Origin of the sequence: Mesorhizobium sp. M0185 (genome assembly GCF_040322175.1) — a bacterium.
GTDB lineage: Bacteria > Pseudomonadota > Alphaproteobacteria > Rhizobiales > Rhizobiaceae > Mesorhizobium.
The window spans coordinates 1-57,671 of the sequence record NZ_JAMYSY010000036.1 but is presented as its reverse complement, the minus strand read 5'-3'; the positions used below and the strand labels follow the sequence as shown (position 1 = coordinate 57,671).

The 57,671-nt window shown below is 63.2% G+C and carries 42 protein-coding genes and 2 pseudogenes (1 of these 44 running past the window's edge); 17 read left to right on the top strand and 27 right to left on the bottom strand.

The window, feature by feature from the left end:
- On the bottom strand, window positions 1-363 hold the 5' portion of the coding sequence (locus tag NKJ20_RS24255; protein ID WP_352747546.1) for a hypothetical protein. The gene continues 252 nt to the left of window position 1, outside the view; the window shows 363 of its 615 coding nt (coding positions 1-363); it begins with the start codon at window positions 361-363; the stop codon falls past the left edge of the window.
- A 73-nt stretch (window positions 364-436) separates the two neighbouring features.
- Window positions 437-1,450 carry a ribonuclease T2 family protein gene (locus tag NKJ20_RS24250; RefSeq protein WP_352747544.1) on the bottom strand — a complete coding sequence of 338 codons (1,014 nt, stop codon included), beginning with the start codon at window positions 1,448-1,450 and terminating at the stop codon, window positions 437-439.
- Window positions 1,451-1,629: 179 nt separating this feature from the next.
- Between NKJ20_RS24250 and NKJ20_RS24245 the strand changes: the two genes are divergently transcribed.
- The 3 genes from NKJ20_RS24245 to NKJ20_RS24235 all read left to right on the top strand — a co-directional run bounded on the left by NKJ20_RS24245 (window position 1,630) and on the right by NKJ20_RS24235 (window position 5,465).
- Complete coding sequence (locus tag NKJ20_RS24245; RefSeq protein WP_352747542.1) at window positions 1,630-2,565, top strand: alpha/beta fold hydrolase; 936 nt, start codon at window positions 1,630-1,632, stop codon at window positions 2,563-2,565.
- Window positions 2,566-2,643: 78 nt separating this feature from the next.
- Window positions 2,644-3,819 carry a CaiB/BaiF CoA transferase family protein gene (locus NKJ20_RS24240; RefSeq protein ID WP_352747539.1) on the top strand — a complete coding sequence of 392 codons (1,176 nt, stop codon included), beginning with the start codon at window positions 2,644-2,646 and terminating at the stop codon, window positions 3,817-3,819.
- Entirely contained in the window at window positions 3,816-5,465 is a 1,650-nt protein-coding gene (locus tag NKJ20_RS24235; RefSeq protein WP_352453391.1) for a thiamine pyrophosphate-binding protein, read from the top strand. The genes NKJ20_RS24240 and NKJ20_RS24235 overlap by 4 nt, the downstream gene beginning before the upstream one ends.
- 40 nt (window positions 5,466-5,505) lie before the next feature.
- Here the strand turns inward: NKJ20_RS24235 and NKJ20_RS24230 are convergent, their stop codons facing one another.
- The 5 genes from NKJ20_RS24230 to NKJ20_RS24210 all read right to left on the bottom strand — a co-directional run bounded on the left by NKJ20_RS24230 (window position 5,506) and on the right by NKJ20_RS24210 (window position 10,339).
- Window positions 5,506-5,949, bottom strand: a complete 444-nt coding sequence (locus tag NKJ20_RS24230; protein WP_352453392.1) for a CHRD domain-containing protein — start codon at window positions 5,947-5,949, stop codon at window positions 5,506-5,508.
- A gap of 147 nt (window positions 5,950-6,096) precedes the next feature.
- Complete coding sequence (locus tag NKJ20_RS24225; RefSeq protein ID WP_352453393.1) at window positions 6,097-7,068, bottom strand: ABC transporter substrate-binding protein; 972 nt, start codon at window positions 7,066-7,068, stop codon at window positions 6,097-6,099.
- 40 nt (window positions 7,069-7,108) lie between these two features.
- Window positions 7,109-8,245 carry an ABC transporter permease gene (locus NKJ20_RS24220; protein WP_352453394.1) on the bottom strand — a complete coding sequence of 379 codons (1,137 nt, stop codon included), beginning with the start codon at window positions 8,243-8,245 and terminating at the stop codon, window positions 7,109-7,111.
- Window positions 8,242-9,120, bottom strand: coding sequence for an ABC transporter permease (locus NKJ20_RS24215; RefSeq protein ID WP_352747536.1), 879 nt, complete (start codon window positions 9,118-9,120; stop codon window positions 8,242-8,244). Before NKJ20_RS24215 ends, NKJ20_RS24220 begins: the two co-directional genes overlap by 4 nt.
- A gap of 427 nt (window positions 9,121-9,547) precedes the next feature.
- Window positions 9,548-10,339, bottom strand: a complete 792-nt coding sequence (locus NKJ20_RS24210) for an ABC transporter ATP-binding protein (RefSeq protein WP_352453396.1) — start codon at window positions 10,337-10,339, stop codon at window positions 9,548-9,550.
- Window positions 10,340-10,515: 176 nt separating this feature from the next.
- On the opposite strand from NKJ20_RS24210, the gene NKJ20_RS24205 reads away from it, so the two are divergent.
- A complete protein-coding gene (locus tag NKJ20_RS24205; protein ID WP_352453397.1) occupies window positions 10,516-10,920 on the top strand; it encodes a cupin domain-containing protein in 405 nt (134 codons plus the stop codon).
- 35 nt (window positions 10,921-10,955) lie between these two features.
- Here NKJ20_RS24205 and NKJ20_RS24200 read toward each other — a convergent pair whose 3' ends face one another.
- The 5 genes from NKJ20_RS24200 to aptA form a co-directional block, all read right to left on the bottom strand.
- On the bottom strand, window positions 10,956-11,297 hold the full coding sequence (locus NKJ20_RS24200) for a hypothetical protein (RefSeq protein WP_031211553.1): 342 nt from the start codon (window positions 11,295-11,297) through the stop codon (window positions 10,956-10,958).
- Between the two features lie 29 nt (window positions 11,298-11,326).
- A complete protein-coding gene (hydA, locus tag NKJ20_RS24195) occupies window positions 11,327-12,778 on the bottom strand; it encodes a dihydropyrimidinase (RefSeq protein WP_352747533.1) in 1,452 nt (483 codons plus the stop codon).
- Window positions 12,779-12,836: 58 nt separating this feature from the next.
- Window positions 12,837-14,087 carry a Zn-dependent hydrolase gene (locus NKJ20_RS24190; RefSeq protein WP_352747530.1) on the bottom strand — a complete coding sequence of 417 codons (1,251 nt, stop codon included), beginning with the start codon at window positions 14,085-14,087 and terminating at the stop codon, window positions 12,837-12,839.
- Between the two features lie 3 nt (window positions 14,088-14,090).
- Window positions 14,091-14,537: an endonuclease domain-containing protein gene (locus tag NKJ20_RS24185; RefSeq protein WP_352747528.1), complete on the bottom strand. Its 447-nt coding sequence runs from the start codon at window positions 14,535-14,537 to the stop codon at window positions 14,091-14,093.
- Window positions 14,538-14,646: 109 nt separating this feature from the next.
- A complete protein-coding gene (gene aptA / locus NKJ20_RS24180) occupies window positions 14,647-15,975 on the bottom strand; it encodes an omega-aminotransferase AptA (RefSeq protein ID WP_352471500.1) in 1,329 nt (442 codons plus the stop codon).
- A gap of 241 nt (window positions 15,976-16,216) precedes the next feature.
- On the opposite strand from aptA, the gene NKJ20_RS24175 reads away from it, so the two are divergent.
- The gene (locus tag NKJ20_RS24175) at window positions 16,217-16,858 is read left to right on the top strand and encodes a TetR family transcriptional regulator C-terminal domain-containing protein (protein ID WP_352503191.1); all 642 of its coding nucleotides are present in this window, start codon (window positions 16,217-16,219) and stop codon (window positions 16,856-16,858) included.
- Window positions 16,859-16,959: 101 nt separating this feature from the next.
- On the opposite strand, the gene NKJ20_RS24170 is transcribed toward NKJ20_RS24175, so the two are convergent.
- Window positions 16,960-17,832, bottom strand: a complete 873-nt coding sequence (locus NKJ20_RS24170; protein WP_352747525.1) for a helix-turn-helix transcriptional regulator — start codon at window positions 17,830-17,832, stop codon at window positions 16,960-16,962.
- Between the two features lie 105 nt (window positions 17,833-17,937).
- Here NKJ20_RS24170 and NKJ20_RS24165 point away from each other — a divergent pair, with 105 nt between their 5' ends.
- Together NKJ20_RS24165 and NKJ20_RS24160 are read left to right on the top strand one after the other, a co-directional pair.
- Window positions 17,938-18,789, top strand: coding sequence for an SDR family NAD(P)-dependent oxidoreductase (locus NKJ20_RS24165; protein ID WP_352747523.1), 852 nt, complete (start codon window positions 17,938-17,940; stop codon window positions 18,787-18,789).
- A pseudogene (locus NKJ20_RS24160) lies at window positions 18,786-19,507 on the top strand (SDR family oxidoreductase). Before NKJ20_RS24165 ends, NKJ20_RS24160 begins: the two are co-directional and overlap by 4 nt.
- 30 nt (window positions 19,508-19,537) lie before the next feature.
- Here the strand turns inward: NKJ20_RS24160 and NKJ20_RS24155 are convergent.
- The 5 genes from NKJ20_RS24155 to NKJ20_RS24135 all read right to left on the bottom strand — a co-directional run bounded on the left by NKJ20_RS24155 (window position 19,538) and on the right by NKJ20_RS24135 (window position 23,739).
- Window positions 19,538-19,915, bottom strand: a complete 378-nt coding sequence (locus NKJ20_RS24155; RefSeq protein WP_352621815.1) for a DoxX family protein — start codon at window positions 19,913-19,915, stop codon at window positions 19,538-19,540.
- A gap of 52 nt (window positions 19,916-19,967) precedes the next feature.
- On the bottom strand, window positions 19,968-20,426 hold the full coding sequence (locus tag NKJ20_RS24150) for a carboxymuconolactone decarboxylase family protein (protein WP_352700215.1): 459 nt from the start codon (window positions 20,424-20,426) through the stop codon (window positions 19,968-19,970).
- Between the two features lie 13 nt (window positions 20,427-20,439).
- Window positions 20,440-20,958, bottom strand: coding sequence for an RrF2 family transcriptional regulator (locus NKJ20_RS24145; protein ID WP_352684717.1), 519 nt, complete (start codon window positions 20,956-20,958; stop codon window positions 20,440-20,442).
- A gap of 100 nt (window positions 20,959-21,058) precedes the next feature.
- Complete coding sequence (preA, locus tag NKJ20_RS24140) at window positions 21,059-22,372, bottom strand: NAD-dependent dihydropyrimidine dehydrogenase subunit PreA (protein ID WP_352473536.1); 1,314 nt, start codon at window positions 22,370-22,372, stop codon at window positions 21,059-21,061.
- Window positions 22,373-22,374: 2 nt separating this feature from the next.
- Complete coding sequence (locus NKJ20_RS24135; protein WP_352747520.1) at window positions 22,375-23,739, bottom strand: NAD(P)-dependent oxidoreductase; 1,365 nt, start codon at window positions 23,737-23,739, stop codon at window positions 22,375-22,377.
- Between the two features lie 220 nt (window positions 23,740-23,959).
- Between NKJ20_RS24135 and NKJ20_RS24130 the strand changes: the two genes are divergently transcribed.
- On the top strand, window positions 23,960-24,409 hold the full coding sequence (locus tag NKJ20_RS24130; RefSeq protein WP_352747518.1) for a cupredoxin domain-containing protein: 450 nt from the start codon (window positions 23,960-23,962) through the stop codon (window positions 24,407-24,409).
- Window positions 24,410-24,685: 276 nt separating this feature from the next.
- Window positions 24,686-25,462, top strand: a complete 777-nt coding sequence (locus NKJ20_RS24125) for a VOC family protein (RefSeq protein ID WP_352647022.1) — start codon at window positions 24,686-24,688, stop codon at window positions 25,460-25,462.
- Window positions 25,463-25,584: 122 nt separating this feature from the next.
- Here the strand turns inward: NKJ20_RS24125 and NKJ20_RS24120 are convergent, their stop codons facing one another.
- Window positions 25,585-25,743 (bottom strand): hypothetical protein, encoded by a 159-nt coding sequence (locus NKJ20_RS24120; protein ID WP_352747557.1) that lies wholly within the window; start codon window positions 25,741-25,743, stop codon window positions 25,585-25,587.
- Between NKJ20_RS24120 and NKJ20_RS24115 the strand changes: the two are divergent.
- Window positions 25,678-26,008: pseudogene (locus NKJ20_RS24115) on the top strand (DoxX family protein). The gene NKJ20_RS24120 and the pseudogene NKJ20_RS24115 overlap by 66 nt on opposite strands.
- A 4-nt stretch (window positions 26,009-26,012) precedes the next feature.
- Here the strand turns inward: NKJ20_RS24115 and NKJ20_RS24110 are convergent.
- The gene (locus NKJ20_RS24110) at window positions 26,013-28,454 is read right to left on the bottom strand and encodes a GcvT family protein (protein WP_352747516.1); all 2,442 of its coding nucleotides are present in this window, start codon (window positions 28,452-28,454) and stop codon (window positions 26,013-26,015) included.
- 79 nt (window positions 28,455-28,533) lie between these two features.
- Window positions 28,534-30,072: a trimethylamine methyltransferase family protein gene (locus NKJ20_RS24105; RefSeq protein ID WP_352747513.1), complete on the bottom strand. Its 1,539-nt coding sequence runs from the start codon at window positions 30,070-30,072 to the stop codon at window positions 28,534-28,536.
- 218 nt (window positions 30,073-30,290) lie between these two features.
- Here NKJ20_RS24105 and NKJ20_RS24100 point away from each other — a divergent pair, with 218 nt between their 5' ends.
- Complete coding sequence (locus tag NKJ20_RS24100; RefSeq protein ID WP_352747512.1) at window positions 30,291-30,881, top strand: transglycosylase SLT domain-containing protein; 591 nt, start codon at window positions 30,291-30,293, stop codon at window positions 30,879-30,881.
- Between the two features lie 14 nt (window positions 30,882-30,895).
- Here NKJ20_RS24100 and NKJ20_RS24095 read toward each other — a convergent pair whose 3' ends face one another.
- From NKJ20_RS24095 to NKJ20_RS24070, 6 genes are all read right to left on the bottom strand, one after another.
- On the bottom strand, window positions 30,896-33,316 hold the full coding sequence (locus NKJ20_RS24095) for a dipeptide ABC transporter ATP-binding protein (RefSeq protein WP_352747509.1): 2,421 nt from the start codon (window positions 33,314-33,316) through the stop codon (window positions 30,896-30,898).
- Between the two features lie 63 nt (window positions 33,317-33,379).
- A complete protein-coding gene (locus tag NKJ20_RS24090) occupies window positions 33,380-34,537 on the bottom strand; it encodes an ABC transporter permease (protein WP_352456230.1) in 1,158 nt (385 codons plus the stop codon).
- Between the two features lie 11 nt (window positions 34,538-34,548).
- Entirely contained in the window at window positions 34,549-35,583 is a 1,035-nt protein-coding gene (locus tag NKJ20_RS24085; protein WP_352747506.1) for an ABC transporter permease, read from the bottom strand.
- Window positions 35,584-35,803: 220 nt separating this feature from the next.
- Entirely contained in the window at window positions 35,804-37,456 is a 1,653-nt protein-coding gene (locus NKJ20_RS24080; RefSeq protein ID WP_352747504.1) for an ABC transporter substrate-binding protein, read from the bottom strand.
- A 261-nt stretch (window positions 37,457-37,717) separates the two neighbouring features.
- Complete coding sequence (locus NKJ20_RS24075) at window positions 37,718-43,768, bottom strand: translocation/assembly module TamB domain-containing protein (RefSeq protein WP_352747501.1); 6,051 nt, start codon at window positions 43,766-43,768, stop codon at window positions 37,718-37,720.
- Entirely contained in the window at window positions 43,768-45,693 is a 1,926-nt protein-coding gene (locus tag NKJ20_RS24070) for an autotransporter assembly complex protein TamA (protein ID WP_352747498.1), read from the bottom strand. The genes NKJ20_RS24075 and NKJ20_RS24070 overlap by 1 nt, the downstream gene beginning before the upstream one ends.
- Window positions 45,694-45,966: 273 nt before the next feature.
- Between NKJ20_RS24070 and NKJ20_RS24065 the strand changes: the two genes are divergently transcribed.
- From NKJ20_RS24065 to cysW, 6 genes are all read left to right on the top strand, one after another.
- Window positions 45,967-51,447, top strand: a complete 5,481-nt coding sequence (locus NKJ20_RS24065; RefSeq protein WP_352747495.1) for an alpha-2-macroglobulin family protein — start codon at window positions 45,967-45,969, stop codon at window positions 51,445-51,447.
- A gap of 199 nt (window positions 51,448-51,646) precedes the next feature.
- Window positions 51,647-53,752: a penicillin-binding protein 1C gene (pbpC, locus tag NKJ20_RS24060; protein WP_502902828.1), complete on the top strand. Its 2,106-nt coding sequence runs from the start codon at window positions 51,647-51,649 to the stop codon at window positions 53,750-53,752.
- Between the two features lie 54 nt (window positions 53,753-53,806).
- Window positions 53,807-54,493, top strand: coding sequence for a M15 family metallopeptidase (locus tag NKJ20_RS24055; RefSeq protein WP_352747489.1), 687 nt, complete (start codon window positions 53,807-53,809; stop codon window positions 54,491-54,493).
- Window positions 54,494-54,711: 218 nt separating this feature from the next.
- Window positions 54,712-55,740, top strand: coding sequence for a sulfate ABC transporter substrate-binding protein (locus tag NKJ20_RS24050; RefSeq protein ID WP_023675840.1), 1,029 nt, complete (start codon window positions 54,712-54,714; stop codon window positions 55,738-55,740).
- Between the two features lie 18 nt (window positions 55,741-55,758).
- Window positions 55,759-56,610 (top strand): sulfate ABC transporter permease subunit CysT, encoded by an 852-nt coding sequence (cysT, locus tag NKJ20_RS24045; protein ID WP_352747487.1) that lies wholly within the window; start codon window positions 55,759-55,761, stop codon window positions 56,608-56,610.
- Window positions 56,603-57,487 (top strand): sulfate ABC transporter permease subunit CysW, encoded by an 885-nt coding sequence (gene cysW, locus NKJ20_RS24040; protein ID WP_352621239.1) that lies wholly within the window; start codon window positions 56,603-56,605, stop codon window positions 57,485-57,487. Before cysT ends, cysW begins: the two co-directional genes overlap by 8 nt.
- The last annotated feature ends 184 nt before the right edge of the window (window positions 57,488-57,671 follow it).

Genomic DNA, 57,671 nt, shown 5'->3' with positions numbered 1-57,671 from the left:
CGTGGTCGAAAGACGCAGCGAAATCGGCAGGCCGATGCCGATGATCAGCAAGGCGCATGCCGCCAGGAGCAGCGAAAACTTGAGCCCACTGGTTTCGGCCGGTACCGGGAACAGCAGCGCCGCCAGCGGCAGGAAGACACAGAACATCCCGAGCGCGGCGATGGCGATGAAGATCGCCGCGTTGACCAGCGTAAACAATTGGTAGGTGCCGCTGCCGACGGGTTTGGCGAGCGTGGTCATGCGCGCCCACTCCACTTCGGTGTAGGAAAAGCCCGGCCACTCCATATGGCCGTCGCGGATCGCCGTCATGCCCTTCGCCCAGAACGCCAGCCGCGCCAGCGCGCCGCCCGTCATACCACTCATCGCCACCCCCTATGAATGATGCGCCCGGGATCATACCATCCCCGGCGCAAAGCGACAGTCGCGTACGGCCTGTTTACTGGAACCCGACGGCATCGACCGCGCCCTTCGGGCAGCCGGCCTTGGCTGTCGGCGCCGAGGCAAGCAGCAGGGCACCGAGCGAAGCGTTCGAAGCGATCGGGCCGGTCAGGCCGAGCGTCAGTTCGCCGATCAGCCGCCTGCCGTTCGAGGGATCGACCACGCAGGACACGCGGACCCGGTCGCCCGCGCCTTTGCCGAAGGCACTGTCGAAGGTGCTGCGGATCTGATCGGATGTCAGTTGCTTGCCGATGTTCTTGATGAAGAGATCGCGCACCGGCGACGCATTCATCGCGCGCATCAGGTTCAAGGCGTCGGCGAAATACTCCTGCTGGCTCTTGCCGTAGCAGGTGCCGTGCTTGATCCATTCATGCCTTTCGAGGGCGGACGCGGTGCCCGGCATCACCTGGTCGAGTTCCGCTCGCGTTTTCGGGTCAAGAGTGACCGACGGCAAATCCCGCCAGTGTGCCGGATCGTCGTTCGCCTTGTCGCTTGCCGCGACCTGGCAATAGAAATTTCCGTTCGGCTGCGGCCACAATCCATGCAAGGTGAAGTGGGTCGCATCGAAACCGGCGGCGGTCTGCGCACGGCATTCGGCCTTGCTGGATTTGGTCTCACAAAAAGCCGGCTGCCAGCTCAGCGCGAAGACATATTCCGGCTTTCCGGACGCCGATGGCTTGTTCGGCTCGGCAGGCGCCGGTGCAGCCGGCATCGTCGACGCGCTGCCGCCCGAAACATGACCGCAGCTGATCTTGACCCAGCGGCGCTCCGGATCGGCGCCCGGCACGCGAATGAGGTAGTGGGTGGGCGCGTCCTTGTTGCCGGCCAGCAGATCATAACTCTGACCAGCCGCGGTCGAGACATTGCCGGGATTCTTGCCGCTCTTGATCGCCTGTGTCGCCGGACAGGCGGCATCGGCGACGAAAGAGCCGGCCATCTTCACATCGGCCCGCGCCGCGCCGGCAAGCAGCACGGCCGCAAGCGCCAATCCGAAAACAAAACCTGTCCGCATAAAGGTCCCTCGGCTGAAAAAGCTGCGGCAACAGACTGCCGTTGTCACCATGTCAGAATTGCGAGCGCGCGGTAAACGTCGGCGCGCAAATCGGTCACGCCGGATTGACGCAAAACCGGTGCCGGCGCAAACAAAACTCGCGTCCGGTATCGTGCCGGGGCGTTGGAGACGACGCGGCGATGCCATTCGACCAACAGCTTGTGCTTCGATCGCCGACCGGCGCCGAGCTCAACCTTTATGTGAAACACGCCATCGGCCAACCGCGCGCCATCGTCCAGATCAATCACGGGTTGGCCGAGCACGCGGCGCGCTATGCCCGTTTCGCCGATTTCCTTGGCGCGCGCGGCTACCAGGTCTACGCGCACGACCACCGTGGCCACGGCGCCACCAAGGCGCCCGACGCGCCACCTGGCAGGTTCGCCGATGCGGATGGCGGTGCCAAGGTCATCGCCGATGTCGCCGCCGTCCATGATCTCATCGCCAGGGAACAGCCGGGCCTGCCGGTCATCGTCTTCGGTCACTCCTTGGGCGCGTCGGTCTCGCTGAACTTTGTCCTCCGCCACTCGGCGCGCATCCATGGCGCCGCGATCTGGAACGGCAATTTCTCGGCCGGACTGCTCGGCCAAATCGCGCTGGCCATGCTTGGTTGGGAAAAGTTCCGGCTTGGCTCAGACGTGCCGTCGCGCATGCTGCCCCGGCTGACGTTCCGGGCCTGGGGCAAGGCGGTGCCCAATCACCGGACGCCGTTCGACTGGCTGTCGCGCGATGCCGCTGAAGTCGAGAAATACATCGCCGACCCGCTTTGCGGCTGGGACGCATCGGTGTCGATGTGGCAGGACATCGTGATGATGACGCTGCATTGCGGCAGCGACCGCAATTTTTCCGGCGTGCGGCGCGACCTGTTCGTCAATCTGGTCGGAGGCGAGCAAGATCCGGCCTCGGACGGCGGCAAGGCGGTCAGCCATCTTGCCGGCCGGATGCACATGATGGGTTTTTCGAATCTCGTTTCAAAGGTTTACGCCAAAACCCGCCACGAAAGCCTGAACGAGATCAACCGAGACATCATCATGGAGGATTTTGCCGCCTGGGCCGACCGCGTGCTGAGGGCACAGTGATACTGGCCCATTGCAAGGGCCGTGACAGCGGCGCGCGGGATTGATAGAGGCTGCGCTTTCGATCAACCACGGTGATCCATGACTGAGCCTCCGCTCAACGGCATCCGCGTCATCGAACTCGCACGCATCCTCGCCGGGCCATGGGCCGGACAGCTGCTTGCCGACCTCGGCGCCGACGTGATCAAGGTCGAGAGCCCGGACGGCGGCGACGACACCCGCAAATGGGGACCGCCCTTCGTCATCGGCCATGACGGCGAGAACCTTTCGGCCGCTTATTACCATTCCTGCAACCGCGGCAAGCGCTCCATCGCCATCGACTTCTCGACGCCCGAGGGTGCCGAGACGGTGCGCCGGCTGGTCGCGACATCGGATGTGCTGATCGAAAACTTCAAAGTCGGCGGACTGAAGAAATACGGCCTCGACTATGACAGCCTGAGGAAAATCAACTCGCGGCTGATCTATTGCTCGATCACCGGTTTTGGCCAGTCGGGACCGTATGCGCCGCGTGCCGGCTATGATTTCATCATCCAGGGCATGGCCGGCATGATGTCGATCACCGGCGAAGCCGGCCGCGAACCGCAAAAGGCGGGCGTCGCTATATCGGATGTTTTCACCGGGCTTTATTCGGTCATCGCCATCCAGGCGGCGCTTCGCCATGCCGAGAAGACCGGCGAAGGCCAGCATATCGACATGGCGCTCTACGACACCCAGATCTCGACGCTCGGCAACCAGAACCTCAACTATCTCGTCTCCGGACAGTCGCCGGTGCAGATGGGCAATGCGCATATGAACATCGCGCCCTACGAAGTGGTGCCGGTGAAAAATGGCCACATCATCCTGGCGGTCGGCAATGACGGCCAGTTCGCAAAGTTCTGCGCTGCCGTCGGCCTCGACGAGCTGGCGTCGAACCCTGACTTCGCCACCAATCCCGCCCGCGTCGCCAACCGGGCGAAGCTGCGCGAGCATATGATCGAGGCGCTGAAAGCCTTCGATCGCGACCCGTTGCTGGCCAGACTTGAGACTGCCGGAGTGCCGGCCAGCCCGATCAACAACATCGGCCAGATGTTTGCCGACCCGCAGACCATAGCGCGCGGCATGCGGCTCGACCTCGATGACGGCCATGGCAATCTCTTGCCCTCGGTGCGGGCGCCGATGGTCATGTCCGGCACGCCACTGGTCTATGAGCGCCCGTCGCCGCGTCTCGGCGAACACACCCAAGAAATCCTTGCCGAACTGGAGAGGTCAGGAAAATGAAGACCGGCGGACAACTCATCGTCGATGCGCTCGAAGCCAACGGAACGGACCGTATCTATTGCGTGCCTGGCGAATCCTATCTGGCGGTGCTCGACGCGCTGCATGATTCACCGATCCGCACAATCGTCTGCCGCCAGGAGGGCGGTGCCGCAATGATGGCCGACTGCCATGGCCGCCTGACCGGCAGGCCCGGCATCTGCTTCGTCACCCGCGGCCCAGGCGCCACCAATGCCTCGGCCGGCATCCACATCGCGATGCAGGATTCAGTCCCCCTCATCCTGTTCATTGGCCAGGTCGCCAGCCACGCCAAGGGGCGCGAGGCCTTCCAGGAGGTCGACTACGTCAGGTTCTTCGGCGATATCGCCAAATGGGTGGTCGAGATCGACGACGCCGCACGCATACCCGAATTCGTCACACGCGCCTTTGCGGTGGCGACGTCCGGTCGCCCGGGCCCGGTCGTCATCTCGCTGCCCGAGGACATGCTGACCAGCCTCGCCGAGGCACCGGACGCCCGGCATTATACCCCTGTCGAGACGCGGCCTGGCGAAGTCGAGCTCGACGCACTGGAAGTGTTGCTCAACAAGGCAAAGCGGCCCTTCGTCATCCTCGGCGGTACGCGCTGGGACGCGCAGGCCGTTGCACGGATGCGGACGATAGCCGAAGCCTGGTCACTGCCGGTCGGCTGCTCCTTCCGCCGCCAGATGCTGTTCGACCATCTCCACCCGAACTATGCCGGCGATGTCGGCATCGGCATCAATCTCAAGGTAGCAACCGCCATCAAGCAGGCCGACCTTGTGCTGCTGATCGGCGGCCGCATGGGCGAGATGCCGTCATCCGACTACACGCTGCTGAAGAGCCCCTATCCCGACCAGACGCTGGTCCATATCCATGCCGACGCCGGCGAACTCGGCCGCGTCTACCGGCCGGCGCTGGCGATCAATGCCTCGCCTGCCGCTTTCGTCGAAGCCTTTGCCAGACGCAAGCCGGCCGCAACGCCGGTGTGGGCGGCTGAGGCAGCGAAGCTGCACGCCGCCTATCTCGACTGGTCGACGCCTCCGGAGAGCGGCCCCGGCGCCGTCCAGATGGGGCCGATCATGAATTATCTCGAAACGATGCTGCCGGACGACGCCATCCTCACCAACGGCGCCGGCAACTACGCCACCTGGGTGCATCGCTACCATCGCTTCCGGCGTTTCGGCACGCAGGCAGCACCCACATCCGGCTCGATGGGCTACGGCACGCCGGCGGCGGTCGCCGCCAAGCAGCTTTTCCCCGACCGCGACGTGATCGCCTTCGCCGGCGACGGCTGTTTCCTGATGAACGGCCAGGAATTCGCCACCGCCGTGCAATACGGGCTGCCGATCATCGTCATCGTCGTCAACAATGGCATCTACGGCACCATCCGCATGCATCAGGAGCGCGAATATCCCGGCCGTGTCGTCGCCACGGACTTGAAGAATCCCGACTTTGCTGCTTTGGCCCGTGCCTATGGCGGCCATGGCGAGACGGTGGAAAAGACCGCCGACTTCGCCGCGGCCTTCGAGCGAGCGCGGGCCAGCGGCAAGCCGTCGATCGTAGAGATCAGGCTCGACCCTGAAGCCATCACGCCGACCCGCACGATGACCCAGATTCGCGACAAGGCCTGACAAAACAGGATGATTGCCCTGTTTTGTCGTCGTGATCTGCCTATTTGGCCTTCTCGATCTGGCCGCGGATCTCGCCATCCGCGTGGGCCGCGGTGTGGATGTTGACGTAATATTTGCCTGCCTCAAGATCGGTGGCCTGGGCATCAGTCAATGTCGCCGAACCCTTGATCGGGCTCTTCAGCTTGCCTTCGAACGGCACCACCGGATCGGCGTTTTGACCCTTTGCCGCCGGGCCGTGAATGTGTGCGGCCTTCGCCGGCCCGCTGAGGCCGGAATATCTCACGGTCCAGCCGAGTTTCTTGGTGGCGGTGTTGAACCTGAGCGTGGCGGTGCCTTTGCCCTTCGTGGTGACGGGCGGGTTCTGCTGAGCACCATCGAGCGTCGCCGTCATCTTTATGGTTTCGGCCAAGGCCGGTGAAGCAGAGAAGATGGCTGCAGAAATGGCCAGCGCCGAAAGCATCGGCGTGAAGGACTGGATGCGCATGGAAACCTCCGTTGTGACACCCTTGAGGCGGGTGCACCGGCACAACGATTTTGCGAGCGGATGTTTCCGCCGGTAACGTTCATTTTACCTCCCACTAAAAAGGGGCGGTCGCCCGCCCCTTTTCCGCTACAAGCCAGTTTGACAGCCCTATTTGATGGCCTTGTCGGTGATCGCCGTCGTGTAGGCGCCGGTAGGCTCCTTGCTGATGATCTTCTGGTCGAGCAGCGCCTTGGCGGTGCGCTCGTAGGTCGCCGGATCGAGCTTGCCATCGGCATTGTCGATCAGCTTGGCGACTTCGCCCATCATGCGCTTTTGGTGATTCTCGTCCTGGCCGCCATTGTCCATGACAATGCCGGCCGCTTCGTCGGAATTGTCGACGGCGTATTTCCAGCCCTTCATCGAAGCGCGCACGAAACGCACCATCTTGTCCTCGAAGGCCGGATCCTTGAGCTTGTCCTCCAGGGCATAGAGCCCGTCTTCGAGCAGATCGTTGCCCATGGCGGAATAGTTGAAGACGGTCAGCTCTTCCGGCTTGTAGCCGGCGTCGATGAGCTGCCAGTACTCGTTATAGGTCATGACCGAAATGCAATCCGCCTGCTTCTGGATCAGCGGCTGCACGTCAAAGCTCTGCTTGAGCACGGTGACGCCGTCCGGCCCGCCATCGGTCTTGAGGCCAAGCTTGTTCATCCAGGCATAGAACGGATATTCGTTGCCGAAGAACCAGACGCCGAGCGTATGGCCTTTGAAGTCGGCTTCGGTCTTGACCGGGCCGTCCTTCGGGCAGACCAGCTCCATGCCGGCCTTCTTGAACGGCTGGGCGATGTTGACCAGCGGCACGCCCTTTTCGCGCGCAGCAAGCGCACCGCCCATCCAGTCGACGATGACGTCGGCGCCGCCGCCGGCAATAACCTGCTCCGGTGCAATGTCCGGTCCGCCGGGCTTGATGTCGACGTCGAGGCCCTCGGCGTCATAGAAGCCCTTGGCTTTGGCGACATAATAGCCGGCGAACTGTGCCTGGGTGACCCATTTCAGCTGCAGCGTCACCTTGTCCGCGGCCATCGCCTGGAACGCGGCAAGCGACATCGCGCCGGCCAGCATCGAAACAACAAGTCTTTTCATGTTTTTACCCTCTGAAGTTAGCGCCCTAAACCCACCGCCCCTATCCACCACGGACAGAGGGATGCCAAAACGTGACTGCTCTCTCGAAAAGAGCGACCACGCCATAAAAGACCGAACCCGCAAGTGCTGCAACTGCGATTTCCGCCCACACCATATCGATGTTCATCCGCCCGACTTCCGTCGAAATGCGGAAGCCCATGCCGACCACCGGCGTGCCGAAGAACTCGGCGACGATGGCGCCGATCAGCGCCAGCGTCGAATTGATCTTCAACGCATTGAAGATGAAGGGTGCCGCCGCCGGCAGCCGCAGCTTGAACAGCGTCTGCCAGTAGCTCGAGGCATAGGTGCGCATCAGGTCGCGCTCCATATGGCCGGAGGCGGCAAGCCCGGCGACGGTGTTCACCAGCATCGGGAAGAAGGTCATGATGATGACCACCGCTGCCTTCGACTGCCAGTCGAAGCCGAACCACATGACCATGATCGGCGCGACGCCGATGATCGGCAGCGCCGACACCATATTGCCGATCGGCAAAAGCCCGCGCCGCAGGAACGGCACGCGGTCGGCGGCGATGGCAACGAGAAAGCCGGCGCTGCTCCCCACCACATAGCCGAAGATAACCGCCTTGAAGATGGTCTGCCTGACATCGGCCCCCAGCACCGGCAGCGAGCCGACGATGCGTGCACCGATGGCGCTTGGCGGCGGCAACAGGATGAAGGGAATGCCGGCACCACGCGTCACCGCCTCCCAGATGATCAGGATCCAGGCGCCGAAGATGGCCGGAATGATCAGGCGCAGGGCGGTTGACGCCCAGCGCGACGTCGGGCGAAACGACGACAAGACCGTTACGCAGCGCCAGGCCAGAAACCACGCCGCGACGAGCAGCAGATAGAAGGATGCGCGAGCGCTGCCCTCATTGCCGGTTATGCCGGCGAGCAGCATCCACGCTGCGCCATGCGCGCCAAGGAACAGCAACACCACCCCGATCATCGGTGGAAAGTTGTCGGCCTCGATTGCCACGAGCAGCAAAATGAAAATCAACACCGTAGTCGCCATGCCGTAACCGGGCGTAGCACTGACGAGCGGCCAAAGAAGCAGCGCGCCGACAAGCAGGACAAGCGCGGCATACCCTTGCCAGGATCGAGGCGTGATTGAGGAAAGGCTCAGGATGGAGCTCATGCCGGCCTTCCGCCCATGGCGCGGTCGACAAGGCGCCCGGCGATGCCGACGACCATCACCAGCAGCGCCGCGACCACCGACCCGGCAACCAGAGCCGACCAGATGTCGATGGTCTGGCTGTAGTAGGCGCCGGCGAGCAATTTGGCGCCGATGCCGGCGACGGCGCCGGTCGGCAACTCGCCGACGATGGCGCCGACCAGGCTGGCGGCCACCGCCACCTTCATCGAGGTGAACAGGAACGGCACCGAAGCCGGCACACGCAATTTCCAGAAGGTCTGCGAGGCACTGGCATTATAGGTGTGCATCAGGTCGAGATGGGTAAGCTCGGGCGAGCGCAGTCCCTTCACCATGCCGACCGCCACCGGGAAGAACGACAGATAGGTCGAGATCAGCGCCTTCGGGATAAGCCCGGTGATGCCGATCGCCGCCAGCACGACGATGATCATCGGCGCCACCGCCAGGATCGGAATGGTCTGCGAGGCGATGATCCACGGCATCAGACTGCGGTCGAGCGTCGCCACATGCACGATGCCGACGGCGATGACGATGCCGAGCGCCGTGCCGAAAGCAAAGCCGAGCAGCGTCGACGACAGCGTCACCCACGCATTGTAGACAAGGCTGCGGTTCGAGGTGATGCTGCGCAGAAAGGTGTTTTCGAAGAAGTTCACCGCCACCTGATGCGGCGCCGGCAGCGTCGGCTTCGGCTGCGCCAGCGTCTTGCCGATGAATTCCACAACACCCGGCGTCTGATTGGCGCGGCGGTCGAGATCGCGCTGGAACGGCGTGTTGAGGATGACGGCCATGACGTACCAGACGACGACGACGCCCAGGAGGATCGAGGTCACCGGAACGATCTTGTCGCGAAACGAGTCCATCTAGCAGGCCTCGCCAGGTAAGCGCCCTCCTCTCCCCGACGGGGAGAGGAGGGCTGGAGCGAAGCGGAGGCCGGGGGAGGGTGACCGCGCTTTTGTCATCCTAGGGCGGAACCGCCGCGAAGCGGCGTGCGTATCGGGAGCGGCCAACCACGCCTTCGTCATCCTAGGGCGAAGCAAGGAGCGAAGCGACGCGGCGCAGACCCTAGGATCCATGCCGTAACCTCCCCGCTCCGCAACGGTGCTGAAAATGGCTCCCTCCACACCGCTCTGCCCGGCGAATATTCTGAACCGCTTGCGCCTTTCGGCCGACGTCACGGCATGGATCCTAGGGTCTGCGCAGGCCGCTTCGCGGCTGCTCCGCCCTAGGATGACGAAGGCATGGGTGGCCCCGCTAGCCCCGCTGGGGAGAGGAGGGAGCTCATCCCGCTCAATCATCATAGCTGTGCCCTGCCCTCAGCCCGTCCCGCACGCGTGCCGCGATGGCCAGGAACTCCGGCGTCTCGCGGATATCGAGCGGCCGCTTTTTCGGCAGCGTCGATTCTATGACGTCGCTGACGCGGCCCGGACGCGGCGACATGACGACGATGCGCGTCGACAGATAGACCGCCTCGGGGATCGAATGGGTGACGAAGCAGATGGTCTTGTTGGTCCGCTCCCAAAGCTCCAGCAGCTGTTCGTTGAGGTGGTCGCGCACGATCTCGTCCAGCGCACCGAACGGCTCGTCCATCAACAAAAGGTCGGCGTCGAAGGCGAGCGCCCGCGCGATCGAGGCGCGCTGCTGCATGCCGCCCGAAAGCTGCCAGGGGTATTTCTTCTCGAAGCCGCTGAGGTTGACAAGGTCGAGGGTTCGCTTGATGCGCGCCGCCTGCTCCGCCCTGGACAGGCCCATGATCTCCAGCGGCAGTGCCACATTGCGCTCGATCGTGCGCCACGGATAAAGTGCGGCCGCCTGGAAGACATAGCCATAGGCGCGGCTCTGGCGCGCCTGCTCGGGCGTCATGCCGTTGACGGAGATGGCTCCCGATGTCGGCTTCTCCAGATCGGCGATGACGCGCAGCAAGGTCGTCTTGCCGCAGCCGGAGGGCCCGATGAAGGACACGAATTCCCCCTTGCCGATCGTCAGGTCGACATTCGACAGCGCCTGTACCGGACCATCATTGGTCTGGAAGGTCAGGCCAAGCTTGCTTGCCGAAACAACGGCTGGCGATACTCCCGTCATCGGCCGTAGCCTGTCGCTTCCGGCCACTGCGGCGCCGGCCGGAATCCCATTGATTTTACCCCGATGTTGCTTTCCACTCGCCCAGTCCTACTCGCCGCAGTTTTACTCGCCCCAGTTCTATGCGCCCCAGTTCTACGCGCCCTTGTCCCATCAGATAGACGCCCGGAGTTGCCCCGATGTCGCCCAAACCGACTTGCCATCTTATCCGCCCTGAAAGCTCTTATGAAGGCAAGCAGGGCCTGAGTTATTTCGCCGGTATCGCCGCCGAAACAGTCGGCTCGTCCGGCATCTGCATGCATCTGCTGACCATGCCGCCGGGTGCCCGCGCCAAGGCGCATATGCACGAAAACCATGAAACCGCGATCTATGTGCTCTCCGGCGAAGTCCATACCTGGTATGGCGACCGGCTCGAACAGCATATCGTGGTCAAGGCCGGCGATCTTTTCTATATTCCCCCCGGCGTGCCGCATCTGCCGGCCAATCTGAGCGACGGCCCCGCCTCGGCGGTCATTGCCCGCACCGATCCCAACGAAAAGGAAAGCGTCGTCCTGCTGCCGGAACTGGACGGGTTGGTCGCCTGACGCCGGCATCGAGGCAGCGGTCGTCATCGGCACCGTCACGAACATGATTTCAGCGGTCCTATCTCTTCAAGGCCGGGAATGGTCACGAAGAAACCGTCCCCTCCTCTGTTGATGACCTTGACGACATCCGTGGTCGTGCCCTCCTCGCCCTCGGCGAAACAGGTGGAGCTCAACAACAGGGTGCCAGGCGCCGTCGTCAGTCGCTGTGCGAACTGGCAGCCGCTGCCATAGGTTTCGACGCCGTCGGCGGTCAGCACGACATAATCGTCGCTGTCCTGATAACCGAGCCGTACACCAGCGCAACCGACCTCATTGCCAAAGGAGCCGGCAAGGACGTCAGCCGCCGCCGGCCCGGCGGCAAGGATCACCGCGGCCATTGAGATAATCGCTCCGTGGCTCGCCAAGCTCAAACGCCCGTCGCCGGGATGCCCGTCCGTTCCACCTTGCGCGGCGCGGAAATTTCCTTCCACGTCGACAGCGCCCGGTTGACCGCCGCGTTCGGCTCGCGAGCGACGAACTCGCCATGGCCGGGCTTCGCCTTGACCTCGTTTTCCTCGATCGACAGTTCGCCGCGCGAGAAGACGAAGCGCGGCAGGCCGGTTACCTCAAAACCTTCGAAGACATTGTAGTCGATCACCGACTGCTGCTTCTTGGCCGTGATCTTCTTCTTGCGCTTCGGGTCCCATACGAGGATGTCGGCGTCCGCGCCTTCGACGATGGCGCCCTTCTTCGGGTACATGTTGAGGATCTTGGCGATGTTGGTCGAGGTCACCGCGACGAACTCGTTCATCGTCAGCCGGCCGGTCTTGACGCCGGTCGTCCACAGCACCGGCAAACGATCCTCGAGCCCGCCCGTGCCGTTCGGGATCTTGGTGAAGTCGCCGACGCCGTTGCGCTTTTGTTTGGTGGTGAAGGCACAATGGTCGGTCGCCACCACTTGCAGCGATCCGGCCTGCAGGCCGGCCCACAGCGAATCCTGGTGCAGTTTGTTGCGGAAGGGCGGGCTCATGACACGGCGCGCCGCATGGTCCCAGTCCTTGTTGAAATATTCGCTCTCGTCGAGCGTCAGGTGCTGGATCAGCGGCTCGCCGAACACCCGCATGCCTTTCTGCCGCGCCCGGCGGATGGCCTCGTGCGCCTGCTCGCAGGAGACATGCACGACATAGAGCGGCACACCGGCCATGTCGGCGATCATGATGGCGCGGTTGGTCGCCTCGCCTTCGACTTCAGGCGGGCGCGAATAGGCGTGTCCCTCCGGGCCGCTGTTGCCCGCCGCCAGCAGCTTCTGCGACAGCGCCGCCACGACGTCGCCATTCTCGGCATGGACCAGCGGCAGCGCGCCAAGATCGGCACAGCGCTGGAACGACGAATAGAGCTCGTCGTCATCGACCATCAGCGCGCCCTTGTAGGCCATGAAATGCTTGAACGAGGTAATGCCCCTGTCAACGACGGTGGCCATCTCATCGAACACCTGCTTGCCCCACCAGCTGATCGCCATGTGGAAGGAATAGTCGCAGGACGCCTTCGAAGTCTTGTTGTCCCACATCTGCAGGGCCTCGAGCAGCGATTGCTGCGGCGCCGGCAGGCAGAAATCGACGACCATGGTCGTGCCGCCGGCAAGGGCCGCGCGGGTACCGGATTCAAAGTCGTCGGCCGAATAGGTGCCCATGAACGGCATTTCGAGATGGGTATGCGGGTCGATGCCGCCCGGCATCACATAGCAGCCGCTGGCGTCGAACTCATGGTCGCCATGCAAATCCGAGCTGATGCCGATGATCTTGCCGTGCTTGAACAGCACATCGGCCTTCCACGTCCGGTCGGCGGTGACGATGGTGCCATTCTTGATGACTTTGGACATTTTCTTGTTCCCTTATTCTCTTCGCGCTTCTTGTGAGCGGCGTTGCGAGGCTATCCCATCATTCGACAATCACCGCCGTGTCGACGACCGCATGGAACAGCACGTCGGCGCCGGCCGCTGCCCATTCCTTGGTGATTTCCTCGGCCTCGTTGTGGCTGAGACCGTCGACGCAGGGGCACATCACCATTGCGGTGGGTGCGACGCGGTTGATCCAGCAGGCGTCATGGCCGGCGCCGGAGACGATGTTGCGATGCGTATATCCCAGGCGCTCCGCCGCATCCCGCACAGCCTTGACGCAGCCCGCGTCGAAAGTGACCGGGTCGAAATGGCCGACCTGCTCGATTTGATATTTGATGTCGAGCGCGTCGCAGATCGTGTCGATGCCTTCGCGGATGCGGCCGTCCATGGCGTCCAGCACCTCCTTTTCCGGCGAGCGGATGTCGATGGTGAAGACGGTGCGCCCGGCAATGATGTTACGCGAGTTCGGATAGACCTCCATATGGCCGACCGCGCCGACGGCGTCGGGTTGATAGTCCATGGCGATCTCGTGCACCAATTCGATCACCCGCGCCATGCCGAGCCCGGCATTGCGCCGCTTCGGCATCGGCGTCGAGCCGGTATGCGCCTCCTTGCCGGTCAACGTCACCTGCAGCCATTTCAGTCCCTGGCCATGGGTGACGACACCAATGTCGATGCCCTCGTCCTCGAGGATCGGGCCCTGCTCGATATGCAATTCGAAGAAGGCGTGGATCTTGCGCTCGCCGACTTTCTCGGTGCCCTTCCAGCCGATCCGTTCGAGCTCCTCGCCGAATTTCTTGCCGTCCTTGTCGACATGCGAATAGACGTCGGCCTGATCGAGCACGCCGGCGAACACCCCGGACGCCATCATCGCCGGCGCAAAGCGGGCGCCTTCCTCGTTGGTCCAGTTGGTGACGACGATCGGGTGCTTAGTCTTGATGCCGAGATCGTTGAGCGAGCGCACGACCTCCAGGCCGCCGAGCACGCCGAGCACGCCGTCATACTTGCCGCCGGTCGGCTGGGTGTCGAGATGGCTGCCGACATAGACCGGCGGCAGGCTGGCATCGGTGCCTTCGCGACGGGCAAACATCGTACCCATCTCGTCGACGCCCATTTCGAGCCCCGCCTCATCGCACCAGCGCTTGAACAGATGCCGCCCTTCGCCGTCCTCGTCAGTCACGGTCTGGCGATTATTGCCGCCGGCAATGCCGGGGCCGATCTTCGCCATCTCCATTATCGAATCCCACAAACGGTCTGAATTGATTCGCAGATTCTCGCCGGGGGCGGCCATATTCTAAAACCTCATTGGTTGTGGCACGCCAGCGTCCCCCTCCCCCTCGAGGGGAGGGTGGCCGCGAAGCGGTCGGGTGGGGTCGGCTGACATGCGCGCGACCTTCTCCTTGACCACCTGTCCGACATGCCAAGCGCTGTTTATGACATTGGGCTCTTCGACGCGAAAGATATCGAACCCGAGCGACCGCAGATAGGCATCACGGACGGCGTCGTGCCGTTTGCCCTTCACCTGTTCGTGCAGATCACCATCGACTTCAACGACCAGCTTTACCGCAAGGCAGGCAAAGTCGACGATATAAGGCCCGATCGGACACTGGCGCCGGAATTTCATCGCAGCCGATTTCAATTCGCGCAGTTCATACCAAAGCAGCGATTCGCCTTTGGTCGCATGTACTCGAAGCGCGCGCGCCTTTTGGCGCATTTCGAAGCTCACGCGGGTCCAGGGCATCACAGGCACCTATGCGGCCGAAGGTCAGGCTGGCGCGCTGCCGCGCCGACCCCACCCGGCCGCTTCGCGGCCACCCTCCCCTCGAGGGGGAGGGAAAGCTGCACCTGGTTCAATCCACCGCCCTCAGCACTTCGCGCACGTGGTCGATCAATTCGTTGATCTGGCCTTTGGTGATGATCAGCGGCGGCGACAGCGCGATGATGTCGCCGGTGGTGCGGATCAATGCACCGCGCTCGAACGCCTTCACAAAAGCCGAGAAGGCCCGCTTCGTCGGCTGGCCGGCGATCGGCGCCAGCTCGATCGCGCCGATGAGGCCGATGTTTCTGATATCGATGACGTTCGGCTCGCCCTTCAGCGAGTGCAGCGCGTCCTCCCAGTACGGCGCCAGTTCCTCGCCGCGCGTCAGCAGCCCTTCTTCCTTGTAGGTGTCAAGCGTGCCCAGCGCTGCCGCGCAGGCGATCGGATTGCCCGAATAGGTGTAGCCGTGGAAGAACTCGATCATGTGCTCGGGGCCGGTCATGAAGGCGTCGTGGATTTCCTTCTTCACGAACACCGCGCCCATCGGGATGACGCCGTTGGAGACGCCCTTCGCCGTGGTCATGATATCCGGCGTGACGCCGAAATAGTCGGCGGCAAACGGCGTACCGAGACGGCCGAAACCGGTGATGACTTCGTCGAAGATCAGCAAGATGCCGTGCTTGGTGCAGATCTCGCGAAGCTTCTGCAAATAGCCCTTCGGCGGCAGGATGACGCCGGTGGAACCGGCAACCGGCTCGACGATGACGGCGGCGATGGTCGAGGCGTCGTGCAAGGCGACGATGCGCTCCAGCTCGTTCGCCAGTTCCGCGCCATGCTCCGGCACGCCCTTGGTGAAAGAGTTCTTTTCCGGCAGATGCGTGTGGGGCATGTGATCGACGCCGCCGAGCAGCGTGCCGAACATCTTGCGGTTGGTGACAATGCCGCCGACGGAGATGCCGCCGAAATTGACGCCGTGATAGCCGCGTTCGCGGCCGATCAGACGGGTGCGCGAGCCCTCGCCTTTGGCGCGGTGATAGGCGATCGCCATCTTCAGCGCGGTCTCGACCGATTCCGAGCCGGAATTCGTGAAGAACACATGGTCCATGCCCTTCGGCGCGATGTCGACCAGCCGGTTCGCCAGCTCGAACACGATCGGATGGCCCATCTGGAACGCCGGCGCATAGTCGAGCTCGGCCGCCTGGCTCTGGATCGCCTCGGTGATCTTCGGGCGGCAGTGGCCGGCATTGACGCACCACAGGCCGGCGGTGCCGTCGAGAACCTTGCGCCCGTCGCTGGTCGTGTAATGCATGTCCTTGGCCGACACCATCATGCGCGGCGCCTGCTTGAACTGCCGGTTTGCCGTGAACGGCATCCAGAATGCACTGAGATCGTTCGGCGTGACTTTCAGCCGGTTGGACATGACCGAGACTTCCCCTTGTAACCTGTTTCGGTGCGGCTAACGCCTGGTCTTTCCAACTTGGTCTTCGCGACGTTTTCGTGCTACGCAAATTTTTGACCGGTTGGACAAACGTTAGCACCGCCTTATCAGCGGTCAAGGGATTACTAGCGGAAATGCGGCTTTCGAAGTGCGCTCCACAGGGCGGAGAAAAACTGGTCCAGAGAATTGGTCCAGACACTCCTCGCAGCGAAGGTTTTTCGAGGTGACGGATGCGGTCGAAAGCTCTGCTCCTCGCCGCACCCGCATCCAGGTGGAAAAGCGCGAGCTCATCCTCGAGGCGGCGCTCGAAGTCTTCTCGACCAACGGTTTTCGCGGCTCGACAATCGACCAGATCGCTGAAGCCGCCGGCATGTCGAAGCCGAACCTGCTCTATTATTTCCGCCGCAAGGAGGACATCCACAAGACGCTGATGCAGCGGCTTCTCGACACCTGGCTGGCGCCGCTGCGCGAACTCGACGATATCGGCGACCCCTTGACCGAACTGCGCAGCTATATCAGGCGCAAGCTCGAAATGGCACGCGATTTCCCGCGCGAGAGCCGGCTGTTCGCCAACGAGATCCTGCAGGGCGCGCCGCGCATCATGCCGATGCTGGAAGGCGAGTTGAAGACGCTGGTCGACGAGAAGGCCAATGTCATCAAGGGCTGGATGCGCGCCGGCAAGATTGCCCGCACCGACCCCTGGCACCTGATCTTCTCGATCTGGGCGACGACGCAGCATTATGCCGATTTCGACGTGCAGGTCCGCGCCGTGCTCGGCCCCGATCGCGGCGGCGACGGCCGTTTCGAGGATGCCGCAAGGTTTCTCGAGCAGCTGTTCATCGACGGGCTGAAGCCGAAGGGCTGAGGCAGCTCGGCTGTCGCAAACCTCCCCCATTGCTTCGTCATCCTGGGGCGCAGCAAGGAGCGGAGCGACGCAGCGCAGACCCCAGGATGACGAAGCTGGGCTCACGCGCTGCGCCGCTCGGCCGGCAGCGCATCGAGCAGCTTCTGCAGCTTGGCGATCGAGTTCTGCTCGGCGAGCGGCGTGTAGACGATCAGCTTCATGTCCGAGCCGTCGTCGATCGAAAGGCTCATATGCTCGAACGCCATGGCGCCTGCCGTCGGATGCCTGACATGCTTTACACCCGATAGGTTGCGAGCCACATCGCGCAGCGGCCACCATGCGCGAAACTCCGGGCTCGAGCGCGTCATCAGCGCGATCAGCCGCTCGAAATCCGGGTCGCCGACATATCTGGCGCTTTCCGCCCGGAATGACGCCAGCACGGCACGCGCCAGTTCCTCCCAGTCGACGAGCAGGCGCCGATGCTGCGGGCTGGTGAAAACCATATGGACGATGTTGCGGGCATCGCCCTCCAGCAGGCCATAGTCGCCGAACACGGCTGCCGCGGCAGAATTCCAGGCCAGCACGTCCCAACGCCGCCCAAGGACATAGGCCGGCTGGAGGACCAGGCTCTGCAGCATGTGCAGCAACGGGCCATCGACTTTTTCCGGCGCGTCGACGCGACGCTCCGGCTGCGGGCGGCCGGCAAGAATGAACAGATGCCGTTGCTCGGCCGTGTCCAGGCGCAGCGCCTGACTGAGCGCCGTCAGCACCTCGACGGACGGCCGCACGTCGCGCCCTTGCTCCAGCCAGGTGTACCAGGTCGTGCCGACGCCGGCGATCATCGCCACCTCCTCGCGCCGCAGCCCGGGCGTGCGCCGGCGCAGGCCGGTCGAAATGCCGGTGGCCGAAGGCGTCAGCCTTTCGCGCCGCGAGCGCAGAAAGACGCCAAGCTCGCGGCGGCGGCTGTCTTCGGCGGAGTGTGTCGGTGAATCCATCGGTGCTATTATAGCAGTATCGATACCAGGATAAAGTTTGAACTGTTTGGCAAGTGGCCGGTGCCCCATCTTTCCGTTCAGAGCGATGAGATGGAGGCTCTGAACATGGAACTGAAAGATAGGACAATCCTCATCACAGGATCGACCGACGGCGTCGGCCGCGTCGTCGCGCAAAGGCTCGGCGCCGGCGGTGCCCGTATCCTGGTGCATGGCCGCGACGCGACTAGGGGCAAGGCGACCGTGGCCGAAATCGAAGCCGCCGGCGGCAAGGCCGAGCTGCTGGTCGCCGACCTCTCCTCCCTGGCGGAAGTCCGCCGCCTCGCCGAGGCGGTGCGCGCAAGGACCAAGCGGCTCGATATCCTTATCAACAATGCCGGCGTCGGCACAGCCGGCCCCAACTCCAAACGACAGGTTAGCGCCGACGGCTACGAGTTGCGCTTTGCCGTCAATTATCTCGCCGGCTTCCTGCTCACCATGGAGCTGCTGCCGCTGCTCAAGTCCAGCGCGCCGTCGCGCATCGTCAACGTCGCCTCGGCCGGCCAGCAGGCGATCGACTTCGACGACGTCATGCTGACCCGCTCCTATGACGGCGTCCGTGCCTACTGCCAGAGCAAGCTGGGGCAGATCATGTTCACCATCGACCTGGCGGAGCAGCTGCACGGCACCAATGTGACCGTCAACAGCCTGCATCCGGCAAGCTACATGAACACCACGATGGTGCGGCAGGCGGGCATCACGCCGTGGAGCTCGGTCGAAACCGGCGCCGAAGCCATCATCAACCTCGCCACATCGCCGGCACTCGAAGGGCGAAGCGGCCTCTATTTCGACGGCCAAAGGGAATCCCGTGCCGATGCACAAGCCTATGACGCGAAGGCGAGGCAGCAGTTGCGTGAATTGAGTCTCGGCCTTGTCGCGCTCGCACCCGCTTCCGCAACATCGAAGAAAGAAAATTCATGACCGAGAAAACGCAGCACGCCGTGATCGTCGGCGGCTCCTCCGGCATCGGCCTCGCCACCGCGAAAAAGCTGCTTGGCCCGGGCATGAAGGTGACGATCACCGGGCGCAACCGGGAAAGGCTCGACAATGCATGGCAAAGCCTTGGCGGCGCGGTCGAAAAAGCTGCATTCGACGCCGCGAAGCCGGACGAGGTTCGCCGGTTCTTCAGCGAACTCGGGCCTTTCGATCACCTGGTGCTGGCCGCCAGCGGCGGCAAGGGGCTCGGTCCGTTCGAAACGCTTGACCTGACCGACATCGGCGGTGGCGTCGACGAGAAGGTCCGGCCACAGCTCTCCTGCCTGCAGGCCGCCTTGCCGACCCTGAACAAGAGCGGCTCGGTGACTTTCATCTCGGCGGTGTCGGCGCAATTGTCGGCGCCGGGTATCGCCGGCATCGCCGCCGTCAACGGCATGCTGCTGACCGTGGTGCCGATCCTGGCAATGGAGCTGAAGCCGCTACGCGTTAATGTCGTGCGCCGGGCGTCATCGACACGCCGTGGTGGGATTTCCTGCCCGATGAACAGCGCCATGCGGTGTTTGCCGAGTATGCCGGCAAGACGCCGGTCGGCCGCATCGGCCGCGCCGAGGACGTCGCCGAGGCAATTGCGTTCCTGGTTTCGAACAGCTTCGTCACCGGCCAGGTCCTGACCTGTGATGGCGGCTTGCGGTATGCGGCGTGAGCGGCTGCCTCCAAGAGGCATCAGTCGTTGTCAAAGCGACTGCGCGATCAGCGCCAGAAATCCTCCGGTCAGCGCGACGTTGCCGACAAAGCCGTTGATGCGGGACGCGCGCTCGGGCCCCTGATGATCCCAGAAATTATGGAACATCGGCGTAGCAAAAACCAGGAACAGGATCAGGCATGCCGCCGCCGCAGCGGTCCAGATGCCCGCGATCACCAACGCTCCGGCGATGATCTGCAGGACGATCCCCAGCCACAGCACCGGCCGCGCCTGCGGCACGCCGCGCGTCGTCATCAATTGGCTCACCAACGCCGCATTCTGGATGTTGCGCAGGCCGGCAAAGACAAAGGCGCCGCCAAGCAGCAGGCGGGCGGCGAATAGAATCTCACTATCAAAGTTTGAAAACATGCTGTCGGTCCTTGGAAAAGAGGCGCGCGGCCCAAGGCCGTGCGCCTGGTCCTCAAGCGGCCATGACCGCTGGCATCGGATGGATTGCATGGAACGGAACGCAAAGCCGGTTCCAGGTGTTGATCATGCCGAGCGCAACCGAGAGCTTGACCAGCTCCTCTTCCGAGAAATACTCGAGCGTCCTTGCATAGAGTTCGTCCGACACACCGTTGTCGGCAATCCTGGTCAGCGCGTCGGTCCAGGCCAAGGCCGCGCGTTCGCGCTCTGAAAACAGCGGCGATTCCTTCCAGGCGGAGACGAGATAGAGCCGCTGCTCGCTTTCGCCGTCGCGGCGCGCTTCGCGGCTATGCATCTCGACGCAATACGAGCAGCCGTTGATCTGCGACGCCCTGAGCTTGATCAGATGCAACAGGCTTTTTTCGAGCCCGCATTCGTCGACTGCCTTGTTGAGCGCTGACACCGCCTTCATGATCTCCGGCGCCGCGCCGAAAAATTGCAGCCTCTGTTTCATCGTCTGTAGCCTTTCATGCTTGCTTGGTTGAACTTGATTTCTGCGGCCGCCGATGGCGCTCGACGAAGGCGCAGTTCGCGGCGACCGAACGGGGATCGGCATCGGCCGTGTATTCTGCAACGATGTCGGACAGCCAGGCGTCGGCGAGCGCGGCGCGATAGGCGCGCTCGGCCTTCAGCATGGCTACGTTGATGCCGCAGGGTTTGACATAGACCGAGGCATCGAGCTTCGCTGGGCCGCGCTGGCGGATTTCGGCGCAGCGGAACGCCGGTTCACGCCCCTCGACGGCCAGCACGATGTCGAGCAGCGTTATGCGTTCCGCCGGCCGCGCCAGCCGGTAGCCGCCGGACGGCCCCGGCACTGATTCCAGAATGCCGGACGCAGTCAGCGCGTTGAGATGCTTAAGCAGATAGCTCGGCGACAGCCCGAACGCTTCGGCCATGGCAGCACCTGGCAAGGTCGCGGCGCCATCAACGCCGGCGAGCATCGCGGCGCAGTGGATGGCTGCTTCGACGCCTTCGCCCAGCTTCATTGCGCTCTCCTGTTCATGGATATAGATTATCTTGGATATCTTTTATCCGCAATAGGAAAGTCAAAAAGCGGCGCCCATGGACGCCGCTTTTTTCGAAATGCTATTCCGCCGCCACCTTGGCCATCGGATTGTTGGGATGCGTCGTCCAGTTGGCATAGATCGGCGACACTGGCCTACCAGTGCGCTCATCGATCGCGCCAACCGCCAGTGGCTCCATGGTGATGCAGTTCTCGACCGGGCAGACATTGACGCAGAGATTGCAGCCGACGCATTCGGCCTCGATCACCTCGAAATGCCTGACGCCGTCGACCATGCTGGTGATGGCCTGGTGCGAGGTGTCCTCGCAGGCGATGTGGCAGCGGCCGCATTTGATGCAGGCCTCCTGGTCGATATGCGCCTTTGCGATGTAGTTGAGGTTGAGATACTGCCAGTCGGTGACGTTGGGAGTGGCGCGGCCAATGATGTCGTCGAGCGAGGCATGGCCCTTCTCGTCCATCCAGTTTTCCAGGCCGGCGATCATCTCCTGCACGATCTTGAAGCCATAGGTCATCGCCGCCGTGCACACCTGCACATTGCCGGCGCCAAGCGCCATGAACTCGGCGGCGTCGCGCCAGGTGGTGATGCCGCCGATACCGGAGATCGGCAGGCCCTTCGTTTCCGGGTCGCGCGCGATCTCGGCCACCATGTTCATGGCGATCGGCTTCACCGCCGGGCCGCAATAGCCGCCATGCGAACCTTTGCCGTCAATCGTCGGCTCAGGTGCGAAATTGTCGAGATTGACGCCGGTGATCGAATTGATGGTGTTGATCAGCGACACCGCGTCGGTGCCGCCGGCAAGGGCCGCTCGTGCCGGCTTGCGTATGTCGGTGATGTTGGGCGTCAGCTTGGTGATGACAGGCATGCGGGTGTTGGCCTTGCACCAGCGCACCACCATTTCGATGTATTCCGGCACCTGGCCGACCGCCGCACCCATGCCGCGTTCCGACATGCCATGCGGGCAGCCGAAATTGAGTTCGATGCCGTCGGCGCCGGTCTCCTCGACTACCGGCAGGATCGCCTTCCAGGCATGCTCCTCGCAAGGCACCATCAGCGAGACGACGATCGCCCGGTCGGGCCAGTCCATCTTGACCTGCTTGATCTCGCGCAGATTGACCTGCAGGTCGCGGTCGGTGATCAGCTCGATGTTGTTGAGGCCGAGCAGACGACGGTCGGCGCCCCAGATCGCGCCGTAGCGCGGACCGTTGACGTTGACCACCGGCGGCCCTTCTTCGCCGAGCGTCTTCCAGACAACGCCGCCCCAGCCAGCCTTGAATGCGCGGATGACGTTATAGGCCTTGTCGGTCGGCGGCGCCGAGGCTAGCCAGAACGGGTTCGGCGATTTGATGCCGACGAAATTGTTGCGGATGTCTGCCATGCTCATGCCCTCCCGTTCGAGGTCAGTGCCCGATGAATGCTTTCCGCCGCGTCGCGGCCTTGTGCGACGGCCGAGACTGTCAGGTCGTCGCCGCCGAAAATGCAGTCGCCGCCAGCCCAGACATTGGCCAGCGAGGTGCGCCCTTCCGCATCGACCTTGATGCGGCCGGCTTCCAGCGCGACCTCCGCACCGCTGCCGTTGAGCGCAGCCGGGACAAAGCTCTGGCCGATCGCCTTGAACACCTGATCGGAGACGAGCGTCAGCCGCTCGCCGGTGCCGACGAGCCTGTCGCCGTCCATCGCGGTGTATTCGAGCTCGATCGCCGACACCTTGCCGGCATCGGCAATGACCCGCTTCGGCTGCAACCAGTGCCGGATGATGACGCCGTTGGCGGCAGCCAGATCCTGCTCGAATTCGGAGGCATTCATGTGCTCCGGGCCGCGCCGATAGCAGATCGTCACCTCTTCGGCTCCGAGCAGCTTCGACTGCACCGCCGCGTCGATCGCCGTCATGCCGCCGCCGATAACGACAACACGCCGGCCGACCGGCAGGCTGGCCAGATCACTGGCCTGACGAAGCTCGGCAATGAACTCGACGGCATTGGTGACGCCTTGCGCCTCCTCGCCATCCGCTCGCAAGGCATTGACGCCGGCAAGCCCCATGCCGAGGAACACCGCATCGTAATTCCTGGTCAGGTCCGACAGCTGGTAATCACGGCCGAGCGCCTTGCCGTTCTGGATGTCGATGCCGCCGATCGACGTGACATAGTCGACTTCGGCCTGGGCAAAATTGTCGACGCTCTTATAGGCGGCGATACCGTACTCATTGAGCCCGCCGGGCTTCGGGCGGGCTTCCAGGATGGTCACGTCGTGGCCGTGGCGGGCAAGCCGATGCGCGGCCGCAAGCCCGGCCGGTCCGGCGCCGACCACGGCGACCGTCTTGCCGGTCGGTTCGGAGCGGTTGTAGAACTGCTTGTTTTCGGCCATGGCGACATCGGTGGCGTAGCGCTGAAGGCGACCAATCTGCACCGGCTTGCCTTCGGCCACCTCCCGCACGCAGACTTCTTCGCATAGCGTCTCGGTCGGGCAGACGCGGGCGCACATGCCGCCCAAAATGTTCTGGTCAAAAATAGTCTTGGCTGAGCCGATGGGATTGCCCGTCGAAATCTGGCGAATGAACAGCGGGATGTCGATCGAGGTCGGGCATGCATTCATGCACGGCGCATCATAGCAGAAATAGCAGCGGTCGGACTCGACCAGCGCCTCGTGATGATCGAGCGGCGGGTGCAGGTCGGCGAAATTGTCGGCATATTGGTCCGGCGAGAGCCGCCCGCCGGCAATGCCTTGCTTGAACTGGCCTTCTGGCATCGTCAGTTCCCCATGTTCTTGTTTTGGAGAAGGCTAGCACGTTTTATTTTTTTATCAATTGGTCAATTTTCGGCGCAAGCCGCTGAAACCTCTCGATAAAAATATGATAAATGCACTCATGTTTTTGAGCGCCGTCCGTTGCGCCTCAATGGATGCGGCGCCCAGAATTGGCTACCAGTGGCGACAAGCTGTTCGAAAGCGCTTACGGGGCGGTAGGCGCTTGAGCATCGTGCGCGATTTTCAAACATTGGAGAAGGTGATGGACATTGTTCAGGAGGCGGTTCAGCGGTGGGAGCCTGTGGAAGAATTACCGCTGGCTGCCTGTCAGGTGTGGCGTCTGAAATCCGACAACTACTTTGAATTGGCCGTCGAAGGCGACTTCTTCATCGGGGCATCCGAACGAACCCTGAAGATCAACTTCCACGGAGTGCTAGCACTTTCGGCTCATGACGACATGTTGGGAGTGACCCATGTCAGCGCTAGCAGCTCAATCCCGTTGATTGGCTCTGGCGGGCAAGCCTCCTACAGATGGCCCCTCCTCCGAGTCGAGAACTCGCACTGGTTGCGATCAATACCCGGGCCGACAGACGACTGTTCGCATTTTCTATTGCTCAGTCTCGAATGCACGATAGAGGTGATTGCTCGTGAAGCCATAGCTGCTTGGATCTGACCCCTCGCTTCGCACCACGCCTTCCACAACCATTCCGGGCAGCGGGATAGCCCTTAGACTGGTGATGGTCCGCTCTGGTCAGGGAAGTGAGCGACATCCGGCGCATGGATCAACAACCCCTCGTTGACTGCGAGCAAAGTCGAAAACCGCAGGGCGCGCAACCCGGTAACATTTCCAATTTGTCATCTTTTTTGGTTGGCTGTCGGATTTTCGTCGTGAAGATCGTCCTAGAATGGATCGCGCATGATCGATGTACAAACCGCAAGGAGCACGACAATGCCACAGTCCCCCATGCCCTTCTTCTGGTACGAGTTGATGACCACCGATCTCGACGCCGCCGAGGCGTTTTACACCTCAGTGGTGGGCTGGAGGGGGCAGCCTTTCGAAGGGGCCCAGGGCATGCCGCGCTATATCGTCATGAATGTCGGCGAGCGCGGCGTCGGCGGGTTGATGACGCTGCCCGATGACGCGCGCAAGATGGGCATGCCGCCGGCCTGGGTCGGTTATATCCTCACCAGGGATGTCGATGCCGCAACGGCCTCCCTCAAGAAGGCTGGTGGCGCGGTTCACCGCGAGCCCGACGACATTCCTGGCGTCGGCCGCTTCGCCGTCGTTGCAGACCCGCAAGGCGCGATGTTCAACTTCCTGCAGCCCAGCGGCCCCGACCAGCCGCCGCTACAGTTGGCGACCCCCGGCAACATCGGCTGGCATGAGCTCTACACGTCAGACTGGAAGGCGGCGTTCGATTTCTATTCCAGCCAGTTCGGCTGGGAGAAGGGCGACGCCATGGATATGGGTCCGATGGGCGTCTATCAGCTTTTCGCTTTCGGCGGCGAGCCCGTTGGCGGCATGATGAACAAGCCCGAGCAGATCCCGGCGCCGGTCTGGCAGTTCTATTTCAACGTGCCCGGCATCGACGCGGCAGCCAAGCGCGTCACCGACAATGGCGGCAAGATCCTGATGGGTCCGATGGAGGTCCCCGGCGGCAGCTGGATCGTACAGTGCACAGACCCGCAAGGCGCGCACTTTGCTCTGACAGCGCCCGGGCATTAACGGCCGCGCTGATCGCGGGGCCGCCATCGTGCGGCCCCAAGGCTGCAGCACGCCTCACGACTCACTCACCGACAGTTGAATGCAGGCCGGACTATGTGAATGGTCCGGCCTTTGGCGATGACCTATGGCCGGGATAGGTGAAAATGGAGTCGTAGATGAAGCTTTTCGAAGGCCTCGCCGGATATCAACCGTTCGCCCTTGCCGCCTTGCGCATCATGACGGCGCTGCAGTTCATTGAGCACGGCACCCAGAAACTGTTCAATTTCCCCGTCGGCGATCACGCGGGCGCTCTGACCGGGCTGACGCTGACCGCTGCCCTACTTGAATTCGCCGGTGGCATCCTGCTGGCATTGGGGCTTTTGACCAGGCCGGGCGTTCCTTCTCTGCGGCGAAATGGCGATCGCCTATTTCATGGCGCACATGCCGCAGGGTTTCTTCCCGGTCAACAATGGCGGCGATGCGGCGATCTCGTTCTGCTTCATCTTCCTCTATCTGGTGTTCGCCGGCGCCGGCGCCCTGGCGCTGGACAACCGCCGCGGTGCCTGAAACGTCACCCACGCATCCGCTCGAAATTCGCGTCGAACAGCGGGATCGGCTGCATGCGCGCGGCGTGGCGTTTGCCCAGAAGCTCAATCTCGAAGCCGTCGGCTTCGTCGGCAATCTCTTTCGGCACATAGCCGATGGCGACGGACTTTTTCGAATGATGCGCGTAGCCGCCCGACGTGACCCAACCGCGCACGGCACCGCCATACCAGATTGGCTCGTCGCCGATGACGTCGGCATCGACAGTATCGACGACAAAGGCCCGCAGCCGCAGTCTGCCGCCTTGCTTGCGCTCGGCCAACGCCGCCTGCTTGCCGATGAAATCGGCTTGCTTGCCGTAGGCGACGAAGCGGTCGAGCCCGGCTTCCAGCGGCCCATAGATCGGACGGTATTCGCGCGCCCATGAGCCGTAATTCTTCTCAAGCCGCAATGCGTTGAGCGCGCGCGAGCCGAACAGGCCGATGCCGAATTCCTCCCCCGCGGCCATCAGCGCCTGATAGGCGGCGCGCTGATATTCCGGCGCGACCCAGATTTCGTAGCCGAGATCGCCGGTGTAGCTGACGCGCCCGACCAGGCATGGCGCCATGCCGATATCCATCTTGCTGATGGCCATGAACGGAAACGCGGCATTCGATATGTCCGCCCGCGTAACTTTTGCCAACACGGCGCGCGCCTTGAGGCCAGCGATCGACAGGCCGGTGAGTTTTGCTCCCGACGCTTCGATACTGACCGAGCCGTCCTGCGGCAGATGCGCCTCGAACCAGCGCATATGGTACTGCTCGGCGACGCCGGAGCCGGCCAGGAACCAATCGTCACTTTCCGAATTTGGACTGCCGAGATTGGCCAGCGTGAAATCGCCAATCAGCCTGCCGTCTTCCTTCAGCATCGGCGCCAGCGTCATGCGGCCGGGCCTTGGCAACTTGCAGGCAAGCAGGCGGTCGAGCCAGGCTGCAGCGCCCTTGCCTGTCACTCTGTATTTGGCGAATGACGAGATTTCCGAGAGACCAACGCCCTGCCGAACCGTCTCCACTTCTTTCGCCACATGCTCAAAATCGCTCGAGCGCCGCCAGGAGAATTCGTCCTTGACGCCTTCGGGCGCGTACCACAGCGGCACTTCCAGCCCATAGGCGACCCCCCATTGCGCCCCTTTGGCCGACAACAGGTCGTAAACCGGTGTCGTCTTGAGCGGCCGGCCGGCCGGTAGTTCCTCGTTCGGGAAGCGGATCGAAAACCGCCGCGAATAGTTTTCGCGCACCTTGGCATTGGTGTAGGCCATCGTCGCCCAGTCACCGTAGCGCGACACATCCATCGCCCAGATATCGGCGCCGGGATCGCCTTCGATCATCCAGTTCGACAGCGCCAGCCCGACGCCGCCGCCCTGCGAGAACCCGGCCATGACACCACAGGCCACCCAGAACCCCGGCAGGCCGCGCACCGGCCCGACCAGCGGATTGCCGTCCGGTGCGAAGGTGAAGGGCCCGTTGATGATCTGCTTGATGCCGGTGTTCTGGAAGGCCGGGAAATGCCGGAAGCCGACCTCCAGCGACGGCGCGATCCGGTCGATGTCGGGTTCGAGCAGCTCGTGGCCGAAATTCCATGGCGTTTGGAACTCGGACCAAGGCTTGTTGGCCTTTTCATAAGTGCCCATCAGCATGCCGCCGCGCTCTTGGCGCAGATACAGCTCGCCATCGAAATCGACCGCATGGATGATCTCCGTGCCGGTCTTCTGGTTCCAGGCGGCGACTTCCGGCATGTCCTCGGTGATCAGGTACATGTGCTCCATCGCCAGCACCGGCAGCTCCAGCCCGACCATGCGGCCGACCTCGCGCGCCCACAGGCCGCCGGCGTTGACGACATGCTCGGCCACCACCTCACCCTTGTTGGTGATGACACGCCACAACCCGTCGGCGCGCCGCACGATGTCCTCGACCTTGGTGAAGCGCTCGACCTCGGCACCAAGCTTCCTCGCGGCCTTGGCGTAGGCGTGGGTGACGCCGGAGGGATCGAGATGACCGTCCTCCTTGTTGCGAACGGCGCCGACGAACTGCTTGGGGTCGAGCAACGGCATCAGCTCGGCCGCCTCTTCAGGCGATATTTCTTCGAGGTCGATGCCGAGATAGCGGCCCTTGGCGACGACGCCGCGCAGCCAGTCGAGGCGCGCCTCGGTCGCCGCCAGCAAGACGCCGCCAGTCAGATGCACGCCGGTCGCCTGGCCGGACAGTTCCTCGATCTCCTTGTAGAGCGAGATTGTGTATTTCTGCAGCTTGGCGACATTGGGATCGCCATTGATGGTGTGCATGCCGCCGGCGGCGTGCCAGGTCGAGCCGGAGGTCAATTCATTGCGCTCCAGGAGCACGATGTCGGTCCAGCCGTGACGGGCCAGATGGAACAGCACGGAGCACCCGACGACGCCACCACCGATAACCACGACCTTTGCATGCGATTTCATGGGATTCTCTCTGACGTCAACGAGTTGGATGGGAACGATGAATTCGGGGAGGAGCCCCACGAGCGCGAGCCTTCGATCATCACGGCTCGCTTTGCCCGATCGCTTCCTTGCGCTTGGCCACGTACGTCTCAAGCGCCTCGCGCCTGGAGACTTCCATCACCGGCTCGACATAGTCCTCCAGCGCCTTCTTCCAAAGCCTCGTCGCCCGCGCCGTGGCATCGAGCCCGCCAGCCTCCTGCCAGGCCTCGAAATTTTGCCAGTTGGACAGCATCGGCTGGTAGAAGGCTGTGGCGTAGCGCTCCAGAGTGTGCGGCTCGCCGAAGAAGTGGCCGCCGGTCGGAACCGCACCCAGAGCCTCGACAGCAAGCTCGGCCTCGTTGACCTCGATCGGGCGCAAAAACTCCATCATGTGCTGGATCATCTCGACGTCGATGATGAACTTTTCGAACGACGCTGTCAGTCCGCCCTCTTGCCAGCCGGCGGCATGGTAGACCAGGTTGCCATGGCCGAGCACCGCGCCCCACAGCGCCATCAGCGTCTCATAGGCGCCTTGCGCGTCGGCGGCATTGGAAGCCGAGCCCGGCGTTGTGCGATAAGGCAGGTTGTAACGCCGCGCCAACTGTCCGGACGCGATATTCGCCTTGGTGTTTTCAGGCGTGCCGAACGCCGGCGCTCCCGATTTCATATCGACATTGGAGGTGAAGGCGCCATACATCACCGGCGCGCCGGGGCGGACGAGCTGCGTCAGCACCACGCCGAACAGCGCCTCGGCATTCTGCTGGGCGAGCGCGCCGGCAAGCGTCACCGGGCTCATCGCCCCCATCAGCGTGAATGGCGTTACCGCCACCGACTGGCCGAATTCGGCCATCGTCATCAGCCCCTCGGCCATCATCTCGTCGAAGCGGCGCGGCGAATTGACCGAAATGATCGTGGTGACGCCGGGATCGTGGCGCATCTCGTCAAGCGTCAGTCCGCGCGCGATTGCCATCATTTCGATGCCGTCGAGCGCCCGGCCGCGGCCGATGGCCGAGACGTGAAAGCTTTTGTCGGTCAGTGTCAGATTGGCGAAATAGGTGTCGAGATGACGGGAATTCGCCGGCAATTCTACCGGCGCGCAGACCTGGTTGCCTAGCATGTGGATGCAGTTGAAATGCTGCGCCAGCCGGACGAGATCGGAATAATCGCGCAAATTGCCGGCACGGCGGCCGCGCTCCATGTCGTGCACATTCGGCGGCCCGGCGACGAGCGTGAAGTTGATGGTATTGCCGCCGAGGTGGACGGCATGGGCGGGATTGCGCGGCGTCAGCGTATAGCTGGACGGCGTCGTCTTCAGCGCTTCCTCGATCATGCCGCGATCGATGCGGACGTTCATCGTGGCATGATCGACCTTGGCCCCGGCCTTCTCGAACAGCGACAGCGCCCGCGGGCTCATCACCTCGATGCCGAAATTCTCCAGGACATGCATCGACGCCTGGTGGATCGCCTCGATCTGGTCGGCCGAGAGCATCGCCATCGGCGGATAAGGGTTTGTCACCCGCCTGAGCGGCAGTTGCGGGATGGCGGTCGGTCCCCTGTTGCTGGTTCGCTCGGCGCCGCGCTTGCGTCTTGGTTCGCTCATGCGGCGCATCAAAGCGCCGGCACGAGGATCGAGCTGTCAAGAATCCGCCACCTGCGGGCGTGATTTTAGCCAAGGCGGCATTCCGGGAATTTCACATCGGTAAAAGCGACAACAAACGTCGGAATGGTTATACTTGTTCCGCGTCAGGCAAAGCGGCCGATGAGCCGTTAAGGAACACAGCAAGATTCCTTTTATGTTTTCGGCCTAATGCTCTTGCAATGCGTAGGTTGAGCTTTAGTAAAATTGTAGCGATTGCCGTGCCGCTGGCGCTTTCGGCCTGCGCGACGCCGCCGAACCACATCAACGATGTCTGCGCCGTTTTCGACCAGAATGACGGCTGGTTCGACAATTGGCAGGCGGCGGCACAACGCACCGAGCAGAAATACGGCGTGCCGGTTCCCGTGCTGATGGCGACGGTGCGCAAGGAATCCGGCTACAAGAGCAACGCCAGGCCGCCGCGCACCAAGCTGCTGGGCTTCATTCCCTGGAAACATATCTCCAGCGCCACCGGCTTCTCGCAGGCGCTCGACGGCACCTGGACGCAATACCAGAACGAGACCGGCAGCTGGGCGGCGCGCCGCACCAGGTTTGCCGATGCCGTCGATTTCGTCGGCTGGTATCATTCCAAGACCGCCGAGACCCTCGGCGTCGCCCGCAACGACACCTACAATCTGTATCTCGCCTACTATCTCGGCTGGAATGCCTATAAGCGCGGCAATCGCGGCGACGCCGACGTGCAGCGCTATGCGCACGCCACCGAACAGATGGCGCAGGACTACGCCGCGCAGCTACGGCAATGCGCGCCCTAGCCTATTAACGGCTCTCAGCCGCCCTTGGGTTTGCGCGGCTTGCGCGTGGCGTCCTCGGCCTGTCGGCCGTCGCCGACAGTCGGCGGCATGATTGGTGCCACCTGGCTGTCGGCAGAGCTTGAGGTGCCGGTCTCTGAAACCTCGTCGCGAACCTCGTGACGGCGGGCTTTGGCGACCGCTTCGGCATTCTCCACTGCCTGACCCTCGGCATCGGCTTCAACGCTGCCAGTCTTTCCATGCGGGCGCTTGGGCGGATCTCCGGCAAAGCCCGGGCCAACACCGTGGTTTGCATCATCCGGCACGCCCTCATTCGCGGCGTGCTCCTTGTCGAATTTGATCACCGGCTCCATTTTCGCCAGCACGTCGTCGGACAGCCAGCACAAGCTCATATGGCCGTCGCCGAGATTTTTGACTGGCGGCACCGTGGTTTCGCAAAGGTTGTCCGGCACCAGTTTCTTGTAGCCGCAGCGCGTCTGGAACGGACAGCCGGACGGCGGGTTCATCGCCGAAGGGATGTCGCCCTCCAGCACGATGTGCTTCTTGACCACGCTTGTGTCGGCGATAGGGATCGCCGACAGCAATGCCTCGGTATAGGGGTGATAGGGCGGCGCGAATATCTGGTCGGTCGTGCCTTGCTCAACGATATAGCCGAGATACATGACGACGACGCGGTCGGCGATGTAGCGCACCACGGACAGATCGTGGCTGATGAACAGCATCGTCGTCTTGTTCTTGCGCTGGATGTCCATCAAGAGCTCGGTCACCGCGGCCTGGACCGACACATCCAGTGCCGAGACCGGCTCGTCGGCCACCACCACCTTGGCGTCGCCGGCAAAGGCACGCGCAACGCCGATGCGCTGTTTCTGGCCGCCTGAAAGCTGGCGCGGCTTGCGCGACTCGAACGCCCTCGGCAGCTTCACCAGGTCGAGCAATTCCAGCATCCGCTTGCGGCGGTCGGCCACCGTGTCGCCGACATTGAACTTTTCCAGCGTACGGATGATCTGCGAACCGACCGAATGGCTGGGATTGAGCGTGTCGAACGGATTTTGGAACACCATCTGGATCGATGACACCGTGTCAACGCTGCGCTTCTCGATCCCGGTCGACTGGATCTCCTTGTTGCCGAGCTTGACGCGGCCGGAGCTTGCCGTTTCGAGGCCGAGCAGCACCTTGGCCAGGGTCGATTTTCCGCAGCCGGATTCGCCGACGATAGCGACGGTCTCGGATTCGCGCGCCATGAACGAGATCGTCTCATTGGCCTTGACGACACGGCCCTCGCTCGAGCCGAACACTTCGCTGCCGCCGACCTTGTAGTACTTCCGGAGGTCTTCGATCTGGAGCACCGGCGCACCGGGCACCACCCGTTCGTTAACCTTCTTGGCGCCGGGTGGCAGCGCCTCCCAGTCGATCTCGTTGAAGCGCACACAGCGCGAGAAATGCCCGTCATGGCCTTCGACCGCGATCATCGGAATTTCGGCGGCGTTGCAGACGCCCTCGACGAAATGGTGGCAGCGCGGGCCGAAATTGCAGCCCTTCGGCCGCTCGTGCGGTAGCGGCAACTGCCCCGGGATGGATATCAGCGGCCGCGAATTCTTGTCGGCGCCCGGCAGCGGGATCGAGCGGAACAGGCCTTGCGTGTAGGGATGGCGCATCCGGTCGAAGACGTCCTTGATCTTGCCCGTCTCCACCGCTTCGCCCGAATACATCACCGTGATGCGGTCGCAGGTCTCCAGGATCAGGCCGAGATTGTGCGACACGAAGATCATCGAGGTGCCGAACTTCTCGCCCAGCCCCTTGACCAGGTCGACGATGCCGGCCTCAACCGTCACGTCGAGCGCTGTCGTCGGCTCGTCGAGCAGAAGCAGCGCAGGCTTCGACAGCAGCGCCATGGCAATGACGATGCGCTGCTGCTGGCCGCCGGAAAGCTGGTGCGGGTAGGAACGCATCATGCGCTCGGGATCCGGCAGCTTCACCGCGCGCACCATTTCCAAGGCGCGTTTGTAAGCTTCGTCCTTCGACACCTTGTCGTGGATCAGTGGCACTTCCATCAGCTGCTGGCCGACCTTCATCGCCGGGTTAAGACTGGCCATCGGCTCCTGGTAGATCATCGCGATCTTGTTGCCGCGGATAGCTCGCAGTTCTTCGTCGGACAGTTCTCCCATGTCCTTGCCCTGGAATTTGATCTTTCCGCCGACAATCTTTCCGATGTTGGAGAGGTCGCGCATGATGCCCAGCGACACGGTCGACTTGCCGCAGCCGGATTCGCCGACAATACCCATCGCCTCGCCAGGCATGACCGTGCAGGAAAAATCCATGACGGCCGGGATCTCGCCCTTGCGGGTGAAGAAGGAGATCGACAGGTTCTCGATCTCGATGATCGGCCCATTGGTCGGCCCATTGGTCGGCTTGGCGGGATTTCGAACTGCCTCATTCATGGGTCGCTCCAATCCTTGTTCTTCAGGCATGTCGGGCCGAACCCGGCATCGATCTTCCCGGCATCAATCTTTCATAGACTGTTCGCGCAACGAATCCGCCAGGAGGTTGAGGCCGAGCACGAACGACATCAATGCGATCGTCGGCGGCAGCGCCGGGTGGATGAAGGAGCGCAGCAGCCGGCTGGCATCCTTGATCGCCGTGCCCCAGTCCGGGCTTTCCGGCGCCAGTCCCAGCCCGAAATAGCCGAGCGTGCCAAGCAGGATCGTGGTGTAGCCGATGCGCAGGCAGGCGTCGACGATCAGCGGCCCGCGCGCATTGGGCAATATCTCCCACAGCATGATGTACCAGGGCGATTCACCGCGCGTTTGTGCCGCCGCAACATAGTCGCGCGTTTTGATATCCATGACCAGGCCACGCACGATACGGAACACGCCGGGGCTGGAGGCGAACACCACCGCCACGAAGATATTGAGCTGGTTGGGATCGATGTGGATGATCTTGAACGGATCGGCATCGAAGACAAGGCCTGCATAGATCCAGCCGCCAAGTACCAACGTCAGGCCAAGCAGGATATAGAGGCGGTCGGGGCGGTTCTTGTAGCGCGTCCAGAACAGCACACTGAAGAAGATGATCGGAAACAGGAAGAACAGCCCTGCCATCGCGTAGGGGATCGGCGTGTCCATGATGCCCGGCGTCACCAGCAGGTAGAACAGGAGGATCACCGGGAAGGCCAGCACAAGGTTGGCGAGGAAGGACAGCACCGTATCGATCTTGCCGCCATAATAGCCGGCCGGCAGGCCGAGCGTAATGCCGACCATCAGCGCAAAACCGGTCGCCGCCGGCGCGATGATCAGCACGATCTGGCTGCCATAGACCATGCGGGAGAACACGTCGCGGGCGAGCTTGTCGCCGCCGAAATAGTATACAAGTTTCGACCCCGGCTCGATTGCGCCCGGCAGCGCGTCCTTCATGATCGGCACTTGGGCGAGCGGATCGAAGGGCGAGATGGTCGACGCGAAGATCGCCGTAAACAGCCAGAACAGGCAGATGCCGACGCCGACGATGCCGACGCCGCTGTCGAAAAGCTGGCCGTAAAGGCCTAGCTTCTTCTTGTAGCCGAAGCTCGCCCCCATCACCAGGGCGAGAGCGATCCAGACCGGCCAGAAGCGGGTAAGCACGCCGAGTACGACGTTGAAGGCGCTGAGATATTCGACCTGCATCCGCCGGTCTCCTATTGAACTCTGATGCGCGGATTGAGGAACGCGTAGCCGACATCGGAGATGAGCTGTGTGATCAGGACGATAAACACCGAGACCAGCGAGCACCCGAGCAGAAGATCGATGTCGTTGTTGCCGGCGGCCTCGACCAGGGTGTAGCCGAACCCCTGGTAGCGGAACATCACCTCGACGATGACGACGCCGGTGAGCAGCCAGGGGAACTGCAGCATGATGACCGTGAATGGCGCGATCAGCGCGTTGCGCAGAGCGTGCTTTATCACCACGCTGCCGAAGGAGAGGCCCTTCAGCCGGGCGGTTCGGATATATTGCTGTGTCATCACCTCCACCATCGAGGCGCGGGTCATGCGAGCGATGTAGCCGATGCCGTATATCGCCAGCGTCATCACCGGTAAGGTGAAATTATAGAAGGTGATGCCCTGGCTGGCCGAGGCCGCCGAACCGTTCAGCACGCCGAGCCAGGAGGCAAAGATCACGGTGAAGATGACGCCCGAAACATATTCGGGCGTCGCCGTCGAGGCGATCGAAGCCACCGATAATGTGCGGTCGGTGCGTGAACCTTCGCGCATGCCGGCGAGAATACCGATCAAAAGCGAGATCGGCACCATTACGGCCAGCACGCAGAGCATCAGGATGCCGGTGGCGCTGAGCGCCGGAAAGAGTTTCGAAGCGACCGTCGTCTTGAACTTGGTCGAGCAACCGAAATCGCCTTGCAGGATGCCGGAGAATGTCGGCACGACCGGATCGTTGCAGAAGGAGAAACGCTGTGCGGGCTTGCCGGTCGCCGGGTCGGTCACCGGCTGCTTGGGCACGACGCCCAGCCATTGGCCGTAGCGGATAAAGAAATTCTGCCGATAGCCATGGTTGACCAGCCAAGCCTCAAGCTGCTCGGCGGATGTGTGCATTTCGGTCTGGCTGATCGCGAGCTTCTTCAGATTAGGCCCGAGATTGACCAGGAAGAAGACGATCATCGTCAGGCACAGCATCGTCACTGCCATGGTGCCGAGACGCCTGATAACGAAAGAAAGCATGGCGGTCCCCTGCCGGTCGGGTTGGGGGTGGAACCGGTTTGCAAGCCGTGCGCTGCCGCCAGCGGCAGAACAAGCCTTCAGACCAGTCCCAGATGCAATACCCTTTTTATTGCAGACCCAGGCCGAAGAGTCCGCAACTTTTTGCTGCGCCGACTTCCGGTCCAAGGACCATGCAAAGAGCGAGGGAAAGGGGCGAGACGCCCCTTTCCGGATCGTCCGGTCAGGCCTGGTCGAGCCAGACCTTGCCGTAGTCGCGCTCGAAGGTCGGGTGCATCTTGTAGTTCTGCACCGCCTTGACCGAATGGCTGTAGAGCTTGCGCCAATAAGGCTGGATGATAATGCCGGAATCCTGCAGGATCTGCTCGATATCCTTCATCATTTCCTTGCGCTTGGCGGCGTCGGCAACTGCCAGCGCAGCGTTGAGCTTGGCATCCCACTCCGGATTCGACCAGGCCGTCTCGTTCCAGGCCTCACCTGTGCGATAGCCGATCGCCAGAACCTGGACGCCGAGCGGCCGCATGTTCCAGTTGGTCATCGACAGCGGATACTTCGTCCAGTCGTTCCAGAAGGTCGAACCCGGCAGCACCGTACGCTTGACCTTGATGCCGGCGTCGCGCATCTGCGCGGCGATTGCGTCGCCTGTGTTCTTGTGCCAGTCTTCGTCGACCGTGATCAGCTCGTGCTCGAAATCGGCCTGGCCGGCTTCGGCCATCAGCGCCTTTGCCTTGGCCGGGTCGCGAGCAATCTTCGGCAATTCATAGTATTCCGGATGGATCGGGGCGACATGGTGGTTTTCGGCAACCGTGCCGGCATTCCCGTAGCCGAGCTGGAGGACGACATTGTTGTCGACCGCGAGCTGCAGGGCGTTGCGAACCTTCTGGTCGCCGTAAGGCTTGTTTGTGACGTTGGTGCGGCAGACGATCGTCGACGCGGTGACGACCTCCGACTTCGCCAAGTCCATGCCGTCGAGAATGGACACATAGTCGGCCGAGGTTTCGAAGTTGGTGTGCACTTCGCCTGCCTCGAAGGCGCTGACCATGGCCGCCGGATCGGTTCCGTAGTCGATGAACTCGATGCCGTCGAGGAAGACCTCGCCGTCCCACCACTTGTTATCTTCACGACGCTTGTAGACCACCTTCTGGCCGACATCGTAGGAGACCAGCTCGAACGGCCCAGTGCCGATCGGGCAGGACTTGAAGTCGCCGCCTTTTTCGTCGAACGTCTTGTGGACGATGAGGCCGGGATAGTCGCACACGTTGGGAATGAGGGCGATATCCGGCTTGCTGAGCGTCAGCTTGATCGTGTGGTCATCGACCTTGGTCACCGCGCTCTCATCCAGCTTGTCGTCCTTGACCAGCGAACCGAGGCGACCTGGCATGGAATTGCCTTCGGCCTTCTTGTCGGCCCAACGCTTGAGGTTGAAGATGACGTCGTCTGCGGTGAACGGATCGCCGTTGTTCCAGGTGACGCCTTTGCGCACATGCAGCGTGTATTCGGTGGCGTCGTCATTCACGTCCCAGCTCTCCAGCAGATAGGGGCGGAACGTGTATTCGGTGGTGTATTTGACCAGCGGCTCGAGCGCCTGGCGCTCGGCATTGGCGATTTCCGACCAGTCGGACTTGCGCGGATCCTTCGGATCCTTGATCCATTGCGCGACCTTCAGTATGCCGCCTTTCTTGCCCTTCACCTCTTCCGCCTTGGCCGGCGTGGGGTCTGCGAGGCCAAGCATGCCATAAGCCATCGCCGTCGACGCGCCGAAGACGCTGGCGAGAGCCAGAAATTCGCGACGATCCATCTTGCCTGCCTTGGCATCTTCGGCCAGGGCCAGGATGTGATCGGGAACGCGGTCGCCGTTACTCTTGTAGATCGTCATGACTAACTCCCATTGTTGGCTTTCTGCCTTTTAACATTCCGCATCCGCGCCATGATGTCAAAGACGGCACGGATTGGGAACATGCCAAGGAATGTGCAACTTTGAAAGCAGGGCGGTTCGCGCGATAACGACAGTCTTGGCGCAAATTTGCTACTGCGCCAGGGATTTCGTCTGAAATCTCAACGGGCAATTAAACTGGGACATTCGCCGCTGCGCCGCTCGTTCTTCAGGCAACCAGTTGTTCTGCGCGAACGGCCGGTTTCAATATTCCTGTTCGTAGAAAACACCGCCTTTGGCTTCGCCGGCGTCGGTTGCCTCGCCACGCAGCTTGACGCCGCGCCCAACGTCGAGATCGACGGTTGCCTTGCCCGAGCCCGGCCTGTCGCCCTTCTGGATCGTCACATAGGTGCGGTCGTTGAGATACTTGCCCGCCGAGACGGCGGTGCCGCCCTGTTCATCGGTGATTACGTCGAGATCGTCGACGCCGATTGCGCTGCGCAGGTTCTGCAGCAGGGAGGTCGAGCCGCCGACGCCGGCCAGTTGTCCGGCAGCCTCGGCAAGCTGCGCGATCTGCAGCGGCGACAGGTTCGACATCGAACGGCCGAAGATCAGCTGCGCCAGCACCTCGTCCTCCGGCAGCACCGGTACCGAGGAGAAGGTGAATTTCGGGTTGTTCGCCTCGCCCGACACCACGATGGTCACGGTGGCGCTGGTCGTCTTCGATTGCGCCGTGAGATTGAGGTAGGGCACCAGAGAGCCGGAAAAACCGACGGTGCCCTCGGTGAAGGTCAGCCGCTTTGCAAGGATCGTCAGCCGCCCGCGCCGCAAGGTGAAGGTGCCGACCGCCTGGGGTGACGACGCCGGACCTGTCAGCCGCAGCGAACCGCCGAGCTCGGCGTCGACGCCCCTGCCCTGGATGAAGATCTGGCTCGGCGCATTGACCGTGACGTCGAGGTTGAGGCCGCTGCCTCCACCGCCGCTGCTTGCTGCGGCCGGGCGCAACGCCTTGTCCTGTGCACGCACGGCTGGCGGCGCATTCTTGTGCTTGACGTTGAGCTCGGCCAGCGAGCCGGGTAGCCTTTCGGGTACGGTGATGACGGTCTTGGCCAGGTTGACGGTACCGGAAATCACCGGCGCGGAGGTGAGCGGTCCCTTGATGGTCAGGTCGCCGCCGAGATTGGCGGTGACCACCTTGCCGTCGGTATAGCGGCCATCGACGAGCTTGACCGACAGGTCGGCCGGAAAACCTTTTGCCGGATCGATGCCGACGGTGCCGCTGGCCGAAAGGCTGCCGCGTGTCGACAGCGTGCCGGTCAGGCGGTTGATCCTGGCCACGCCATTGCCGATAGCGACATCGGCAGTGATGTCGTTGATCGCAAGCCCCGATCGCGCATCGACCAGACGGGCGCCCGACGTGCGGACCGTGCCTGAGATCACCGGCGACGTCGCCGGGCCGCGCACCTGCACATCGACGTCGGCCGTGCCGCTCAAGGACAGGCCTTGCGCAGCGAGTGTCCTGGTGAGGAAGGCGAACGGCACCTTGCCGGAAAAGTTGAGATCAAGGGTGGGCCCGCCTGATGTCGTCATCGTGCCGCCGCCCTTGAGGCCGAGACCGGCGGCATCGCTCATGTTGGCGTCGAAGGTCAGCCTGTTGCCCGAATACGTACCTGAGGATGAGACGCCCATGCCGCCGAAACCTGCACCGCGGGTCTGCGACGTCTGAACGCCTGCGGCGTCGATCTTGAAGGCAACGGCCGGATTGGCCGGCGCCCCCGTCACCTTCACCGTGCCCGAGATGGAACCGGCGGCATCAAGGCCCGGCGAAAAACTGTTGGCTATCGAGATCGGGACGCGGGCCAGCGTCGCGTTGAGGTCGAACGCCTGCCCAGCCTTGCCCGTGACCGTCGCCGTGCCGCCGCCGAGGTTGAGCACCAGCCTGTCGAGGCTGGTCACTCCATTGGCGATGTTGATGGTCGAGGCCTGGGCAATGGCCGCCTTGATGCCGCGGATGGTCGCCTCGCCGGAGGCAAGTTCGACCGTCGTCGTGCCCTTGACCGCCTTGACCCGGCCGGCCGCCCTCAGCGGAATATCCTTGATGGTGGCGCCACCGGAAAAGCCGGTCCATTCGCCGTCGCGCTTGAGATCGACGTTGACGCCCCGAATAGCCGTGCCGCCGGAAGTTACGCTGTCGGCACGGATTTTGCCCGAGATCACCGGTGCCGCCAGATAGTTGGCGATCAGCGCATCGATGCTCACGGCCTTGGCCGAGACATCGCCGCGCGAGATCGAGGCCGTCGTCGCCTTGACGGCGACTTGCGGCACGGTGCCCGCCTTGGAGAAGGCGATCGTGCCGCGCACATCACCATCGGCCTTTTCCAGTGCCAGGGCCGCAAGCGGACCGATATCGGGCAGGTCGAGCGCCACGGTGCCGGCCGGCAGGAAGGCATCGTCGAGCGCCAGGTCGCCGGAGATACGGTTCTTGCCGAGCGACAGCAAAAGCCCGTTGATGGCGCGCTTGCCGTCCGATGTCGCCAGCACGGCGCTGCCCTGCAGCGACTGGCCCGCGACATTTCCGGTGAGTTGCACATTCGCAGCCGGGTTGGCCGCATCAGCCTTGCCGGTGGCGGTGAGCTTCAATCCGGTGATCTCACGCGCGGCCACCGAAAGCTTGTCGCTGTTGACAGTCAGCGACAGATCCGGCGCAGTGCTGGCGCCTTGCGCATTCAGCGCGAAAGAAATAGCGCCTCTGGCATCCTTGGACAGCAGCGAGACGTCGCCTAGTGCGCCTTTGACGTCGGCGCTGAGCTTGTTGTCGGCAAGGCTCGCCTGGCCGTCTGCCGTCAGCGAACCGGACGACAGCCTGACGGTATTGGCGGTGACATTGCCATTGGCGTCCCGCTTCAGCGCGGCACTGAATTGCGTTCGCTCGGCGAGCACGCCACGTACCGCCCCCGGCAGTGCCGCCGAGGCGGCGTCCGCCTTGACATTGAGGTCGATGGCGCCGTCGGCCAGCGAGACCCGCCCGTTGAAGCCGCTGTTCAACGCGTCGCTGGTCACCGTGCCGCTATCGATGACGATGGCATCGGCGGCAAGGCTGCCGGCGAGTTTGGCGGTGACCTTGCCGGCGATCAGCGGCGCGATAGTCGGATTGTCGAGGCCGATTTTTTCGGCAATCACGGTGCCGGAGATCGGCCCGCTCCGGGCTTTCACGTCAAAGCGATCGGAGTGCAGCGCAAGCGTGATGCCCTCGATCATAGCTAGATTGGTGGCGGCCGATGGCAGCGTCGCGGAAATGTCGAGCTTCGGCTGGGCGCCCTGCCCGGCCGCCGTTAGCGATATCGCCTGCAGCTCGAGCTTGATCGGGCTCTCCTTGCTGCCAAGCGACAACGGCAGGCTCGGACCGGTAGAGGCCAGGTCGAGCGAAAAATCGCTGGCACCGTTCGGATTGAGGGTGCCGGCTGCCTTGCCGGAGATTTTCTCGCCGGCAAGCGTCGCCTGCTCGATGGCCAGGCCGCTGGCCGACGAGAAACGGCCTGCCGCATCGAGATCCAGCGGCCCCAGCCCAGCCTGCCGGGTCTGGCTGGTTTCGGCGCCGCTGAGCCGGGCGGTGAAGCGAATATCTGGGGCAGCCGACGATCCGGTGACCTGCGCGGTGCCGCTGAGCGCGCCCACGGCATCGAGACCCGGTGAAAAATCATTGGCAAGCGCTGCCGGCACCGCCGACAAGGTGGCAGTGAGATCGAGCGTCTGGCCAGCCGTACCCGACACGGCAACCGAACCACCACCGACACCGAGCGCCAATTTCTCTATGCCCACCCTGCCATTGGCGATTGTCAGCGCTGATGGCTGCGCGACAGCTGCCTTGATGCCGCGGATGGCCGCCTCGCCCGAGGCAAGCTCGATGCTGGTGGTGCCGTTCGCAACCCTGACCCGCCCGGACGCGCTGGCCGGAATGCCGGCGACCGTGGCGCCGCCGCTAAAGCCGGTCCAGTCGCCATCGCGCTTCAGGTCGACATCGATGCCGCTGATCACCGTGGTTCCGGAGGTGATCGTGTCGGCCTTGATCTTGCCGGCGATTGCCGGTGCTTTGAGATAATTGGCGACCAGCGCGTTGACGGCGATTGTCTTCGCCGCCAGTTCGCCGCGCGAAATCACGGCGCTCGTCGCATCGATCGCGACCGTCGGCGCTCCGTTGTCGTTCGCAAAGCGGATGGTGCCGCGCACGTCGCCGGCGACCGACTGGCCTGCGAGTGCGGCCAGCGGAGCAATATCGGCGGCATCGAGGGTCAACGTGCCGAGCGGCAGCAGGTTGTCGTCGAGCCCGAGGTCGCCGGAGACCTTGTTGTCGGCTAACGAGACGGCAAGTCCATTGATGGAGCGCTTGCCGTCGGTTGTGACCAGCGATGCCTTGAGGTCGAGCGGCTGGTCGTCGACCGAGCCGGTCAGCGAGACATCGGCGGCGGGACTGGCGATATCGGCCTTGCCGCTCGCGCTCAGCTTGATCTGCTTCACCGCATGGCCGGACGCCGTCAGGCTGTCGCTGTTGGCCGAAACCGAGAAATCCGGTGCGCTGCGCGCGCCGCTTGCGGTAAGCCCGAAACCGACGGCGCCGCCGACCTTGGCGCCGACCAGCGGCGACAGCACCGACACGTCGCCCAGCGTACCCTTGATATCGGCCCGGATATCGGTGCCTTGCGCACTGGCGGTGCCGCTGGCGCTAAGCGTGCCCGAGGTGAGTTGCAATGCGTTGGCGGCGAACGCACCGTCCGGGTCGCGTGTCGCGGTTGCGGAAAACTGCACGCGCTCGCCGAGAACCGAGCTGATTTGCGGCGGCAGCGCCGTCGAAGCCGCGTCGGCATTCATCTTGAGCGTCATCGACAGATCGGCAAGCGCCACTGTGGCTGTTACGGACGCATTGAGCGCGTCGCTGCGTAGCGTGCCGTCGTCGACGACAATCTGTTCCTTGCTGACGGAGCCGTCGAAACCGGCGCTGACCCTGCCCGTTACCAGCGGCGCCAAAGTCGCGACGTCGGTGTTCAGGCCGGCCGCCGTCAGCTTGATGGTGACCGGCCCGCTACGGTTCTGGATGTCGAAACCATCGGAATGCACTTGCCCGATCAGGTCGTCCACCCGCGTGCCGCCCGCCACCACCGAGATCAGCGACGCGCCAATATCCACCATCGGCGCCTTGCCATCGCCGAAAGCGCGGGCCGTGGCATCCTTGATTGCCACGGTTATCGGTTGCGCCTCGCTGCCGAGGCTGAGCACGATCGGCGGCCCCTTTGCGGCGAGCTTCACCGAAAGGTCGCTGGCGCCGTTCGGATCGACAATGCCGGCGGCGGTCGCGTGCAAGGCGCCGCTGTCGATATTGGCGCGCTCGACATCGACGCCGCCGGCCGCGGTCGCCGTGCCGGCGAGGTCGAAGGTGGTCTTGCCGGCAAACAGCGGTTTCAGGGTTTCGGGCAGGAAGCGCTCGAATTCGCCATCGCCATTGGCCTCGACATAATGACCCTTGTCGGTGAGCTGATGGCGACCGGTAAGCTGGGTGACGATCCGGCCGTCGACAACGAAGGTCCCGATGCCATTCCAGTTGGCGAGCGGTCCGGTGCCGGAAACGACAATGTTGACCGGCGGCGCGCCCGGCAGGTTGAGCAGGTTGGCGATGATGCCGCCGGCCGGCTCGGATGCCTTAAGGTCGAGGTCGAGCTTGTTGTCGGCCGGCGCGAAATGGGCTTTGGCGTCGACCGTGCCTTGCTTACCGTCGTGGCGAACGATGTTGAGGTTGGTCTCGATCGCCAATGGTGAGGCGTCCGCCTTGAGCGCTCCCTTGGCTGCAAGTTCGGCGACACCGCTGCCGGCCAGAGCCTGCCCGAGCGCGATTTCGGGAAGGTCGAGTTGCCTGACGTCGATGGAAACCGGCAGCGTCGTCGCTCCGCTTTGGCTCGACTGTGTATTGGCCACCGGCAGCCTTGCCAACTCGATACGCTCGGCCCCAATGCGATCGGCGCTGAAGCTCTTCGACAGGAGTGCCAGCGGCGACCAGTCGATGGCCACGTTGCGCGCCACCATCCAGGCGCCTTCGCGATCCTCCAGAACGACATGATCGACCCTCAGCGCGCCCGACCAGATACCGTCGATGCCGACGACAGTGACCTTGCGATCACCGGTCGAGGCCATGGTCGAGATGATGCCGGCAAGGTTTTCGCGGCCGCGCTCGGTTTTGGTCAGCACGACGAGCGCCCCCACCGCCGCTGCCACGACGATGAGCAGCGTGTAGAAAAGGATACGGAGGATGCGCCTGAATATTGCCATCAGAATGCCTGGCCGATGCCGGCATAAATGCCGAAATGAGGATCGTCGGGGCCGCGGTTGAGCGGCACCGCCGCGTCGACGCGCAGCGGCCCGAACGCCGTCAGATAGCGCAAGCCTACACCCGCGCCGACCTTCATGTCCGAAAAATCGGGGACCTGCCTGGTCGACACCGTGCCGGCATCGACGAACGGCACGACGCCGATCTTGTCGGTGACGGCGATGCGCATCTCGACCGAGGTCTCGAAGAAGGAAAGCCCGCCGATCGGCTCTCCATTGCTGTCCTTCGGGCCGATGCCTTGATAGGCATAGCCGCGCACCGAACCGCCGCCGCCTGAGTAGAAGCGTCGATCTGCCGGAACATCTTGAAGACTGGCGCCGATGATAGAGCCGATGGCGACACGTTCGGCGAAAACGAATTTCGAGGTCGAATCGAGTGACTGGTAGGCCGACCCCTCGCCCTTCAGCTTGACAAACGCAGCCCCGCTCAAAATGTCGTAGCTCGGCTCGCCATAGGCCAGCACCCTGAAGCCCCGGGTCGGATTGAGCTTGCTGTCGCGATTGTCGTAGACATATTGCAGTGGAATGCTGGCGATCAGATAGGTGTGCTTGCCGAAAGCGTCGTGGATCCTCGAATAATCCAGCGCGACTTGCGCGGAAACCGTCTGCTTCTTGTCGAGTTCGTAGGATAGGCCGGTGCTGCCCTTGACCGAGAAATGGTCGTAGGCGTCGGGGTGCTCCAGCACAGTATTGACGCTGGCAATGAATTTCGACGCCGGCCCGACCACGCCCGGCTTTTCGAACATGACGCCGGCATTGTAATTGAGCTGGGTCAAGTCGTTGCTGCCGATGCCGCTGATCTTGCCGTCGATGCGCAGCTTTTCGGCGCGGCCAAACAGATTGCGATGCCCCCAATAGCCTTCGAGGCCCAGCCCTTCGGTGTTTGAGAAGCTGCCGCCAATGCCGAAATAGCGCGGCTTGCGTTCGCTTACCTGGACACCGATCGGGATGTTGCCCTCGGCGTCGAGGGCGTCGGCTTCCTTCACCGTCACGCTGTTGAAGACCTCGAGCCCGAGCAGCCGGTCGCGCGCATCGTCGATCTCATCGGGCGAATATTGGCGCCCGCGCTTAAGGCCGGTCATATATTCGGTGAAGTCGCGGTCGACCTTTTCCGTGCCCTCGACAGTGGTGTCGCCATAGCCGGCGACCGGGCCGGCCGCGACGGCAAGCGTCACGTCGAGCGTCGAACCGGCGTGCTCGGCGACGATCTCGCGGCCCGTCACCTTGGCCAGCGGCCTGCCTTCTTGCTTGAGTGCCCGCACGATCGCCGCCTCGGCCTTGAGCACGGCGCCCGAACTGGCGTCACCGCCGGCGATCAGGCCGAAATCGGCACTTGCCAGCCCCGCCGCATCGCCTTCCAGTCTGATGTTGCCAAGCGTGAATTTCGGCCCGGCTGCTATGCTTATCACCACCGGTATCGGCTGCGGACCCGAAAATTCGGCATCGGGCGGCAGATCGTCGAGCGGTTTGCCTTGGATCGTGATAGTGACCACACCCTCGTAGCGCGCGTCAGCGTAGAGTGCGGCAACAAGTTGCTCACGGTCACTGCGCGCCTTGGCCAGCAGGCCGAGAGAACCGGATACCGGGTGTTCCTCGTCGGCCTTCAGCGCCGAGGCGTTTTCGAGCTTCTCGGCGAGATCCTTGTCGGCGTCCGGCGCCTCGATCGTCACCGCATAGCGCAGCGGGTCGACGATATCGGCATCTTCGTCTTTGGATCCCCACAGCTTGATGCCGAAAATCTCGAAGGCTGCCGCACTTCCGGTTTCGGCAACAAGTGCAGTAGAGCACAACAATGCGAAAAGCAGGGCGCGCGAAAGCGCGCGCCGTGGCGCGGTTCCTCCCGACATCTGCCTTTCATACGCCGGCATTTCGCTCCTAGCCTAGCTCACAAACCTAAAATTGGAATGAAGTTCTGAAGCACTCGTAAAGGGGCCACAATCCAATTGCTGAAATAGACAGGGCTTGGAACTCACACCTTCTGCGTCGCCGCAAGAAAGCGTGATCCCCTGTCCTATGGAGCTACTACCGGTCACCGGCCGGAAAGCAAACCGTTGGCAGGCGGATCCTGCCGCGTCCCGATGTTGACAAGCGCGACTGAAGCTTGAAGATTTCTGGACGTAAGCACTTGTCTGGAGGGGTTTATGGCAATGCGCGCGGCTCGTGGTCTATCAATTCTTTTCCTTCTCTTTTTTGCCTGGAGCGGTGTCGCGCAAGCGGCCGAAGCCCGGCGGGTGGTGACATCGGACAATTCCGACTATTTCGGTTTCGATCTCAGATCCGACCAGAATGTCAGCCTCGACCAGTGCAAGACCACCTGCCTCGGCGACCCGGCCTGCCGCGCCTTCACCTACAACCTCAAGGCCAAATGGTGCTTCCTTAAATCCGATTACAATTCGTTGAAACCCTTCGGCGGCGCCGTCGCCGGCAAGATCGTCAACATCGATGGCGATCCCGACATCGGCGCGCCACCCGAACTCGCCTTCTTCCCCAACTGGATGGCCGACCAGGCCCAGCAATACCGCAACAAGCTCACCGGCCCGACCTACACCAAGCCGACCGAGGGGCTGACGGCGCTGAGGGCCGCCGCCGAACAGTCGGCGCTGACGGGCGACCATCGCTCGGCCATGCACAAATACGAAGCGGCGGTTTCGGTGTTGCCTGATGATGGCCAGCTCTGGCTCGAGCTGGCGCGCGAAACGCTTGCCGTCCATCCGACCGCCAACAGCTCGGAGCCGTCGACCCTACCGGCGAACGCCACTTCCGCCGCCTTCAACGCCTACAAATTGCTGCGCACCACCAAGACGCGCGCCGACGTGCTGGCGCTGCTCGGGGACGGCCTTGATCGCCGCGATCTCTACAGGCCGGCCCTGCAGGCCTACGAGGCGAGCCTCGCTCTCGTCAATTCGCCGGCAGTCAGGGCCGCCTATCAGGATCTCAAGGCCCGCAAGGGCTTCCGCGTCATCGATCATACCGTCGATGCCGACACCAGCGCGCCACGCATCTGCGCGCAGTTCTCCGAGGAACTGGTCAAGACCGGCGTCGACTACTCGCAGTTCGTTACTGTCGACAACGCCGCTCCCAAGGGCGTCGAAGCCAAGGACAAGCAGATCTGCGTCGAAGGACTCGAGCACGGCCAACATTATGACGTGACCTTCCGCGCCGGCTTGCCGGCCGCCATTGGCGAGGTCACCGCGGCACCGGTGGTCCTGTCGATCTACGTGCAGGACCGCGCGCCTTCGGCCCGCTTCACCGGCGACAGCTTCGTGCTGCCCGCCGGCGCACGCCGCGGCATACCGGTCGTCACCGTCAACATGAATGCCGCCGAAATGAAGCTCTTCCGCATCGGCGACCGCTCGCTGGCCCAGCTTCTTTCGGGATATCAGTTCCTGCGCCAGCTTGACGGCTACGACATTTCGAACATCTCCGAACAGATGGGCGAGCCGGTCTGGCAAGGCCAGCTCGACATCGCCAACGACCTCAACAAGGAAGTCACCACCTCCTTCCCAATCGACGAGGCTTTGCCGAAGCGCAAGCCCGGCGTCTATGTGCTGACCGCACAAACCGTCAACGATCGCAGCGACGACTATGATTCGCACGCCACGCAATGGTTCGTCGTCTCCGATATCGGCCTGTCGACCTATACCGGACAGGATGGGCTGAACGTCTTTGCCCGTTCGCTCGCAACCGCCAAGCCGATCGCCGGCGCCGAGCTGACGCTGCTGGCCAGGAACAATGAAATCCTCGGCACCGCGACCACCGACGCGGAAGGGCGGGCGGTGTTCAATCCCGGCCTGACGCGCGGCGACAGCGGCATGGCCCCGGCCGTGCTGATGGCCAAACAGGGCGACGACGATTTCGTCTTCCTCGATATGGGCCGTGCCGGCTTCGACCTGTCCGACCGTGGCGTCGCCGGACGGCCGGCACCTGGCGCGCTCGACGTCTATGCCTGGACCGAGCGCGGCATCTACCGAGCCGGCGAGGACGTCCATGTCGCAGCCCTTGCCCGCGACAGTGCCGCCAAGGCGGTCGAGAACCTGCCGCTGACCTTCATCTTCTCGCGGCCCGACGGCGTCGAGGACCGCCGCATCGTCAGCGACGGCGCATCGGCCGGCGGTCACGCGGTCGACCTGCCGCTGGAACCCAACGCCATGCGCGGCACCTGGACGGTGGCGATCCATACCGATCCCAAGCAGGCGGCGGTCGCCAGCCAGATGTTCCTGGTCGAGGACTTCGTACCGGACCGCATCGAGTTCGACCTGTCCTCCGACAAGCAGGAGATCGCGCAGGGCGAGACCGCCAACATTACCGTCGACGGCCGCTTTCTCTACGGCGCGCCGGCCGCGGGCCTCGCGCTCGAAGGCGAATTGACGCTGTCGACCGGCCGCGACTGGGATCGCTTCAAAGGCTATTCCTTCGGTCTGGCCGACGAACAGTCGGCGGAACCGACGGTGACGCCCTTCACCGGCCTGCCGGTGGTCGGCGAAGTCGGCAAGGCGACCTTCCCGGTCTCCGTCGATCAATTGCCATCCACCACCAAGCTGGTCGATGCCAAGGTCACTGTCAGGATGCGTGAAACCGGCGGCCGTGCCGTCGAGCGCTCGCTGAATATCGGCATCCGCCCGCAGGGCCACATGATCGGCATCCGCCCGGATTTCGACGACGACGAGGTGCCGCAAGGCGGCACGGCCAAGTTCAGCCTGATCGCTGTCGACCCAGACGGCAAGCGTGAGGCGCTGAAGGGCGCGCAGTGGTCGCTGGTCAAGGTCGAGCGTAGCTACCAGTGGTACCGCTCGAGCAACTCCTGGAACTATGAGCCGGTCACCTTCACCAAGGCGGTGGCCAACGGCCAGGTCCACCTGAGCGCCGATGGCGAGGCGACGGTGTCGCTGCCGGTCGACTGGGGCCGCTACCGGCTTGAGATCGAGACAGCGGATCCGGAAGGCCCGGCCACCAGCTACGAGTTCGACGCCGGCTGGTATGTCAGTTCCACCACCACCGAAACGCCCGACGGCCTCGAGATCGCCCTCGACAAGGATACCTATGCGGCGGGTGAAGTGGCCAAGCTCAAAGTGTCGCCGCACTTTGCCGGCGAGCTGCTCGTCACCATCGGCGCCGACAAGCTCCTGAAGACCGTCACCGCCAGCGTGCCGGCCGGCGGCAGCACCGTCGACATCCCGGTCGGCGACGACTGGGGTGCCGGCGCCTACGTCACGGCAACGCTGTTCAGGCCGGGCGATGCGCAAGAGACACGCATGCCGGCGCGCGCCATCGGCGTCAAATGGCTGAAGCTCGATCCCGGCTCGCGGAAGCTTGCCGTCAGCTTGGCGCCGCCGGACAAGACCATGCCGCGCCAGCAGCTGTCGATCCCGGTCGCCGTAGCCGGCGTGCAGCCCGGCACCAACGCCTATGTCATGGTCGCCGCCGTCGACGTCGGCATCCTCAACCTGACCAACTACAAGGTACCGGATCCGGAGAACTGGTTCTTTGGCCAGCGCATGCTCGGTCTCGAGGTTCGCGACATCTATGGCCGGCTGATCGACGGCTCGCTGGGCACAACCGGTAAGCTGCGCACCGGCGGCGACGGCGCCAACATGCAATCGCAAGGCAGTCCGCCGACCGAAAAGCTGGTCGCCTTCTTCTCCGGCCCGGTCCAGCTCGACTCCGACGGCAAGGCGCGGATCGACTTCGACATACCGCAGTTCAACGGCACCGTGCGCGTCATGGCCGTCGCCTGGACAAAGGAAGCAGTCGGCCATGCCCAGTCCGACGTCATCGTTCGCGATCCGGTGGTGATCACCGCCGGCCTGCCGCGATTCCTGGCTCCCGGCGATTCCGCCGTCATGCGGCTCGACGTCGCCGACACCGACGGCCCCGCTGGCGACTACAAGCTGACCATCGACACGACGGGCGACCTGTCTACCGGCAGTGCCGCCTTGCCTGAAAAGCTGACGCTGGCCAAAGGCAAGCGGCAGACGCTGACCGTGCCATTGATTGCGCAGACCGCGGGCAACGCCTCGATCACCATCAAGCTTGCGCATGCCGACGGCACCGCCGTCGAGCAGACGCTCTATGTGCCGGTGCGCCCGGCGCAACTGCCGGTGACCACCCGCATGGTCGTCGACCTCAAGGGCAATGGCGGCGCGCTGCGCGTCGACAAGGAACTGCTGGCGGCAAGCTTGCTCGATGGCGCTTCGGTCAGCGTCGGCGTTTCGCAGGCGGCTGCCTTCGACGTACCGTCGCTGCTGATGACGCTCGACCGCTATCCCTATGGTTGCGCCGAACAGACCACCAGCCGCGCCATGCCGCTTCTCTACGTCAACGAGATGGCTTCCGGCATCGGCATGGCCAGCGACCCCGATCTGCATGGCCGCGTCCAGGACGCCATCTACAAGGTGCTGAGCTATCAGGCCTCGGCCGGCAGCTTCGGCCTGTGGGGTCCGGGTTCCGGCGATCTGTGGCTCGATGCCTATGTCACCGATTTCCTCACCCGGGCGCGCGAGCAGAAATACGACGTACCGGCCCTGGCGATGAACCAGGCGCTGAGCAATCTGCAGAACGCGATCGGCTACGATCAGGACGTCCAGGATCGCGGCAGCGAGATCGCCTATGCGCTCTATGTGCTTGCCCGCAACAAAAAGGCCTCGGTCGGCGATCTGCGTTATTATGCCGACACCCAGCTCGAAGCCTTTACCAGCCCGATGGCCGTCGCCCAATTGGCGGCGTCTCTCGCCCTCTACGGTGACACCCAGCGCTCGGAGGCAACCTTCCAGGCCGCGCTGCAACTGGCCAAGTCGACGCCCGAATATGACTATTACCGGTCCGACTATGGCTCGCCACTGCGCGACGGCGCGGCGATCCTGGCGCTTGCCGCGGAAAGCAAGCCGGTGCCGACCATCGTGCCGGCGCTGATCCAACTAGTAACCAGGGAACGCGCCGACGCCAGGTGGACCAGCACACAGGACGAGTCCTGGATGCTGCTGGCGGCCCGCGCGCTGAAGGCCGGCAATGATTCGATCGCGCTGACCGTCAACGGCGCACCGCATGCCGGCGGCTATTCGGACCAGATCGCCGGTGGCGACCTGGCCGACAGTCCGCTCACCATCGTCAACACCGGCAGAAATCCGCTGCAGGCGGTCGTCACCACCGTGGCCTCGCCGATCCAGCCTCTGCCGGCCGGCGGCAACGGCTTTACCATCAGCCGTACCTACTACAAGCTAGACGGCACAGAGGCCAACGTGACGGAGGTCAAGCAGAACGAACGCTATGTCGTCGTGCTCAAGGTTTACGAGCAGAACACCTGGCCTTCGCGACTGCTGATCACCGACCTGTTGCCGGCCGGCTTCGAGATCGACAATCCGGGCCTGGTCTCCAGCGCCCAATTGACGAACTTCTCCTGGCTGGCGCAGACCGATGCCGCCCATCTCGAATTCCGCGACGACCGTTTCGTCGCGGCGTTCAATCCCAACGACGGCGACGGCGACCGCAACATCACACTCGCCTACGTCGTGCGCGCGGTGACGCCGGGCACCTACGCCCACCCGGCGGCAACGATCAAGGACATGTACCGGCCGCAATATTCGGCCCGCACCGCCACCGGCATGATGGAGATCAAGGCGCCGTAAGGCAAAAAATGGCGGATAGGAATATGGCGATGGCGCTGCCCCTCATTGCCCTGCCGGGCATTTCTCCCCGTATAGAGACGGGGAGAAAGAGCCATGCGCCGAAGTTTTCGCCGAACTTTAACGTCGCAGAAAAGGCGCCAAGGGTCGCGACAGCCCCCTTCTCCCCGTCACTAAACGGGGAGAAGATGCCGGCAGGCGGATGAGGGGCGGCGCCATGCTCTCCAGAAAATTCCTGCGCCGAGCGGCCATCACGGGCATTTCCTTGGCCGGTCTCGCTGCAATCACCGCCGCCGCCCTCTGGCAGCTCGACCGCGCTTTTCCGCCGCCGCTGCCGGCTGCTTTGGCGGTCTCGACCGAGGTGCAGGACCGAGACGGCCAGCTGCTGCGCGCCTTCGCTACGCCGGATGGCTACTGGCGGCTCGCTACCAGCCTGGACCAGGTCGACAAGCAGTTCGTCGACATGCTGGTCACCTATGAGGACAAGCGTTTCTGGGATCATCAAGGCGTCGACGTGCTGGCACTGGCGCGTGCCGCCGGCCAGTTCGCGACCAGCGGCCATATCGTCTCCGGTGGTTCGACGCTGCCGATGCAACTCGCCCGGCTGATCGAACCGCGCGACAGCCGCAGCCTCGGCTCGAAGATCAAGCAGATGCTGCGCGCCCTCCAGATCGAACGGCGGCTTTCCAAGCGCGAGATCCTCGAACGCTATCTGACGCTGGCGCCCTATGGCGGCAATCTCGAAGGTGTGCGCGCCGCTTCGCTTGCCTATTTCGGCAAGGAGCCGAAACGGCTGACGGTCTCGGAGGCGGCCCTGCTCGTCGCTTTGCCGCAATTGCCGGAAAAGCGGCGCCCTGACCGCAACCTCGACGTCGCCCATGCCGCCCGCGACCGCGTGCTGACCCGCATGGTCTCGGCAGGCCTGCTCGGCGAACGTGAGGCCGCGCGTGCCGCGCTCGACGATGTGTCGGGGCTGCGGCGGACCTTGCCGGCGCTCGCTGCCCATGCGGCCTATACGATGCTGTCCCAGACCATTCCCGGCCAGAAGCTGCAACTGACGATCCGCAAGAGTGTCCAGGAAGGGCTGGAGCAGGTGGCCAAGGATGCGGCCGCCAGGCTCGGCCCTCGCCTCTCGGTGGCCATGGTGCTGGCCGATGCCCGCACCGGCGATATTCTTGGCGAGGTCGGCTCGGCCGATTTCTTCGATGCCAGCCGTTCGGGCTGGATCGACATGACCAAGGTCGTTCGTTCGCCTGGCTCGACGCTGAAGCCGTTCATCTACGGCCTCGCCTTCGAACAAGGCCTGGTGGCGCAGGAGATGCTGATCGAGGACAGCCCAGCGGATTTCTCCGGGTATCGGCCGAAGAACTTCGACATGGGCTATCAGGGCGATGTCAGCATCAGGCAGGCGCTGCAATTGTCGCTCAACGTGCCGGCGATCCGCGTGCTCGACGCGGTCGGCCCGGCCCGGCTGATGGCACGCTTTCGCCAGGCCGATGTGACCCCTATCCTGCCCGTCAACGAAGCGCCCGGCCTGGCGATCGGCCTCGGCGGCGTCGGGGTGACCCTGCGCGACCTGGTCCAACTCTATGCCGGCCTTGCCAATGGCGGCAAGGCACACACGCTGCATGACGGCACCGAGCCGGCGAATGCCGAACGCTCGACCACCACCATCCTCGACGGGCAGGCGACCTGGCAGATCACCGACATCCTGTCAGGCGTCAAGCCTCCCCAGGGTGCCGCCCAACGCGGCATCGCCTACAAGACCGGCACCTCCTACGGCTATCGCGACGCCTGGTCGGTCGGCTTCGACGGCCGCTACGTGCTCGGCGTCTGGGTCGGCCGCCCCGACGCCGGCGCGGTGCCCGGCCTGTCCGGCTATGTCTCGGCTGCGCCCATCCTGTTCGAAGGTTTTGCCCGTTCCAGCCTGGCCGCCGTACCGCTGCCGAGCCAGCCGTCCGGCGTCCGGCGTCCGAAGCGCGAGGAGCTGCCGGTGACGCTGACGCGCTTCGGCGCCGGCGCCGATGGGCTGGTACAGGCGACGCCGAGCGAACCTGCACCAACCATCATCTTTCCGCCCGACGGCGCTCGCGTCGATCTCGGCACTTCCTCGGCCGACGCCTCGCCGCTGGTGCTCAAGCTGCAAGGCGGCCGCGCACCATTCCGCTGGCTGGCCAACGGCAAGCCGCTGGTCGGCATCGACCGGCGGCGCACCGCGACCTGGCAGCCGGACGGCGCCGGCTATTCGACCCTAACCGTGATCGACGCGGCGGGACGCGCGGCCAGTGTGAAGGTTTTCGTCGAGTGAAAGTTTCCCTTGAATAATTTCTGGCAGGTGATTCAGGGGATTGGATTTTACGTCTTGCTTTCGGCCGCCGGTATTTCCTCGGCGTCTGCTGACGCGCTGCCCGCCAGCTTTGTTCGGCTAGCCGACATCGATCCCAATATCCGGCAGGATATCCGCTATGCCGGCCTCGAAAATTTCCTGCATCGCAAGGTAAGCGGCTACGATGCGCCGGTATGCGTCCTCACCAGGCAAGCGGCGCAAGCGCTTTCGGCAGTGCAGAAAGCGATTGCCGCCGAACGACTGACGCTGGTCGTGTTCGACTGCTATCGCCCTGCGCGGGCTGTCTCCGACATGCGTGAATGGACAAAAACGAGCGGGCCACCGGACCCGCAATGGTACCCAAAGGTCAAGCGCAAGGATCTCATCGCCAAGGGCTATATCGGCGAACTGTCCACCCATTCGCGCGGATCGACGGTCGATGTCGCGATCGCGCGAGCCGACCGCAAGAGCGCTCCGAAACCGGCCTGCGGCGCGACCGATGCCGACACGCTCGATTTCGGCACGGGTTTCGACTGTTTCGATCCAGCGAGCGAAACGGCTCACCGACCGATAGCCCGTGAAGCGGCGGCTAACCGCAAAAGACTTGTCGAGGCGATGCGTGCCCGCGGCTTCAAGAATTACGCCCGCGAATGGTGGCACTTCACGCTGGAGAACGAGCCGTTTCCAAAAGAGCGCTTCAACTTTCCCGTTACCGCCGAATAGCCGGCCGAAACCTTCGGGCGCGACGCAGCCATTGCCGAAGAGCTAGCCGTCTCTAGATAATCGCGTCGGGAGCGCGATCATGGTCCATGCGGGAAAATAGTTTCTCGCATCGCCGAAACTAGGCGAAAAATTGCTTCAATAGGCCAAAAAAGGCAACATTGAATGCATCTAAATTCTATCAATTCGGTAGATTTGGCGCGAGTTCAACGGAGGCGGAAATGACCAAACCTCATTTCAGGAAACTGCTCGGCGCACTGGTCGCCACGTCTGTCCAGTTCGGCACGCTCGGTTTCGCGTTTGCCGACACCACCATTCTCAACGTGTCCTATGATCCGACGCGTGAGCTCTACAAGCAATTCGACGAGGCCTTCACCGCCCACTGGAAGGCCGAGACAGGCGAGACGGTCACCGTCCAGCAATCGCATGGCGGGTCGGGCGCGCAGGCGCGCGCCGTGATCGACGGGCTCGACGCCGACGTGGTGACGCTGGCGCTCGAAGGCGATATCAACGCCATTGTCTCGAAAGCGAAGAGGATCAATCCCGACTGGCGGACGAAATTCGAAAACAATTCGGCGCCCTACACCTCGACCATCATCTTTCTCGTCCGCAAGGGAAACCCCAAGGGCATCCATGACTGGGGCGATCTGGTCAAGGACGACGTCCAGGTGATCACGCCGAATCCCAAGACCTCCGGTGGTGCGCGCTGGAACTATCTCGCCGCCTGGGCCTACGCCAGCGCCAAGGATGGCGGCGACGAGGCCAAGACCAAGGAATTCGTCGGCAATCTCTATGCGCATGTCCCGGTTCTCGATACCGGTGCGCGCGGCGCAACCGTGACCTTCGCGCAAAAAGGGCTGGGCGACGTGCTGCTCGCCTGGGAAAACGAGGCCTATCTGGCGCTCGACGAGTTCGGCGCCGACAATTTCGATATCGTCTACCCGCCGACCTCGATCCTGGCCGAGCCGCCGGTCGCCGTGGTCGACGCTAATGTCGACGCCAAAGGCACGCGGAAAGTTGCCGAAGCTTATCTGAGCTATCTCTATTCCAAGGAAGGCCAGACGCTCATCGCCAAAAACCATTATCGCCCTTCGAAGCCCGAGTTGGTGCCGGCGGAGGACTTGGCCAAGCTGCCTGAGATCAAGCTGATCACCATCGACGACCCGCTTTTTGGCGGCTGGAAGAAGGCACAGCCTTATCATTTCGGCGATGGTGGTATATTCGACCAGATCTACAAGCCGGCCCAGTAGCATTTAGATCAGGACGACATGACCACAGCACCCGCCAAGGCGAGGTGGCGATTCAGGCAGCCGAGCGTCATTCCGGGTTTCGGATTGACGCTCGGCTTCTCGCTTGCCTACCTCACCCTCATCATCCTCATCCCCCTGTCCGGGCTGATCTGGCGCTCGGCGGCGCTCGGCTGGACCGACTTCTGGGCGATCGTCACCGACCGCCGCACCATCAACGCGCTTGAAATCAGCTTCGGCACCGCCTTCGTTGCCGCCGCCGTCAACGTCGTCTTCGGCACGATCGTCGCGTGGGTGCTGGTGCGCTACAGCTTTCCAGGCCGCCGCATCGCCGATGCCATGGTCGACCTGCCCTTCGCGCTGCCGACGGCGGTTGCCGGCATCGCGCTGACCACGCTTTACGCACCGAATGGCTGGATCGGAAGCCTGCTGACGCCGCTCGGCATTAAGGTCGCGTATACGCCGCTCGGCATCGTCATCGCGCTGATCTTCATCGGTCTGCCCTTCGTCGTGCGCACCGTGCAGCCGATCATGGAGGAGATCGACAAGGAGGTAGAAGAAGTGGCCGCCACGCTCGGCGCCAATCGCTTCCAGATCATCAGCCGCGTTCTACTACCCGGACTGGCGCCTGCCATCGTCACCGGTTTCGCGCTGGCCTTCGCGCGCGGCGTCGGCGAGTACGGTTCCGTCATCTTTATCGCCGGCAACCTGCCGTTCAAATCCGAGATCGCGCCGCTTCTGATCGTCATCCGGCTGGAGGAATATAATTACGCCGCGGCGACCGCGATAGCGGCGATCATGCTGGCGCTGTCCTTCGTCATGCTGCTGGTCATCAACCTGGTGCAGACCTGGAGCCGCAAGCGCTATGGCTGACCCGGAGATCAAATCCTACGCGCCGCACCATGAAAGCCAGTCGCCGGCGGTGACCGAGAGCCGCACGGCGAGAACCGTGCTGATGATAGTGACCTTTGCCTTCCTCGGCATTTTCCTGCTCCTGCCGCTGATCATCGTCTTCAAGGAAGCTTTCGCCAAAGGTATCGAGGCCTACACACAGGCGCTGAGCGAACCGGACACGCGCTCGGCGATCCGCCTGACGCTTCTGGTCGCGGCGATCTCGGTGCCGCTCAACATCGTCTTCGGTATTTCCGCCGCCTGGGCGATCGCCAAGTTCGAGTTCAAGGGCAAGGCGTTCCTGACCACACTGATCGACCTGCCGTTTTCGGTCTCCCCGGTCATTTCCGGCCTGGTCTATGTACTTCTGTTCGGCGCGCAAGGCCTGCTCGGCGCCTGGCTCAAGGCGCATGGCATCGTCATCCTGTTTGCCGTGCCGGGCATCGTGCTGGCCACCGTCTTCGTCACCTTCCCCTTCGTCGCCCGCGAATTGATCCCGCTGATGCAGGAACAGGGCAATGGCGACGAGGAGGCTGCCCTGTCGCTCGGGGCCAACGGCTGGCAGGCGTTCTGGTACGTGACATTGCCCAACGTCAAATGGGGATTGCTCTACGGCGTGTTGCTGTGCAATGCCCGTGCCATGGGCGAGTTCGGCGCGGTCTCGGTCGTGTCGGGCCACATACGCGGGCTAACCAACACCATGCCGCTGCATGTTGAAATCCTTTATAACGAGTACAATGCCGCCGCCGCCTTTGCCGTCGCTTCGCTGCTTGCCGGCCTGGCGCTCGTCACGCTGGTCTTGAAAACACTTCTCGAGATGCGCTACGGCGCCGAGATCGCCGCGACGCGCGGACACTGACAAATGCATGTCGCCCAAAAGTGTGTAGCGGTTTTTGGACAACGACATGCATAAAACAAAGATTTGATGTCGCCCAAAAGTGGGAACCGGTTTTGGGATAACGGCATGCATCAACTACAAAAGGGATTTGCATGGAAGTTCGCGTTGCCAACGTGCGCAAGGAGTTTGAGCGGTTTCCGGCCCT

Excerpts from the sequence above, each read along its gene's own strand:
- NKJ20_RS24050 (WP_023675840.1), top strand. The coding sequence starts at position 54,712 with ATGACCAAACCTCATTTCAGGAAACTGCTCGGCGCACTGGTCGCCACG.
- NKJ20_RS24185 (WP_352747528.1), bottom strand. The coding sequence starts at position 14,537 with ATGCCCTGGACCCGCGTGAGCTTCGAAATGCGCCAAAAGGCGCGCGCG.
- NKJ20_RS24220 (WP_352453394.1), bottom strand. The coding sequence starts at position 8,245 with ATGAGCTCCATCCTGAGCCTTTCCTCAATCACGCCTCGATCCTGGCAA.
- NKJ20_RS24190 (WP_352747530.1), bottom strand. The coding sequence starts at position 14,087 with ATGGCCGCCCCCGGCGAGAATCTGCGAATCAATTCAGACCGTTTGTGG.
- aptA (WP_352471500.1), bottom strand. The coding sequence starts at position 15,975 with ATGTCCAACCGGCTGAAAGTCACGCCGAACGATCTCAGTGCATTCTGG.
- NKJ20_RS24080 (WP_352747504.1), bottom strand. The coding sequence starts at position 37,456 with ATGACGATCTACAAGAGTAACGGCGACCGCGTTCCCGATCACATCCTG.
- NKJ20_RS24215 (WP_352747536.1), bottom strand. The coding sequence starts at position 9,120 with ATGGACTCGTTTCGCGACAAGATCGTTCCGGTGACCTCGATCCTCCTG.
- NKJ20_RS24200 (WP_031211553.1), bottom strand. The coding sequence starts at position 11,297 with ATGGCCGCGGTGATCCTTGCCGCCGGGCCGGCGGCGGCTGACGTCCTT.
- hydA (WP_352747533.1), bottom strand. The coding sequence starts at position 12,778 with ATGTCCAAAGTCATCAAGAATGGCACCATCGTCACCGCCGACCGGACG.
- NKJ20_RS24095 (WP_352747509.1), bottom strand. The coding sequence starts at position 33,316 with ATGAATGAGGCAGTTCGAAATCCCGCCAAGCCGACCAATGGGCCGACC.
- pbpC (WP_502902828.1), top strand. The coding sequence starts at position 51,647 with ATGAGGGGCGGCGCCATGCTCTCCAGAAAATTCCTGCGCCGAGCGGCC.
- NKJ20_RS24135 (WP_352747520.1), bottom strand. The coding sequence starts at position 23,739 with ATGCCAGAAGGCCAGTTCAAGCAAGGCATTGCCGGCGGGCGGCTCTCG.
- NKJ20_RS24250 (WP_352747544.1), bottom strand. The coding sequence starts at position 1,450 with ATGCGGACAGGTTTTGTTTTCGGATTGGCGCTTGCGGCCGTGCTGCTT.
- NKJ20_RS24245 (WP_352747542.1), top strand. The coding sequence starts at position 1,630 with ATGCCATTCGACCAACAGCTTGTGCTTCGATCGCCGACCGGCGCCGAG.
- NKJ20_RS24145 (WP_352684717.1), bottom strand. The coding sequence starts at position 20,958 with ATGAAGCTGGGCGAAGGCGTCGAAGCAGCCATCCACTGCGCCGCGATG.
- cysW (WP_352621239.1), top strand. The coding sequence starts at position 56,603 with ATGGCTGACCCGGAGATCAAATCCTACGCGCCGCACCATGAAAGCCAG.
- NKJ20_RS24165 (WP_352747523.1), top strand. The coding sequence starts at position 17,938 with ATGGAACTGAAAGATAGGACAATCCTCATCACAGGATCGACCGACGGC.
- NKJ20_RS24240 (WP_352747539.1), top strand. The coding sequence starts at position 2,644 with ATGACTGAGCCTCCGCTCAACGGCATCCGCGTCATCGAACTCGCACGC.
- NKJ20_RS24070 (WP_352747498.1), bottom strand. The coding sequence starts at position 45,693 with ATGCCGGCGTATGAAAGGCAGATGTCGGGAGGAACCGCGCCACGGCGC.
- NKJ20_RS24125 (WP_352647022.1), top strand. The coding sequence starts at position 24,686 with ATGCCACAGTCCCCCATGCCCTTCTTCTGGTACGAGTTGATGACCACC.
- NKJ20_RS24210 (WP_352453396.1), bottom strand. The coding sequence starts at position 10,339 with ATGACGGGAGTATCGCCAGCCGTTGTTTCGGCAAGCAAGCTTGGCCTG.
- NKJ20_RS24110 (WP_352747516.1), bottom strand. The coding sequence starts at position 28,454 with ATGAAATCGCATGCAAAGGTCGTGGTTATCGGTGGTGGCGTCGTCGGG.
- NKJ20_RS24230 (WP_352453392.1), bottom strand. The coding sequence starts at position 5,949 with ATGCGCATCCAGTCCTTCACGCCGATGCTTTCGGCGCTGGCCATTTCT.
- NKJ20_RS24235 (WP_352453391.1), top strand. The coding sequence starts at position 3,816 with ATGAAGACCGGCGGACAACTCATCGTCGATGCGCTCGAAGCCAACGGA.
- NKJ20_RS24225 (WP_352453393.1), bottom strand. The coding sequence starts at position 7,068 with ATGAAAAGACTTGTTGTTTCGATGCTGGCCGGCGCGATGTCGCTTGCC.
- NKJ20_RS24075 (WP_352747501.1), bottom strand. The coding sequence starts at position 43,768 with ATGGCAATATTCAGGCGCATCCTCCGTATCCTTTTCTACACGCTGCTC.
- cysT (WP_352747487.1), top strand. The coding sequence starts at position 55,759 with ATGACCACAGCACCCGCCAAGGCGAGGTGGCGATTCAGGCAGCCGAGC.
- NKJ20_RS24150 (WP_352700215.1), bottom strand. The coding sequence starts at position 20,426 with ATGAAACAGAGGCTGCAATTTTTCGGCGCGGCGCCGGAGATCATGAAG.
- NKJ20_RS24085 (WP_352747506.1), bottom strand. The coding sequence starts at position 35,583 with ATGCTTTCTTTCGTTATCAGGCGTCTCGGCACCATGGCAGTGACGATG.
- NKJ20_RS24155 (WP_352621815.1), bottom strand. The coding sequence starts at position 19,915 with ATGTTTTCAAACTTTGATAGTGAGATTCTATTCGCCGCCCGCCTGCTG.
- NKJ20_RS24170 (WP_352747525.1), bottom strand. The coding sequence starts at position 17,832 with ATGGATTCACCGACACACTCCGCCGAAGACAGCCGCCGCCGCGAGCTT.
- preA (WP_352473536.1), bottom strand. The coding sequence starts at position 22,372 with ATGGCAGACATCCGCAACAATTTCGTCGGCATCAAATCGCCGAACCCG.
- NKJ20_RS24205 (WP_352453397.1), top strand. The coding sequence starts at position 10,516 with ATGTCGCCCAAACCGACTTGCCATCTTATCCGCCCTGAAAGCTCTTAT.
- NKJ20_RS24065 (WP_352747495.1), top strand. The coding sequence starts at position 45,967 with ATGGCAATGCGCGCGGCTCGTGGTCTATCAATTCTTTTCCTTCTCTTT.
- NKJ20_RS24090 (WP_352456230.1), bottom strand. The coding sequence starts at position 34,537 with ATGCAGGTCGAATATCTCAGCGCCTTCAACGTCGTACTCGGCGTGCTT.
- NKJ20_RS24100 (WP_352747512.1), top strand. The coding sequence starts at position 30,291 with ATGCGTAGGTTGAGCTTTAGTAAAATTGTAGCGATTGCCGTGCCGCTG.
- NKJ20_RS24105 (WP_352747513.1), bottom strand. The coding sequence starts at position 30,072 with ATGAGCGAACCAAGACGCAAGCGCGGCGCCGAGCGAACCAGCAACAGG.